The 56,558-nt window shown below is 64.0% G+C and carries 51 protein-coding genes and 1 tRNA gene (1 of these 52 running past the window's edge); 35 read left to right on the top strand and 17 right to left on the bottom strand.

Features of this window, described 5'->3' with window-relative positions; genetic code table 11:
* Positions 1 to 154 precede the first annotated feature (154 nt).
* The gene (gene miaA / locus OC446_RS03720) at positions 155 to 1,105 is read left to right on the top strand and encodes a tRNA (adenosine(37)-N6)-dimethylallyltransferase MiaA (RefSeq protein ID WP_262027696.1); all 951 of its coding nucleotides are present in this window, start codon (positions 155 to 157) and stop codon (positions 1,103 to 1,105) included.
* On the opposite strand, the gene OC446_RS03725 is transcribed toward miaA, so the two are convergent.
* Entirely contained in the window at positions 1,065 to 1,892 is an 828-nt protein-coding gene (locus OC446_RS03725) for an RMD1 family protein (RefSeq protein WP_262027697.1), read from the bottom strand. The two genes, miaA and OC446_RS03725, sit on opposite strands and share 41 nt — an antisense overlap.
* A 276-nt stretch (positions 1,893 to 2,168) precedes the next feature.
* Between OC446_RS03725 and OC446_RS03730 the strand changes: the two genes are divergently transcribed.
* From OC446_RS03730 to ilvN, 3 genes are read left to right on the top strand one after another with little or no spacing between them, the layout of a single operon-like run.
* Positions 2,169 to 3,941: an acetolactate synthase 3 large subunit gene (locus OC446_RS03730; protein ID WP_262027698.1), complete on the top strand. Its 1,773-nt coding sequence runs from the start codon at positions 2,169 to 2,171 to the stop codon at positions 3,939 to 3,941.
* A 14-nt stretch (positions 3,942 to 3,955) separates the two neighbouring features.
* Positions 3,956 to 4,636, top strand: a complete 681-nt coding sequence (locus tag OC446_RS03735) for a glutathione S-transferase family protein (protein ID WP_262027699.1) — start codon at positions 3,956 to 3,958, stop codon at positions 4,634 to 4,636.
* 29 nt (positions 4,637 to 4,665) lie between these two features.
* On the top strand, positions 4,666 to 5,211 hold the full coding sequence (gene ilvN, locus OC446_RS03740) for an acetolactate synthase small subunit (protein WP_262027700.1): 546 nt from the start codon (positions 4,666 to 4,668) through the stop codon (positions 5,209 to 5,211).
* 4 nt (positions 5,212 to 5,215) lie between these two features.
* On the opposite strand, the gene OC446_RS03745 is transcribed toward ilvN, so the two are convergent.
* Positions 5,216 to 5,761: a DUF924 family protein gene (locus OC446_RS03745; RefSeq protein ID WP_262027701.1), complete on the bottom strand. Its 546-nt coding sequence runs from the start codon at positions 5,759 to 5,761 to the stop codon at positions 5,216 to 5,218.
* A gap of 80 nt (positions 5,762 to 5,841) precedes the next feature.
* On the opposite strand from OC446_RS03745, the gene OC446_RS03750 reads away from it, so the two are divergent.
* Together OC446_RS03750 and ilvC are read left to right on the top strand one after the other, a co-directional pair.
* Positions 5,842 to 7,095 carry an FAD-dependent oxidoreductase gene (locus OC446_RS03750; protein ID WP_262027702.1) on the top strand — a complete coding sequence of 418 codons (1,254 nt, stop codon included), beginning with the start codon at positions 5,842 to 5,844 and terminating at the stop codon, positions 7,093 to 7,095.
* Between the two features lie 199 nt (positions 7,096 to 7,294).
* Positions 7,295 to 8,314, top strand: coding sequence for a ketol-acid reductoisomerase (gene ilvC, locus OC446_RS03755; RefSeq protein ID WP_262027703.1), 1,020 nt, complete (start codon positions 7,295 to 7,297; stop codon positions 8,312 to 8,314).
* A gap of 181 nt (positions 8,315 to 8,495) precedes the next feature.
* Here the strand turns inward: ilvC and OC446_RS03760 are convergent, their stop codons facing one another.
* From OC446_RS03760 to OC446_RS03770, 3 genes are all read right to left on the bottom strand, one after another.
* Positions 8,496 to 8,696: a hypothetical protein gene (locus OC446_RS03760; RefSeq protein ID WP_262027704.1), complete on the bottom strand. Its 201-nt coding sequence runs from the start codon at positions 8,694 to 8,696 to the stop codon at positions 8,496 to 8,498.
* A gap of 256 nt (positions 8,697 to 8,952) precedes the next feature.
* On the bottom strand, positions 8,953 to 9,108 hold the full coding sequence (locus OC446_RS03765; protein WP_262027705.1) for a hypothetical protein: 156 nt from the start codon (positions 9,106 to 9,108) through the stop codon (positions 8,953 to 8,955).
* A gap of 64 nt (positions 9,109 to 9,172) precedes the next feature.
* Entirely contained in the window at positions 9,173 to 9,694 is a 522-nt protein-coding gene (locus OC446_RS03770) for a DedA family protein (protein ID WP_262027706.1), read from the bottom strand.
* Positions 9,695 to 9,846: 152 nt separating this feature from the next.
* Between OC446_RS03770 and pdxY the strand changes: the two genes are divergently transcribed.
* The 6 genes from pdxY to OC446_RS03800 all read left to right on the top strand — a co-directional run bounded on the left by pdxY (position 9,847) and on the right by OC446_RS03800 (position 15,472).
* Positions 9,847 to 10,695, top strand: coding sequence for a pyridoxal kinase PdxY (gene pdxY / locus OC446_RS03775; protein WP_262027707.1), 849 nt, complete (start codon positions 9,847 to 9,849; stop codon positions 10,693 to 10,695).
* A gap of 137 nt (positions 10,696 to 10,832) precedes the next feature.
* Positions 10,833 to 11,645 (top strand): ABC transporter ATP-binding protein, encoded by an 813-nt coding sequence (locus OC446_RS03780; RefSeq protein ID WP_262027708.1) that lies wholly within the window; start codon positions 10,833 to 10,835, stop codon positions 11,643 to 11,645.
* The gene (locus OC446_RS03785) at positions 11,645 to 12,436 is read left to right on the top strand and encodes an ABC transporter permease (RefSeq protein ID WP_262027709.1); all 792 of its coding nucleotides are present in this window, start codon (positions 11,645 to 11,647) and stop codon (positions 12,434 to 12,436) included. Before OC446_RS03780 ends, OC446_RS03785 begins: the two co-directional genes overlap by 1 nt.
* 36 nt (positions 12,437 to 12,472) lie before the next feature.
* Positions 12,473 to 13,495, top strand: coding sequence for an ABC transporter substrate-binding protein (locus tag OC446_RS03790; RefSeq protein WP_262027710.1), 1,023 nt, complete (start codon positions 12,473 to 12,475; stop codon positions 13,493 to 13,495).
* A 361-nt stretch (positions 13,496 to 13,856) separates the two neighbouring features.
* The gene (locus tag OC446_RS03795; protein ID WP_262027711.1) at positions 13,857 to 14,762 is read left to right on the top strand and encodes a PhzF family phenazine biosynthesis protein; all 906 of its coding nucleotides are present in this window, start codon (positions 13,857 to 13,859) and stop codon (positions 14,760 to 14,762) included.
* Positions 14,759 to 15,472: an NUDIX hydrolase gene (locus tag OC446_RS03800; RefSeq protein ID WP_262027712.1), complete on the top strand. Its 714-nt coding sequence runs from the start codon at positions 14,759 to 14,761 to the stop codon at positions 15,470 to 15,472. Before OC446_RS03795 ends, OC446_RS03800 begins: the two co-directional genes overlap by 4 nt.
* Here the strand turns inward: OC446_RS03800 and OC446_RS03805 are convergent.
* On the bottom strand, positions 15,463 to 15,786 hold the full coding sequence (locus OC446_RS03805; protein ID WP_262027713.1) for a hypothetical protein: 324 nt from the start codon (positions 15,784 to 15,786) through the stop codon (positions 15,463 to 15,465). The genes OC446_RS03800 and OC446_RS03805 overlap by 10 nt on opposite strands.
* A 421-nt stretch (positions 15,787 to 16,207) precedes the next feature.
* Here OC446_RS03805 and OC446_RS03810 point away from each other — a divergent pair, with 421 nt between their 5' ends.
* Entirely contained in the window at positions 16,208 to 17,770 is a 1,563-nt protein-coding gene (locus OC446_RS03810) for a 2-isopropylmalate synthase (RefSeq protein ID WP_262027714.1), read from the top strand.
* Positions 17,771 to 17,990: 220 nt separating this feature from the next.
* Here OC446_RS03810 and OC446_RS03815 read toward each other — a convergent pair.
* Positions 17,991 to 18,066 (bottom strand) — tRNA-Lys (locus OC446_RS03815).
* Positions 18,067 to 18,324: 258 nt separating this feature from the next.
* Here OC446_RS03815 and OC446_RS03820 point away from each other — a divergent pair.
* The 8 genes from OC446_RS03820 (at position 18,325) to OC446_RS03855 (ending at position 28,146) form a co-directional block, all read left to right on the top strand.
* Positions 18,325 to 20,637 (top strand): FdhF/YdeP family oxidoreductase, encoded by a 2,313-nt coding sequence (locus OC446_RS03820; protein ID WP_262027715.1) that lies wholly within the window; start codon positions 18,325 to 18,327, stop codon positions 20,635 to 20,637.
* A gap of 147 nt (positions 20,638 to 20,784) precedes the next feature.
* Positions 20,785 to 21,435, top strand: a complete 651-nt coding sequence (locus tag OC446_RS03825) for a cytochrome c3 family protein (RefSeq protein ID WP_262027716.1) — start codon at positions 20,785 to 20,787, stop codon at positions 21,433 to 21,435.
* A 5-nt stretch (positions 21,436 to 21,440) separates the two neighbouring features.
* Positions 21,441 to 24,353 (top strand): TAT-variant-translocated molybdopterin oxidoreductase, encoded by a 2,913-nt coding sequence (locus OC446_RS03830; protein ID WP_262027717.1) that lies wholly within the window; start codon positions 21,441 to 21,443, stop codon positions 24,351 to 24,353.
* Positions 24,354 to 24,357: 4 nt separating this feature from the next.
* On the top strand, positions 24,358 to 25,671 hold the full coding sequence (gene nrfD / locus OC446_RS03835) for an NrfD/PsrC family molybdoenzyme membrane anchor subunit (protein WP_262027718.1): 1,314 nt from the start codon (positions 24,358 to 24,360) through the stop codon (positions 25,669 to 25,671).
* Complete coding sequence (locus OC446_RS03840; RefSeq protein WP_262027719.1) at positions 25,668 to 26,207, top strand: DUF3341 domain-containing protein; 540 nt, start codon at positions 25,668 to 25,670, stop codon at positions 26,205 to 26,207. The genes nrfD and OC446_RS03840 overlap by 4 nt, the downstream gene beginning before the upstream one ends.
* Before the next feature lie 71 nt (positions 26,208 to 26,278).
* The gene (locus OC446_RS03845; protein ID WP_262027720.1) at positions 26,279 to 26,788 is read left to right on the top strand and encodes a c-type cytochrome; all 510 of its coding nucleotides are present in this window, start codon (positions 26,279 to 26,281) and stop codon (positions 26,786 to 26,788) included.
* Positions 26,785 to 27,735 (top strand): hypothetical protein, encoded by a 951-nt coding sequence (locus OC446_RS03850; RefSeq protein WP_262027721.1) that lies wholly within the window; start codon positions 26,785 to 26,787, stop codon positions 27,733 to 27,735. Before OC446_RS03845 ends, OC446_RS03850 begins: the two co-directional genes overlap by 4 nt.
* A gap of 168 nt (positions 27,736 to 27,903) precedes the next feature.
* On the top strand, positions 27,904 to 28,146 hold the full coding sequence (locus OC446_RS03855; RefSeq protein WP_262027722.1) for a hypothetical protein: 243 nt from the start codon (positions 27,904 to 27,906) through the stop codon (positions 28,144 to 28,146).
* A gap of 115 nt (positions 28,147 to 28,261) precedes the next feature.
* Here OC446_RS03855 and OC446_RS03860 read toward each other — a convergent pair whose 3' ends face one another.
* Positions 28,262 to 28,801 carry a c-type cytochrome gene (locus OC446_RS03860; RefSeq protein ID WP_262027723.1) on the bottom strand — a complete coding sequence of 180 codons (540 nt, stop codon included), beginning with the start codon at positions 28,799 to 28,801 and terminating at the stop codon, positions 28,262 to 28,264.
* 220 nt (positions 28,802 to 29,021) lie between these two features.
* On the opposite strand from OC446_RS03860, the gene coxB reads away from it, so the two are divergent.
* The 4 genes from coxB to OC446_RS03880 are packed head-to-tail and all read left to right on the top strand — an operon-like array spanning position 29,022 to position 33,477.
* Entirely contained in the window at positions 29,022 to 30,002 is a 981-nt protein-coding gene (gene coxB / locus OC446_RS03865) for a cytochrome c oxidase subunit II (RefSeq protein WP_262027724.1), read from the top strand.
* Positions 29,999 to 32,566, top strand: a complete 2,568-nt coding sequence (locus tag OC446_RS03870; RefSeq protein WP_262027725.1) for a cbb3-type cytochrome c oxidase subunit I — start codon at positions 29,999 to 30,001, stop codon at positions 32,564 to 32,566. The genes coxB and OC446_RS03870 overlap by 4 nt, the downstream gene beginning before the upstream one ends.
* A 1-nt stretch (position 32,567) precedes the next feature.
* Complete coding sequence (locus tag OC446_RS03875) at positions 32,568 to 32,924, top strand: hypothetical protein (protein WP_262027726.1); 357 nt, start codon at positions 32,568 to 32,570, stop codon at positions 32,922 to 32,924.
* A 25-nt stretch (positions 32,925 to 32,949) separates the two neighbouring features.
* The gene (locus OC446_RS03880) at positions 32,950 to 33,477 is read left to right on the top strand and encodes a DUF421 domain-containing protein (RefSeq protein WP_262027727.1); all 528 of its coding nucleotides are present in this window, start codon (positions 32,950 to 32,952) and stop codon (positions 33,475 to 33,477) included.
* 4 nt (positions 33,478 to 33,481) lie between these two features.
* Here the strand turns inward: OC446_RS03880 and rhaI are convergent, their stop codons facing one another.
* Both rhaI and OC446_RS03890 read right to left on the bottom strand, forming a co-directional pair.
* Complete coding sequence (gene rhaI / locus OC446_RS03885; protein ID WP_262027728.1) at positions 33,482 to 34,777, bottom strand: L-rhamnose catabolism isomerase; 1,296 nt, start codon at positions 34,775 to 34,777, stop codon at positions 33,482 to 33,484.
* Between the two features lie 22 nt (positions 34,778 to 34,799).
* Complete coding sequence (locus OC446_RS03890) at positions 34,800 to 36,905, bottom strand: bifunctional rhamnulose-1-phosphate aldolase/short-chain dehydrogenase (RefSeq protein WP_262027729.1); 2,106 nt, start codon at positions 36,903 to 36,905, stop codon at positions 34,800 to 34,802.
* 242 nt (positions 36,906 to 37,147) lie between these two features.
* Between OC446_RS03890 and OC446_RS03895 the strand changes: the two genes are divergently transcribed.
* The 7 genes from OC446_RS03895 (at position 37,148) to OC446_RS03925 (ending at position 44,370) form a co-directional block, all read left to right on the top strand.
* Complete coding sequence (locus tag OC446_RS03895; protein WP_262027730.1) at positions 37,148 to 37,960, top strand: DeoR/GlpR family DNA-binding transcription regulator; 813 nt, start codon at positions 37,148 to 37,150, stop codon at positions 37,958 to 37,960.
* 35 nt (positions 37,961 to 37,995) lie between these two features.
* Entirely contained in the window at positions 37,996 to 38,991 is a 996-nt protein-coding gene (gene rhaS / locus OC446_RS03900) for a rhamnose ABC transporter substrate-binding protein (protein WP_262027731.1), read from the top strand.
* Between the two features lie 76 nt (positions 38,992 to 39,067).
* Positions 39,068 to 40,585, top strand: a complete 1,518-nt coding sequence (locus OC446_RS03905) for a sugar ABC transporter ATP-binding protein (RefSeq protein WP_262027732.1) — start codon at positions 39,068 to 39,070, stop codon at positions 40,583 to 40,585.
* 30 nt (positions 40,586 to 40,615) lie between these two features.
* Positions 40,616 to 41,635 (top strand): ABC transporter permease, encoded by a 1,020-nt coding sequence (locus OC446_RS03910; RefSeq protein ID WP_262027733.1) that lies wholly within the window; start codon positions 40,616 to 40,618, stop codon positions 41,633 to 41,635.
* Complete coding sequence (locus tag OC446_RS03915) at positions 41,632 to 42,678, top strand: ABC transporter permease (protein ID WP_262027734.1); 1,047 nt, start codon at positions 41,632 to 41,634, stop codon at positions 42,676 to 42,678. Before OC446_RS03910 ends, OC446_RS03915 begins: the two co-directional genes overlap by 4 nt.
* On the top strand, positions 42,675 to 42,998 hold the full coding sequence (rhaM, locus tag OC446_RS03920; protein ID WP_262027735.1) for an L-rhamnose mutarotase: 324 nt from the start codon (positions 42,675 to 42,677) through the stop codon (positions 42,996 to 42,998). The genes OC446_RS03915 and rhaM overlap by 4 nt, the downstream gene beginning before the upstream one ends.
* Before the next feature lie 4 nt (positions 42,999 to 43,002).
* Positions 43,003 to 44,370 carry an FGGY-family carbohydrate kinase gene (locus OC446_RS03925; protein ID WP_262027736.1) on the top strand — a complete coding sequence of 456 codons (1,368 nt, stop codon included), beginning with the start codon at positions 43,003 to 43,005 and terminating at the stop codon, positions 44,368 to 44,370.
* A gap of 99 nt (positions 44,371 to 44,469) precedes the next feature.
* Here OC446_RS03925 and OC446_RS03930 read toward each other — a convergent pair whose 3' ends face one another.
* On the bottom strand, positions 44,470 to 44,766 hold the full coding sequence (locus tag OC446_RS03930; RefSeq protein ID WP_262027737.1) for a hypothetical protein: 297 nt from the start codon (positions 44,764 to 44,766) through the stop codon (positions 44,470 to 44,472).
* Positions 44,767 to 44,803: 37 nt separating this feature from the next.
* Complete coding sequence (tam, locus tag OC446_RS03935; protein WP_262027738.1) at positions 44,804 to 45,583, bottom strand: trans-aconitate 2-methyltransferase; 780 nt, start codon at positions 45,581 to 45,583, stop codon at positions 44,804 to 44,806.
* Between the two features lie 232 nt (positions 45,584 to 45,815).
* Here tam and OC446_RS03940 point away from each other — a divergent pair, with 232 nt between their 5' ends.
* Positions 45,816 to 46,640, top strand: coding sequence for a DUF2189 domain-containing protein (locus OC446_RS03940; protein WP_262027739.1), 825 nt, complete (start codon positions 45,816 to 45,818; stop codon positions 46,638 to 46,640).
* 58 nt (positions 46,641 to 46,698) lie between these two features.
* On the opposite strand, the gene OC446_RS03945 is transcribed toward OC446_RS03940, so the two are convergent.
* Genes OC446_RS03945 through OC446_RS03965 form a run of 5 tightly spaced genes read right to left on the bottom strand, consistent with a single transcriptional unit; the run spans position 46,699 to position 51,106 of the window.
* Positions 46,699 to 47,034, bottom strand: coding sequence for a cytochrome C oxidase subunit IV family protein (locus tag OC446_RS03945; RefSeq protein WP_262027740.1), 336 nt, complete (start codon positions 47,032 to 47,034; stop codon positions 46,699 to 46,701).
* Positions 47,035 to 47,044: 10 nt separating this feature from the next.
* Entirely contained in the window at positions 47,045 to 47,767 is a 723-nt protein-coding gene (locus OC446_RS03950) for a heme-copper oxidase subunit III family protein (RefSeq protein ID WP_262027741.1), read from the bottom strand.
* Positions 47,768 to 47,781: 14 nt separating this feature from the next.
* Positions 47,782 to 48,480, bottom strand: a complete 699-nt coding sequence (locus OC446_RS03955) for a cytochrome c oxidase subunit 3 (protein ID WP_262027742.1) — start codon at positions 48,478 to 48,480, stop codon at positions 47,782 to 47,784.
* Entirely contained in the window at positions 48,473 to 50,254 is a 1,782-nt protein-coding gene (gene ctaD, locus OC446_RS03960; protein WP_262027743.1) for a cytochrome c oxidase subunit I, read from the bottom strand. The genes OC446_RS03955 and ctaD overlap by 8 nt, the downstream gene beginning before the upstream one ends.
* Positions 50,255 to 50,290: 36 nt before the next feature.
* Positions 50,291 to 51,106 (bottom strand): cytochrome c oxidase subunit II, encoded by an 816-nt coding sequence (locus OC446_RS03965; protein ID WP_262027744.1) that lies wholly within the window; start codon positions 51,104 to 51,106, stop codon positions 50,291 to 50,293.
* Between the two features lie 611 nt (positions 51,107 to 51,717).
* Between OC446_RS03965 and OC446_RS03970 the strand changes: the two genes are divergently transcribed.
* Together OC446_RS03970 and OC446_RS03975 are read left to right on the top strand one after the other, a co-directional pair.
* Positions 51,718 to 53,697 carry an autotransporter assembly complex protein TamA gene (locus OC446_RS03970; protein ID WP_262027745.1) on the top strand — a complete coding sequence of 660 codons (1,980 nt, stop codon included), beginning with the start codon at positions 51,718 to 51,720 and terminating at the stop codon, positions 53,695 to 53,697.
* On the top strand, positions 53,697 to 56,558 hold the 5' portion of the coding sequence (locus OC446_RS03975) for a translocation/assembly module TamB domain-containing protein (RefSeq protein ID WP_262027746.1). The gene runs 1,437 nt beyond the window's last position; only the first 2,862 of its 4,299 coding nucleotides appear in the window; its start codon is at positions 53,697 to 53,699; its stop codon lies off the right edge, out of view. Before OC446_RS03970 ends, OC446_RS03975 begins: the two co-directional genes overlap by 1 nt.

Raw genomic sequence — 56,558 nt, forward strand, 5'->3', positions numbered from 1 at the left:
AGTTTTTTTTTTTCCAGAACGGAGCGTTCCGTTTCTTGTCCGAGCGACGTTGCGGCCAGGGCCACGATCTCGTCCGTGAGAACCGGCCGGGACGGGTTGGCGATGAGGGTCGCAACGAGGGAATTCTGGGAAGACGCCATTGGGAGACCTGGCTTTGAAGGAGTTTGGGATCGGCGCGGTTCTCATCGCAGGGCCGACCGCATCAGGCAAGTCCGCATTGGGCATCAAGCTGGCTCGCGAACTCGACGGCGTGGTGATCAATGCCGATTCCATGCAGGTCTATCGGGACCTCCGGGTCATCACGGCCCGCCCGACGCCCGAGGAGGAGACCGAGGCCCCCCATCGGCTCTACGGCCACGTGGATGCCGCCGTGAACTTCTCCGTGGGGCGCTATGTGGCCGACGCGGTCGAGGTTCTGCGGGAGGTCCAAGGCACGAAGCTGCCGATCTTCGTGGGCGGGACCGGGCTTTACTTCAAGGCCTTGACGGAGGGCCTGTCCGACATGCCGCCCGTTCCTGACGAGGTGCGCGAGCAGGTGCGCCGGGACAGCGAGGGGCTGGAAACGCCCGAGCTCCACCGCCTCCTTACGGAACGCGACCCCGAGACCGCCCGGACCTTGCGCCCCTCCGACCGCCTGCGGGTCCAGCGGGCGCTCGAGATATTTGCCACGACCGGCCGGCCGCTCGTCTCCTTCCACGGCGACCGTCAGCCGGGGCCCTTGGCCGATGTCCCGGTCATCAAGCTCTTCCTCGCGCCCGAGCGTGAGGAGCTGCGCCGGCGGATCGATGCGCGGTTCCTCGCCATGATGGATCGGGGAGCCCTCGACGAGGTGAGGGCCCTGGGGGAGCGGAACCTCGATCCCATGCTCCCGGCCATGCGGGCCCATGGGGTCCCCGGCCTCTTGGCCTACCTGCGCGGCGAGATCCCGCTCGATGAGGCCATCGCCAAGGGGCAGGGCGATACGCGGCGCTATGCCAAGCGCCAGTTCACCTGGTTTCGCCACCAATTGCCGGACTGGCAATGGGTGGCGCCGGAAAGGAGCTTCGAGGCCGTCATGGAGCGCCTCAATGCCCCGGCGTTCCTGTCCACATCTGGTAGAAGGTGATGAAGATCTCGAACACGATCAGCAGGACGATAATGAGTTCGAGGCGCAGGGACCGTTCGGTGTCGATGATGTCAGTCAGAGCCTGGGCCGTATCGCCGAGCACCTCAAGCTTGCGGTGGAGCGCCGTGGCGCGCTCCTTCAGCTCATATTCGTCCTCCAGGCGGGCGTAGAGGCGCTCGAGATCCGGCCTGTCCCAGAGCACGTCCGGCTTCTCCTCCACCGCCACGCCGCCCGACATGCGCTGGCGAACCAGAAGGGCCTGGCCGACCTGCTTGAGGATCCGGCGGCGGTCCCGCGGGCGCCGGCCCCGCGCGGCGAGATGCTGCACCGATGGCTCCACGAGCTCGAAGGCGGCTGTAGCCTCCCGCTCGTCGCGGGCCAGAGTCGCGCTCTTGGACAGGGCATCGGCGATGACGATCAGGCGCTCGGTGGAGAGCTTCTTGATGAAGATCGGGCCCCCGGGAGGGATCTGGTCGTCCCGGTCCGGGGAGATCTCGATGATCGCCGTCTCTTCCTCGTGTCGGGCGAACTCGCCCCGAATGCGCTGGCGCAGTCCACGGATGACCTCATCCTCTTCGAGAGGCGTGAGGCCCACTAGAACGGCCACGCCGTAGCGGAAGAGGGCAACGAAGCCATCCTGGCCGGCCCGGAAGGCCAGGGGGGTAGTGGACAGGACGTCGCTGCGCTCCAGCCCCGCCACGTCGAGGCGGTCGCCGAGGAGCAGGGCTCGGGCGGTGAGGCGCATGTTCTGCATGGGCGCGCCGGTCGAGGAGATGGTATCGGTCATGGTCATTCGACTAAAATAGCAGTTTAAAATAGAAGCTAGGCAGATTTCAGCCAAGTTGATCCTGCTTGACCAAATGAAATGGATCGTCTAGCGTCGGCGCAACTTTTGAACCGAGAGCTGCATTCATGCGCAAGCTTATTCTCGTAGTACGAGCGCCATCGACGGAGCGGGATTGAACCCCGCAGGTCCGGCGATGGCGCACAGGCCCCCTCAGGGGCCTTTTTTATTGCCCGAATTCCAAGACAATGATGCCAAAGACCCCGAGGAGCAGTTGAGATGAGCGAGACGATGACCGGAGCCGAAATGGTGATCCGAGCCCTGCAGGACCAGGGAGTTGAGCATATCTTCGGTTATCCGGGCGGCGCGGTGCTTCCCATCTACGACGCGCTTTTCCACCAGGACAAGGTTCGCCACGTCCTCGTCCGCCACGAGCAGGGCGCAGTCCATGCGGCTGAAGGCTATGCCCGCTCGTCCGGCAAGCCCGGCGTGGTGCTGGTGACCTCCGGTCCCGGCGCGACCAACGCGATCACCGGGCTCGCCGACGCGATGATGGACTCGATCCCGCTGGTCTGCATCACCGGCCAGGTCCCGACCCATCTCATCGGCTCCGATGCCTTCCAGGAATGCGACACGGTCGGCATCACCCGCCACTGCACGAAGCACAACTACCTGGTCAAATCCATCGAGGACCTGCCGCGCGTCCTGCACGAGGCCTTCTACGTGGCGCAGAACGGTCGTCCAGGTCCGGTGGTGGTCGACCTGCCGAAGGACATCCAGTTCAAGTCCGGCTCCTATGCTCGTCCCTTGAGCAACCAGCACAAGACCTATCGTCCGACCGTCAAGGGCGACATGGACCACATCCGCGCCGCCGTCGAGCTGATGGCCAATGCCAAGCGTCCGGTGTTCTACACGGGCGGTGGTGTCATCAATTCGGGGCCCCAGGCGGCGATGCTGCTGCGCGAGCTCGTACATCTCACGGGCTTTCCCATCACGTCGACCCTGATGGGTCTGGGCGCCTATCCGGCCTCTGACAGGCAGTGGCTCGGCATGCTCGGCATGCACGGCACCTACGAGGCCAATCTCGCGATGCATGAATGCGACGTGATGATCAATCTCGGGGCGCGCTTCGACGACCGCATCACCGGCCGGCTCGATGCGTTCTCGCCCTTCTCCAAGCGCATCCACGTGGACATCGATCCGTCCTCCATCAACAAGACCGTGAAGGTGGATATCCCGATCGTCGGCGATTGTGCGCACGTGCTGGAAGACATGCTGCGCCTGTGGCGCCAGAGCGCCCATCAGCCCGACAAGGCGGCGCTGAAGGATTGGTGGAACAAGATCGAAGGCTGGCGCGCCCGCAACTGCCTCGGCTTCCGCAACTCCACCGAGACTATCAAGCCGCAATACGCGATCCAGCGCCTCTACGAGCTGACCAAGGACCGCGAGACCTATATCACCACCGAGGTGGGGCAGCACCAGATGTGGGCGGCCCAGTACTTCAAGTTCGAGGAGCCGAACCGCTGGATGACCTCGGGCGGCCACGGCACCATGGGCTACGGATTGCCCGCCGCCGTCGGCGCGCAGCTGGCGCATCCCGATGCGCTCGTGATCGACATCGCCGGCGAAGCCTCGATCCAGATGATGCTGCAGGAAATGTCCACGGCCCTGCAGTACAACCTGCCGATCAAGGTCTTCATCCTCAACAACGAATACATGGGCATGGTGCGCCAGTGGCAGGAACTGCTGCATGGTGGCCGCTACTCGCAGAGCTATTCGGAATCGCTGCCCGATTTCGTGAAGCTCGCCGAAGCCTATGGCGGCGTCGGCATCCGCTGCGACAAGCCGGGCGATCTCGATGCGAAGATCCTCGAGATGATCAACGTGAACCGCCCTGTCGTCTTCGACTGCATCGTCGACAAGACCGAGAACTGCTTCCCGATGATTCCTTCCGGCAAAGCGCATAACGAGATGCTTCTCAACGATTATCTTGGCGAGACCGGAGCCGATATCGGGTCCGTGATCGACGAGAAGGGCAAGATGCTTGTTTGATTAAGGCCTGAACCATGCCCACTCTTGTCATCGCCAATAAGTGCTACTCGTCCTGGTCGCTGCGTCCCTGGCTGCTGATGAAGCAGCTTGGGGTCGCGTTCGATGAGGTCGTCATTCCTCTCGACCTACCGGACACGAAGGAGAGGGTGCTCAGGCACTCCCCAGCCGGCAAGGTACCGATCCTCATCGATGGCGCCGTCACCGTGTGGGAGAGTATCGCCATCATGGAATACGTGGGCGAAGCCTATGCTGCGCCCGTCTGGCCCGAGGACCGCGAAGCGCGCCCCATGGCGCGCTCCGTCGCTGCGGAAATGCATGCCGGATTTTCCGGTCTGCGCTCCGCATGCCCGATGAATCTCGGCAAGAGATATGCCCGGAAGGATAGGGGTGAGGCGGTTGCCCGTGATGTCGCCCGCTTCAGCGAGATCGTTCGTCCGGCGCGCGAGCGTTTCGGCGCGGGCGGCCCGTTCCTCTTCGGCGCCTTCACGGCGGCCGATGCCATGTATGCGCCGCTCGCGACGCGCCTCGACACCTATTCCATCGACCTCGACACGACGACGCGCGCCTACGTAGATGCGATCCTCGCGCTGCCCGCCTTCCAGGAATGGCGCTCGGCCGCCATGACGGAAGAGTGGGTCGTCGCGGCCGACGAGGTCGACGAAGAGGCGATCGAGAATTATCGCAAGGTGGCTTGAGACCACATCAGAGTTCGGGAAACCAGACCATGCTTCAGATGAAAACCCATTATCCCGATGCGACCCGCGTCGAGCCGTCCAACCGGCACACGCTCGCCGTTGTGGTCGACAACGAGCCGGGTGTCCTTGCGCGCATCGCGGGCCTGTTCTCGGGTCGCGGCTACAACATCGAGAGCCTGACCGTCACGGAGACGGAGCACGAGGCGCATATCTCGCGCATCACCATCGTGACCACGGGCACCGACAGCATCATCCAGCAGATCAAGAGCCAGCTGGAGCGCCTCGTGCCCGTGCACCGCGTCGTCGACCTCACGATGAGCGGTGAAACGGTCGAGCGCGAGCTCTGCCTGGTGAAGGTCGTGGGCAAGGGCGAACACCGGGTGGAGGCCATGCGCCTTGCGTCTGCTTTCGGCGCCCGCACGCTCGACGCGACGCTGACCTCGTTCGTCTACGAACTGACCGGCACGACGGACGAGGTCGAGCGCTTCATCAAGCTGATGACGGCGGTTGGCCTTGTGGAGGTGTCACGGACCGGCGTCGCCGCCATGGCGCGGGGCGCCCAGGGGATCATGTAGGGGGCTAGCCCCGGAAGTCGTTCTCCTGCAGGAACGCTTCCTCCTCCGGCGTCGACTCGCGGCCGAGGAGGGCGTTCCGATGCGGAAAGCGGCCGAAGCGGGCGATGATGTCGTGATGGTGGCGCGCCCACTTGCTGGAATCTTCGCCGAGGGCTTCGTTCAAGGCCACCGAGCGCTCCTGGTGCCGCAAGGATTCGGAGTGCATGAAGGGCAGATAGAAGAACCGGCGGAACGCGGGTTCCACCCTAGTGTCGAAGCCGCGCTCGATGGCGCGGTCCGCCACCATCAGGGCGACCGGGTCGGTTTTGTAGGTTTCACGTCGGCCCCGGAACATGTTCCGGGGGAATTGGTCGAGGAGGAGAATGACGGCGAGCGCACCCTCCGGGGTGAGTTCCCACTCGTTGAGATCGCCCCGCGCGGCGGCCTCATAATTTGGCAGGAAACGGTCCCGGCAGGTTTGATCGAAGGCTTCGTCCTTCGAGAACCACTTTTCGGGGCCGGCTTCCCGCCAGAAGGCAAGGACTTCATCTGCGGTGACGATCGACAACATGAAAACAACCCTTCATCGTTCATGCAAAACGGTCTCGATCGAGGCCGCCCTGAAATCGTTCAAGCAGCGTGCCTGATATCATGACCAAGATAGGAAGGCCTCTGGATATTGCCATCGCCGGATGCGGGCCGGCAGGCCTTGCCGCGGCGTTGTTCCTGACGCGTGCCGGTCATCGCATCACGCTTTTCGATCAGTTCGATGAGCCGCGTCCACTCGGTTCCGGGCTGATCCTGCAGCCGACCGGCCTCGCGGTGCTCGCGGAGCTTGGCCTCGATGCGCAGATTCTTTCTCTCGGCCAGCGGATCGATCGCCTCTATGGACGTGTTGCGAAAACACAGCGGATCGTTCTCGACGTTCGCTACGCGACGCTCGGGGCCGACATATTTGGTCTCGCGGTCCACCGGTCGGCTCTGTTCTCCGTTCTGTATGAGGCTGTGCGGCGTGAAGGCATCACCATTGAGACGGGTCAGAAGATTTCCGGAGTGGATCAGGTTGCCGATTCCCGTGTGCGTCTGATCGGGGAGGACGGTTGTTCCTGCGGACCATTCGATCTTGCCATCGATGCCCTTGGGGTTCGCAGCACATTGACCCATATCTTCGATCCTACCCGGCGACCGCGCTCCGATCTGGCCTATGGCGCGCTCTGGGCGAGCATTCCATGGTCGGGACAGGGGTTCGATGGCCATTCGCTGGAGCAGCGCTACGAGCGGGCGAGCACCATGATCGGTGTGCTGCCCATCGGCCGTATTCAGCATGGCGGGCAACAGCTGGCTGCTCTCTTCTGGAGCATCAAGCCTTCCGACTACCAGCGATGGCAGAGCGAAGGCTTGGACGCGTGGAAGGATAAGGTTCTGAAGCTCTGGCCGCAGACGGCGCCTCTCCTGGATTTTATCCAACAAACCGAGGACCTGACGCTCGCCCGATATTGCCACAGCACCTTAGCGAACACCGTCGCTCCGCGCATGGTCGCCATCGGCGATGCGGCCCATGCCGCAAGCCCGCAATTGGGCCAGGGGGCGAACATGGCCTTGCTCGACGCGCGGGCGCTCGCTCTGGCCCTGGAAGAGGCTCAGGACGTCCAGAGTGGTCTTGCGGCCTATGCCCGGGCACGGCGTCCCCACGTCCGGTTTTACCAAGCCCTAAGCTTTGGGTTTACCCCAGCCTATCAATCGGATAGCCGCATTCTTCCCATCTTGAGAGACTGGGTGATCGCCCCGGCCACCCGTCTTCCGGGAATCCGTAAGTTCGTCGCCGCTTCCGTGGCGGGTGTAGTGCTCGATCCAAGAATTCATCTTCGTTTGCTATATCAGCCCAGGGAGGCGGTCAGCGCGTGAGATGGAAAAAGGTTCATCGCCCGGCGGTGGCCCTCGCAGCAAGTGCGCAGCATTTGGTGCAAAAACAGCTTGTCAGTGCAGTTTTGTTCGCTAAAAGCGGCGCCAGACAAATAATTGTTGCGCAAACCCTGAAAATGGGTCGGCGTAATACAATGAGGACGGGGGAAAAGCCCCCTTCGAGATAAGGGACTTGAGGACCATGCGTGTCTATTACGATCGCGACGCAGACATCAATCTGATCAAGGGCAAGAAGGTTGCCATCGTCGGTTATGGCAGCCAGGGCCACGCCCACACTCTGAACCTGCGCGATTCCGGCGTGAAGGACATCGTCGTGGCCCTCCGCAAGGGCTCGCCCTCCGTGGCCAAGGCCGAGAAGGCCGGCCTCAAGGTCATGGACGTAGCGGAAGCGGCCAAGTGGGCCGACGTGGTCATGATGCTGACCCCCGACGAGCTGCAGGCCGACATCTACCGCGCCGATCTGCACGACAACATGAAGCAGGGCGCGGCGCTGCTCTTCGCCCACGGCCTCAACGTGCACTTCAACCTCATCGAGCCCCGCAAGGACCTCGACGTGCTGATGGTCGCCCCGAAGGGCCCCGGCCATACGGTTCGCTCCGAGTACCAGCGCGGCGGCGGCGTGCCGACCCTTATCGCGATCCACCAGGACGCCACGGGCAACGCCCATGACATCGCGCTCTCCTATGCCTCCGCCAATGGCGGCGGCCGCGCCGGCATCATCGAGACCACCTTCAAGGAAGAGTGCGAAACCGACCTCTTCGGCGAGCAGGTGGTGCTCTGCGGCGGTCTCGTCGAGCTCATCAAGGCAGGCTTCGAGACCCTGGTCGAGGCGGGCTATGCCCCCGAGATGGCCTATTTCGAGTGCCTCCACGAAGTGAAGCTGATCGTCGACCTCATCTACGAGGGCGGCATCGCCAACATGAACTACTCGATCTCCAACACGGCCGAGTACGGCGAGTACGTCACGGGCCCGCGCATCATCACGGCCGAGACGAAGGCCGAGATGAAGCGCGTTCTGGAAGACATTCAGAGCGGCAAGTTCACCCGCGACTGGATGTTGGAGAACAAGGTCAATCAGACCTCCTTCAAGGCGACCCGCGCCCGCAATGCCGCTCACCCCATCGAGGACGTGGGCGCCCGCCTGCGCGACATGATGCCGTGGATCAAGGAGAAGGCCCTGGTCGACAAGAGCCGCAATTAAGGCCGTTTCAGGCGGCGCGGCTGTTCCGCGCCGCCGAATGGAGCCAGGCACAGGGCAGGAATGTCGGATTGGTTCAATCTGATCAGGGCCTCGGAGGGATCCCTCCGAGGCTCTTTTTGCTTCTGCGATCGCCCTGAACTTGCACGCGGACGTGCCTCAAGCCCAACCGCCTCTGATCCGTTTATAAGCGGTGCAGCGTCATGGCCGCTGCGGCCGCCAGGACACCGACCGCGATACCGGTCATTTGGGATCGCTCTTTCCAGAACCGGTAAATGCCGTAGGAGAAGAGAAGCGACATCAGGAGGGCGGCAACATCGTGGGTCAGGGAGTTGACTTTCGTCGGTCCCAGCAGGGGCTTCGCTTCCTCCCAGCTCTCGAGCATCCAGAAAATCGCGAAAACGAGAGATGCCGTGCCGCCGATCGAGGGCCACCAAGCGGCTGGAAGGCCGATTCCCAAACTGCTGGGCGCATGATTGTCGGAAGCGACGGGATGGAGCTCTTCGAAAGAGCCAGATGAGGGAAAGGGCACGACTTGAGATCCGCAACGTTGTTGCTGTTGCACTAACATTGCGGCAGGCGGCTGCCACCTCTGGGAACGAAGGGGGATGGCGGCTCACCAGGGGGGAGCCGCCGAATTTTTACTGCTGGTTGGTCTTGGTGTTCTGGGCCTTGTTGTTGTCCTGCTTGCCGGGGTCCACGCGGTTCTTCACCGTGCCGCCCGAGCCGCGGATATGGTCACCGGGATGCTTCTTGCTCTCACCGGAATTGTTGCCGTTCATCTTGCCTTTGCCCATGGGGAGCCTCCTTGGTGATCGGGGTCAATGACCCCTGACGTCTCGGGTTCCCAACTGCGCCGACCTACCACAGTACGAAATGCGCGAGCCCCGCGCCGGGCGCGAGGATTACGAAGGCCCAGACGGAGGCCGATGCCAGGTTCGCGGCCTGGAACAGGATCTGCGGCATCAGGAAGATGCCGGCGATCAAGGCGATGACCGCGCGTATCGGACCGAAGAACCGGCCCAGGAAGACCGCCCAGGGACCGAAGCGCTGGAAGAAGGTCTCTCCGCGTTCGACCAGCTTCGGGTGGCGAGACAGCGGCCAGACGTCATAAGCGGTCGTCTTGAAGCGCTGGCCGATGGCGTAGGACAGCCAGTTGCCCAGAAAGGCGCCGCAGACGGCGCCGGACCAAGCCAACCAGAACGGGATCTCGGCGGCGGCCAGGACGAAGCCCACCGCGACCAGGATTGTCATGGTAGGCAGCAGGAGGGAGATGAAGGCAAGGGATTCGGCGAAGGTCATGAGCCCGAGGACGAAGGGTGCATAGTTCTTATGGTTCTGCACGAATTCCAGGATGCTGCTCTTCAGAAACTCGATGTCCATGGGCGTTTGAATGTCCTGCCGTGGTTCCGCTGCCAGGGTCAATATGGGTTCCTCGCACGAGAACCAATGGCTTTTGTGATGAATGTGATCACATTCGGCGATTTGTGGCGAAGCCGCTCTTGCGGTAACGGGAGGGTGAAAGGGGCTGAACCATGAATGTTCTCTCGATCCAATCCCATGTCGCCTACGGCCATGTGGGTAACGCCTCCGCGGTCTTCCCGATGCAGCGCCTAGGCGTCGAGGTCTGGCCCATTCATACGGTGCAGTTCTCCAACCATACCGGCTACGGTTCCTGGAAAGGCCGCGTCTTCGACGGGCCCGCCATCGAAGACCTCGTGGAAGGCATTGCGGAGCGCGGCGTGCTGGGCCGCTGCGATGGCGTTCTCTCGGGCTATATGGGCTCGGCCGATATCGGCAACGCGATCCTCTCGGCGGTGGCGCGGGTGCGCGCGCTCAATCCTGAAGCGATCTATTGCTGCGATCCCGTCATCGGCGATGTGGGCCGGGGCGTGTTCGTGCGGCCGGGCATTCCGGAATTCATGCGCGAGCAGGCCGTGCCCGCGGCCGACATCATCACGCCGAATCAGTTCGAGCTGGATTATCTGTCCGGCATCGCGACGCAGACCGTGGCCGATGTGAAACAAGCCGTCTCGACCGTGCAGGCCTTGGGTCCCAAGGTCATGCTCGTGACCTCAGTTGAAACGAAGGAGACGCCCGCCGACAGCGTTGATCTCGTGGCCGGTGAGGGAGGGCAATTCTGGCGCGTGCGCACGCCGAAGCTTTCCCTGTCGGTGAACGGGGCAGGGGATGCCATCGCGGCGCTCTTCTTCGTTCATTATGCCCGCACGCGCTCGGCTCCGACAGCCCTCGCGGCAGCCTCAGCCTCCGTCTATGGGCTTCTCAAGCGCACGGAGGAGGCGGGATCCCGCGAGATCCTGACCATCGCGGCGCAGGATGAATTCGTCTCGCCCTCGCACCGCTTCAACGTGGAAGAGATTTGAGCTCGCTGCGATCCAGACGGTTTGATTCGACACATCCGTGAGAAGCCAATAGGCCGAAGGGCGAACACGGCCCGCCTTGCGATCCTTCTTCAGGCGGTCCTAGAATGCCGTCCTAACGTAGGGTCATGAGGAGCGGAATGGATCAGGCAACCTCCCTAGCGGCGGTGGCACTCAACGATGTTGCCATCACGTTCGGGCCGAAAGTGGGTGGTTACACGGCCGTCAGCGGCATCGACCTCTCTGTGCGGCCGGGCGAGTTTGTGGCGATCGTCGGACCCACGGGCTCGGGAAAGTCCACGATCCTCAATGCGGCTGCCGGCCTGCTGAAACCTTCGGCCGGTCAGGTCAAGATCTTCGGCAATGATCTGACCAGCCTCAACCTGCGCTCCGGCTATCTCTTCCAGCAGGATGCGCTGATGCCGTGGAAGACGGCTCTCGACAACGTGGCGGTGGCGCTCGAATCGAAAGGCGTGGCACGCAGCGAAGCGTTGCAGCGTGCGAAGGAATGGCTTGGGCGCGTTGGTCTTTCGGCGTTCGTCGACCGGTATCCGCATATGCTATCCGGCGGGCAGCGCAAGCGCGTGGCCCTGGCGCAGGTGCTGATCCGCGATCCCGAGATTCTTTTGATGGACGAGCCCTTCGGCCCGCTCGATGCGCAGACGCGGCAGATCATGGGCAACCTGCTCCTGAACCTGTGGGCGACGGATCGCAAGGCGGTGATGTTCGTCACGCACGATCTGGAGGAGGCCATCGCCCTAGCCGATCGCGTGGTTCTGATGTCGGCGGGGCCTGCCGCAGGGATCATCGGCGACTTCGCCGTGTCGCTGCCTCGCCCGCGCGACATCGCGGAAGTGCGCATGGAGCCGACCTTCCATCACATTCACAAGGAGATCTGGGCGAGCCTGCGCGTCGAGGTCCAGAAAGCCTACAGCCAAGGGGAGGGGGCGTGATGCCGCGCCTGAAACTGACCGTCCTTCAGATCGGAGTGGGGCTGATCTTCCTTCTGCTGTGGCATGTGCTGACCGTCTATCCGATTTCGGGAACGCCGAAGCAGGTCCAGTTCTTCTTCTCGACGCCGCTCGATGTCCTGAAGCGGTGCTGGACACTCTTCGCCAGCGGCGAAATCTGGGGTCATCTCTGGATTACGCTGGTCGAGACGGTCCTGGCTTTCCTGATCGGCGCAGGCGGCGGCATCATCTTCGGATTCCTGTTCGCCCGGAAGGAGCTGCTGGCCGCGGTCTTCGATCCCTACATCAAGGCTGCGAATGCGCTGCCGCGCGTAGTGCTAGCCCCGATCTTCGCCCTGTGGTTCGGCCTCGGCATCTGGTCAAAGGTGGCGCTCGGCTTCACGCTGGTGTTCTTCATCGTGTTCTTCAACGTGTATCAAGGTGTTCGCGAAGTGTCGCCCGTCGTACTCGCCAATGCACGGATGCTCGGCATGAACGAACGTCAGTTGCTCCGGCACGTCTATTGGCCATCGGCGCTCACCTGGGTGTTCTCGTCGCTTCACACATCCGTGGGATTTGCGCTCGTCGGCGCCGTCGTCGGCGAATACCTCGGGTCGTCCGCCGGCCTCGGCTACAAGATCCACGAGGCCGAAAGCGTCTTCGACGTCACGGGCGTCTTCGCCGGCATGCTGATCCTGTCCGTCTTCGTCATACTGATCGACATGCTCGTCACGAGGATCGAGAACAGCTTCCTCGTTTGGAGGCCGCAGACATCCTTGGCCGCGCGTACATAGAGATCGACAAAACCCATCAAAGCAGGGAGAAACGCCATGGAACGCCGTACATTCTTGAAGACCGCCGGAGCCTTGGGACTCTCGGCGGCTCTGGGTCCTAAGGCATTTGCCCAAGGTGCGCCGGAAAAAGCGAAGGTAACGCTCGGCGTCGGCGGCAAGCCGCTGCTCTATTACCTGCCGCTCACCATCGCCGAACGCAAAGGCTTCTTCAAGGAGCAGGGCCTCGACGTCGAGATCAACGATTTCGGTGGTGGCGCGAAATCCCTGCAGGCCCTCATCGGCGGGTCCGTCGATGTGGTGACCGGAGCCTATGAGCACACGATCAGGATGCAGGCCAAGGGCCAGGACGTGGTCGCCGTCACGGAGCTCGGCCGCTTCCCGGCCATCGTCATCGCCGTCAAGAAGGACAAGGCCGGTCAGGTCAAGTCGGCTGCCGACTTCAAGGGTCTCAAGATCGGCGTGACCGCACCCGGCTCCTCGACGGCTCTCACGGCGCAATACGCCATGGTGAAGGCGGGCCTGAAGCCGTCCGACGCAGCCATCATCGGCGTCGGTTCTGGCGCCAGTGGCGTGGCGGCCATGAAGAAGGGCGAGATCGACGTGATCTCGCATCTCGACCCGGTCATCGCCAAGCTCGAGGCCGACGGGGATATCCAGATCCTCATCGATACCCGGACCGAGGCGGGCACCCGTGAACTCTTCGGCGGCTCTAATCCGGCAGCGACGCTCTACACGAAGAAGGATTTCATCGAGACGAATCCCCAGACCGTGCAGCGTCTCGTGAATGCTTTTGTGAAGACATTGAAGTGGCTTCAGACCGCAAAGCCCGAGGACATCGCCGCCACGGTTCCGGAGGAGTATTACCTGGGCGACAAGCCGCTTTACCTCAAGGCCGTGCAGAACTCGCTGGAGAGCTACTCCCGCGACGGCATCATCCAGATGACCGGCATGCAGAGCGTGCTCGACATGCTGCGCCAGCTCGATCCGGAGTTGAAGGACGCCAAGGTGGACCTCGCCGCGACCTTCAACGACCGTTTCGTGCGGCAGGCGGCGCTCTGATCGGGCATCCGGGCAGATATCGTCAAAGCCCGGCTTGAACTCACCTTCTTCGTCATCACCGGCACGAGGTCGGTGATGACGACTGCCGAAAGAACGCGTCGTTTCCTGCAATCGGGATTGCCGGAATAAGGCCGGTCATGACGAGGGAGGGGCCGTGGTGCCGATGGCTGTTCACGATAGGTGAGTGAATTCTTTTTCCTGTTCCGGGCTAGCCACTCGGTTTCAAGGCGTCGCGGAACAGGGCCTGTCCGAAGGCCGGTGTGCGGGTTTAGTTGACAGGAGGGGCTCCGACGATACCTCATCCGATGCTGAAGAATCGGCGTTCCCGTTTCCCGATGGCTCCCGAACAGGTTTGACCCGCATGTCCCGTCGCTTTGTCACCCTCGACGTCTTCACGTCCCAGCGCTTCGCCGGGAATCCCCTCGCGGTCGTTCTGGAAGCCGAAGGGTTGGATACGGCGGGCATGCAGCAGATCGCGAAGGAGTTCAATCTCTCCGAGACGGTCTTCGTACTCCCCCCGTCCGAACCCCGCCAGCGCGCCGATATCCGCATCTTCACCCCGGCCCGCGAGCTTCCCTTCGCCGGGCATCCGACGGTGGGAACGGCCGTGCTGCTGGCGCTCCTCGACCAGAACGGGCAGGCGGGGGCCGCAGCCTTCGGCCTGAAGGAGCAGGTCGGCATCGTTCCCTGCGCGGTCGAGGTGGAGAATGCCGCAGGCGGCACGGCGCGGTTTCGACTGCCGCGCCTGCCTTTCGTCTGGGGGGAGGGCAAGGAGAGCGCCGATTGCGCCTGGGCGCTCGGCCTTGACCCCAAGGAGATCGGCTTCGACCAGCATGTTCCCAGCCGCCATTCTGCCGGCGTGGCGTACGATCTGGTTCCCGTCTCGTCCCTTGACGCCTTGGCGCGCTCGAAGCCCCATGGTGAGGCCTTCGACAAGGCCTTCGGCGACAGCGATCATCCCTCCGCCTACGTTTATGCCCGCGTGCCCGGCGCGCAGGGTCTGAGGTTCCGCGCCCGCATGTACGGGCCAGGCATGGGCATCGCGGAGGATCCGGCGACCGGTTCCGCTGCGGCAGCCTTCGCCGGCGCGCTCATGCGATGCGAGCCCTTGGGCGACGGCGAGCATGACATCGTTATCGAGCAAGGCGTCGAAATGGGACGCCCGAGCGAGATCATGCTCCAGATGGTGATCAAGAGCGGAGCTCTCGTGTCGGCGGAGATCGGTGGACAGGCCGTGATGGTGAGCCGCGGCGAGATCCTGTCGTGAACCGGGAGCCCACGATCCGGCGCGTCACTCGCGTCGAGGCGTTCTGCCGTCCGCTCGACTGGGCTTGGCCTAGGCAGAACCGGGATTTCATCGCCGAGAACTGGAAGCGGCGCACAGCGGGCAAGCCGCAGATGTTCAACGGGCGCGTTCTATTGCTCCAGGATGTGGAGTTCGAGCGGGATCTGTGCCGCAACATCTATTTCGAGGTCGACTACGCCGATTTTCTCGGTTGGATCGACAAGGACTATCCTGATCCCGCTATCGCCAACGGCTTCGCCATGGGGGCGCTGCGCGGCTCCGACGGGGCCTTCATCTGCGGGGTCATGGGGAACGGTACGACCAATGCGGGCCGGGTCTATTTCGCCGCCGGCACGCCGGATCCATCGGACCTGAGGCCCGACGGCACGGTTGATCTCGCCACCAGCCTGACCCGAGAGCTGGCCGAGGAAACGGGCCTTGCGGAAGGTGACTACCACGTGGACGACGAGTGGATCATCGTCCAGCGATGGCCGACCATCGCGCTCCTGCGGATGGTGACGCTTCCAGTGACAGCCGACGAGGGCGCTGCAAGGATTCGCGCCAACATCGCCGCCCAGGTCGAGCCGGAATTGCAGGATGTGCGGGTTGTCCGAGGCAAGGATGATGTCGACCCGGAACAGATGCCGCTCTTCCTGCAATCCTTCTTCGGCTGGATATTCGATCAGCGATAGCCGTGTCGGGTCTTGGTCGCATGGACGATGCGGACCGCTTCCGCATCGCGCCCGCCGGCGCAGGCGGCGTCCGCCGGGCCGAGCTCCCGCTCGACCTGGTTGTAGACGGACTGGTTCACGTGCCCCATGGCAAGATCATTGCTCATCACGGCGCGATACCGGTCGATCTCGCCCTTGCAGCCTGTCCCTTCCGGCATGCGGAACCCTGCCGGGGCGACGCCGGTATTGGCAGGGGCCGAGGCGGTCTGATTGCAGGCGGCGAGGGGCAGCGCCAGCAGCCCGGTCAGGCACAGGAAACGGAACGCGGTTTTCATGAAGACACTCCTGGATCGGTCAAAGCGAGGGCCAAAGGCCAAGCTTCTTCCGATCTAGAGCAATTTCCGCAGAGACCAGCCCTTTCTCGCCTCATGTCATAAGCCATACGTTAGTCGAGCCTTGTCTTTTCATTTGTTTCAAACGCTTGCCATCGTGGCGAAGCCCCGTTACAAACGGGCCGTTGTTCGCGGCTTCATGCCCGCGGCTGAGGAGGATTGGGCAGCGATGATCATCGGCTCCCACAGCGCATCGACGAACGGACCCGCTCCTGCGGCCGATCGCGCGCGTCTTCTTGGCCTCCTTCTCCTTAGCTGCCCCTGAGGGTCGGCTGGGCGTCGTCGCCTGGGCTCTCAGGGGTTCTGAAACAGCAGGAACAACCTTGAGCGCAAAAGGCCGCTCCCTCCGAGAAGGACTAAAATCATGACTGCTTCCGTATCCGGCTCCTCCAAGGACCGCGTTCTGATCTTCGACACGACCCTGCGCGACGGCGAGCAATGCCCCGGCGCCACCATGACCTTGGAGGAGAAGCTCGAGGTTGCGGAGCTGCTCGACACCATGGGCGTCGACATCATCGAAGCAGGCTTCCCTATCGCGTCCAACGGCGACTTCGAGGCCGTCTCCCTCATTGCCAAGCAGGTCAAGCGGGCCACCGTGGCCGGCCTCGCCCGCGCCATCTCTGCCGACATCGCCCGTGCCGGCGAAGCCGTACGCCACGCAGCCAAGCCCCGCATCCACACCTTCGTGTCCACCTCGCCGATTCACCTGGCGCACCAAATGCGCAAGTCGGAAGAGGAGGTTCTGGAGATCATTGTCCAGACGGTGACCCAGGCACGCAACCTGATCGAGGACATCGAGTGGTCCGCCATGGACGCCACCCGTACGCCCATCGACTACCTGTGCCGTTGCGTGGAGGCGGCCATTAAGGCCGGAGCCACCACCATCAACCTGCCCGATACGGTGGGCTATGCTACGCCGGACGAGTACCGTGACATGTTCCGTGCCGTTCGAGAGCGCGTGCCGAATGCCGACAAGGCCGTCTTCTCGGCCCATTGCCACAACGATCTGGGCCTCGCGGTCGCCAATTCGCTGGCGGCGCTGGAGGGGGGCGCCCGGCAGATCGAGTGCACTCTCAACGGCATTGGTGAGCGCGCGGGCAACGCGGCCCTGGAAGAGATCGTCATGGCGATCAAGACCCGCGGCGACGTGCTGCCTTATGAGACCGGGATCGAGGCCACCATGCTGACCCGCGCCTCGAAGCTCGCCTCTGCGGCCACGTCCTTCCCGGTCCAGTACAATAAGGCCATCGTGGGCCGAAACGCTTTCGCCCATGAGAGCGGTATTCACCAGGACGGCATGCTGAAGAACGCCCAGACTTATGAAATCATGACCCCCGAGAGCGTCGGCGTCAGCAAGACCTCCCTGGTCATGGGCAAGCATTCCGGCCGCGCGGCCTTCCGCAACAAGCTGGAGGAGCTGGGCTACAGCCTTTCCGACAACCAGTTCCAGGATGCTTTCGAGCGTTTCAAGGAACTCGCCGATCGGAAGAAGCACGTCTACGACGAGGACATCGAGGCCCTGGTCGACCAGAACATCGCTACAGCCCATGACCGCATCAAGCTGGTTTCGCTCCATATCGTCGCCGGAACCCGCGGGCCTCAGCGCGCCACCATGCGGCTCCAGGTCGATGACAAGATCGTCATCGAGGAGCAGGAGGGGAACGGCCCGGTCGATGCCACCTTCAACGCCATCAAGGCGCTCGTGCCCCACGAGGCGGTGTTGGAGCTCTACCAGGTCCACGCGGTGACTGAGGGTACGGACGCCCAGGCCGAGGTTTCTGTGCGCCTCTCCGCCGACAACCGCAGCGTCACTTCTCGGGCGGCGGATCCTGATACCCTGGTCGCTTCGGCCCAGGCATATCTGGGTGCTCTCAACAAGCTCATGAGCCGTGGCGCGCGCCTGCACGCCCAGCACGCGGCGGAGTAACATTCCTTCATCCTGAAGCATCCCCGGTTTGGGCCGGGGGTGCATGGCCGCGCCAATCTTTGAGGACGAGCAGGGGCGCCGACAATGAGGTTGGGATCAAAGACTATCTCAGGATAGCAGAGCTGTTTGCCGCTGAGGGTTCGAACCTGTCGAAGGCGGCTCAGCTATGGCGCGGGCGGATTGCCCTGCGCCCTTCGAACTTGAATTGTCTTGAAGAGATTGGTGGGTGTGCAAGGATTCGAACCTTGGACCCGCTGATTAAGAGTCAGCTGCTCTACCAACTGAGCTACACACCCGTCGCCGAAGCGCTCTTTCGCGGCGCGATGTCCGCTGAAGAGGCCGTGCGTGTAACAAACCGGTTGGCCCCTGTCTAGCCTGTTCGACAAGGTTTTTTGCATCCCGTCGCAGTTTTTGGTGGGGCGCGGTCGCTGTCGCCCCGCCTGTGACTTTTCGTGCCATTCTCCGCTCCCGAGGAACGGTCAGGCTTTCCGATCATTGACATAGGTCGTGTCGAAAGCCGCGCGTGAACCGCGGCAAGAGGGAGGCTGGCCCCTATGAACGATGTGCCGAAGATCGAACCCTATTCCGGTCCTGCAGGCGGATGGGGGTCTGTCAGATCCGTCGAGAGCATCCTGACGAAGGAGGGGCGGCTCGTCAGCGGCAACGCGATCCTGCTCAAGCAGAACAAGCCTGACGGTTATGCCTGCGTAAGTTGTGCCTGGGCCAAGCCGGCGGACCCACATCCCTTCGAATATTGCGAGAATGGCGCCAAGGCGACCGCATGGGAACTCACCACCAAGCGGGTGACGCCCGAGTTCTTTGCCGAGCATAAAGTCTCCGACCTCAGGACTTGGACCGACCACGACCTCGAGGAGGCCGGGCGCCTGACGCATCCCATGCGCTACGACGCTGCCTCGGACACCTATGCGCCGGTGAGCTGGGAGCAGGCCTTTCAGGAGATTGGCCGGGAGCTGAAGGATTTCGACCCGCGCGAGGTGGTGTTCTACACCTCCGGCCGCGCCTCGCTCGAAACCTCCTACATGTGGGCGTTGTTCGCCCGTCTCTACGGCACCAACAACCTGCCGGACTCGTCCAACATGTGTCATGAGAGCACCTCGGTCGCCCTGCCGAAAAGCATCGGCGTTCCCGTTGGAACCGTGATCCTCGACGATTTCGAAAAGACGGACTGCATCCTGTTCTTCGGTCAGAACGTGGGGACCAGCAGCCCGCGCATGCTCCATCCGCTCCAGGAGGCGTCGAAGCGGGGCGTTCCGATCATCACCTTCAATCCCTTGAAGGAGCGAGGCCTCGAACGCTTCACCAATCCGCAGGCCCCGACCGAGATGTTGACGGGTTCAGAGACTCGCATTTCATCGCAATATCATCAGGTGAAGATCGGCGGCGACATCGCGGCGCTCCTGGGAATGGCCAAGGCTCTGATCGAGGCCGACGACCGCGCCCGGGAACTCGGCGGCAGGCCGGTGCTCGACCATGGCTTCATCGCCGAGCACACCCACGGATTCGAGGAGTTCGCCCGAACGGCCCGGCACGCGTCGTGGCCGGAACTGGAACGCCGCTCCGGCCTGCCGCAGGAGGCCCTGGAAGCCGCCGCGACCGTGTATTCACAGGCCAACGCCGCCATGGGCATCTACGGCATGGGGCTGACCCAGCACAAGGCCGGCGTCGAGAACGTACAGATGCTCGTCAACCTGCTCCTCCTGCGCGGCAATATCGGCAAGCCGGGCGCTGGCATCTGCCCGGTGCGCGGCCATTCCAACGTGCAGGGACAGCGCACGGTCGGAATCTCGGAGAAGCCGGAGCTCGTGCCCCTCGACAAGCTCAAGGAGCAATACGGCTTCGAACCGCCGCGCTGGAAAGGGTTGGCGACAGTCGATGCCTGCGAGGCCATCATCAAGGGCGAGATCAAGGCCTTCGTGGCGCTCGGAGGTAACTTCCTGCGGGCAGCGCCTGAAACCGACGCTCTGGAGCAGGCTTGGCCGCGTCTGCGCCTCTCCGTGCAGATCTCAACGAAGCTCAACCGCAATCACCTTATTCCCGGTGAGATCACCTATATCCTGCCATGTCTCGGACGCATCGAAATCGACGAGCAGGAAACCGGTCCTCAGGCCGTGTCTATCGAGGACTCGACCGCTTGCATTCACGGCTCCAAGGGAATTGCCAAGCCGGCAAGTTCCGATCTCCTCTCCGAGCCTCGCATCGTTGCGGAGATCGCGAAGGCGACGCTGCCCACCAATGAGAAGGTGCCGTGGGACGAGTGGGTGACCGACTACGCCCTCGTGCGCGACGCGATCGAGGAAACCTATCCGGAAGACTTCCGTGGTTTCAACGAGCGCATGTGGCAGCCGGGAGGATTTCATCGACCCATCGCGGCACGCGAGCGGCGTTGGAAAACCGAAACCGGCAAGGCGAACTTCACGACACCCAAGAGCCTTGAGGCGGATCTCGGGATTGCCGAGCAGAATGCCGATATCCTCAAGCTCATGACGTTGCGCTCCAACGACCAGTTCAACACGACGGTCTACGGCTATCACGACAGGTTCAGGGGCGTGCGCGGCACGCGCATGGTCCTTTTTATGAACAGCAACGACATCGCTCGCCTGAATCTGGCGGAGGGGGATCTCGTGACGCTGACGACCGCCGTCGACGACGGGGTGACGCGTCAAGTCGATGGCCTGCGCGTTACGCCTTACGACATTCCCGAAGGCTGCTGCGGAGCCTATTATCCCGAATGCAATCCGCTGATCCCAGTCTGGCATCACGCGGATGAAAGCAAGGTGCCGGCGGCGAAGTCGATTCCGATCCGCATCGCCTTGATGCAGCAACAGCAGCCGGAGGCAGCGGAATAACTGTCACGCTCGACCCTGATATGAGCCCCGAACGCATCGAACTTCGGATGCCCTGAGGGAACGAAGCTGCGCCGAACCGATTGTGTCAACAGCGAAGCTTCATCTCAGGCGCATTGCCTGACCAGCAAAAGGTGTGCGGCACAGGCAATGGCGCAGCTCTTCACACCGGCGGCGACCACCCTGTTTCGGGTGGCGATCGTGCTTCTGGGCCTAGGCGTTGTCGCTGCCGGCGCGGTCGCCTATGTCTGGGCGCGATCCGGCAGCACGTGGAATGTCGGCAAGCCAGCGCCGCAGCCGGTTCCATTCCGGCACGATCTCCACAGCGGATCTCTCCGCATCGATTGCCGATATTGCCATTCCACCGTGGAGCGCGCGGCGGATGCGGGCATGCCGTCCGCCCAGACCTGCATGTCGTGCCATTCGCAGGTGTGGGTCGGCGCGAGTGTCCTGGAGCCCATCCGATCAAGCTTTCTTCTCGGGCAGCCGATTACGTGGACATCGGTCCATCGCCTGCCCGATTACGCGTATTTCAACCACGCCGCTCATGTAGCCAAAGGAGTGGCCTGCGAGACCTGCCACGGCCGCGTGGACCAGATGCCGAAGACGGTGAAGACCCAGACCATGTCCATGGGGTGGTGTCTGGATTGCCATCGTGATCCGACCCCTAACCTCCGACCACGCGAGGCGGTGTTCTCGATGGGGTTCGAACCGCACGGCAAGGACCTGCCGGAGGATGTGCGGGTGTTCTATCAGGAGGCGTCACGGCGTCTCACCAGCTGCAGCACATGTCACCGGTAGGCGCGATGCGTGAGGAAGCGTTACTCGATCTCGACGCCGTGAAGGCCCGCCTCGCCAAGGAGGAAGGGCCACGCCTGTGGCGCAGTCTGGAAGAGCTGGCGGATCTGCCGGAAATCCGCCGCTACGTGGAGGCCGAGTTCCCAGACATCGTGCAGGCTTCCTCCGTCGATCGGCGGACCTTGCTCCGGCTCATGGGCGCCTCCTTCGCCCTGGGAGGTCTCGCGGCCTGCAACGGCAGCGGGGCTGAAAGGAACGCTCCGCTTCTGTCACAGAGCCGCAACATGCCCGGCTATACGCCGGGTGTGCCCGTCACCATCGCCACATCGCTGCCGTTGAATGGTTACGGACGGGGCGTCTTGGTGAAGGCGCAGGAGGGGCGGCCGATCAAGATCGAAGGGAATCCGCTGCATCCGGCAAGCCTCGGTGCAACGGATGTGTTCGCCCAGGCCGAGATCCTGTCCCTCTACGATCCCGATCGCTCCGAGACCCCGCTGCAGAACGGTTCGTCGCGAACGTGGGAGGAGCTGACGAATTTCATCCGCCCCGTCCGCAACGAACTCGTGGTCGGGGAGGGGCGTGGACTGCATATCCTCGTGCCACCGACCTCGTCGCCGACCTTGCTCCGGCTGATGGCGCAGGCGCGGCAACTCTTTCCCTTGGCGCAATGGCACGTGTTCTCGCCGGTCGACGACGACAACCGGAGGGCCGCCGCGAGGGCCGCATTCGGCCGGGATCTGGACCTCGTCTACGACCTGACCCAGGCGGATGTCGTCGTCACCGTGGGAGGCGATCTTTTCGCCGAAGAGGCGGGGCATCTGCGCTATGCAGCGGATTATCAGGCGCGGCGGAGGATGCAGGACCGGGCGCTGCCCCGTCTCTTGGCTGTCGAAACCAGGTCCAGCCTAGTGGGAGCGCGCGCGGACGAGCGCATTCCCCTGCGGCCTCGGGACATCGAAGCCTTCGTACAAGGCGTTGCGGCAGCTCTGGGAGCAGGGCCTGCGCCTGCCGGCGCTCAGCATCCGTCCGTCGCGAAACTCGCGGACGACCTTCGGCGCGCGGGATCGCGGGGCCTCATGGTGGCCGGGCGTGAGCAGCCGGCCCGTGTTCATGGGCTCGTCCATGCGATCAATGCGCAGATCGGTGCATTCGGAACGACGATCCGCACCATTGAGCCGGTCAGGTCGATGGTGGGCGACACGCGTACGCTGGCCGATCTGGCCCAGGCCATCGAAGCCGGCGAGGTCTCCCGTGTCCTGGTTCTCGGCGGAAATCCGGTCTATGCCGCGCCGGCCGATATAGATCTGGCGTCGCTCATCCAGCGGGTGCCCCTGTCGCTGCATCTGGGCCAGCATCGGGACGAGACGGCCACGGCATGCCATTGGCATGTCCCGGAAGCGCATCCCCTCGAGAGCTGGGGCGATCTACGTGCCTTCGACGGCACCGTGGGTCTGCGTCAGCCGGCGACGGTGCCGCTCAGGCCGGGATTGAGCGCCGAGGAGTTCCTGGGCCTCATGGCGGGGCAAAACCTGGACGGGCGGGCGCTTGTCCAGGCCACGTGGCGGGAGGCCTGGGGAGACGGGTTTGACGAGCGCTGGACACGCTCTCTCGAGGATGGCGTGATCGAGGGCTCGGCCCTTCCTGCTGTTGCGGCAGAGGTGCGTTCGGCGTTGGTAGATGAACCGGCAGATCCTACCAGATCGGCTGGCATCGACGTGGTATTCGCTCCCGATCCATCTGTCTGGGACGGCTCCTATGCGAATAACGGCTGGCTGCAGGAGCTGCCGAAGCCTCTGACCAAACAGGTCTGGGGCAATGCGGCCCTCATCGGACCGGAGACCGCCTCCGTATTCGGGCTGACGTCGGGTGATGCGATTGACCTCGCGGTGGAGGGACGCGTGATCCGCGCGCCCGTCTGGGTCATGCCGGGGCATGCGCCGGGCTCCGTGACCCTGACCCTCGGCTACGGGCGGCGGCAGGCCGGCAGGATCGGCAACGGCATCGGGTTCGATGCCTATGCGGTGCGCTCCTCCCGCTGGCCCTGGATCGCCTCCGGCGAGATCAGGAAGGCCGGTGAGCGGATCCCGGTGATCTCGACGCAGCAGCATCATTCACTGCAGGGCCGCGACATCGTACGCGTGGTCGCGTCCGACAAGGACGCCGTCGAGACCGCGATGGAGCAGCCCTCGCTCTACCCGGACTGGTCCTACGAGGGGCATGCCTGGGGCATGGCGATCGATCTCGATGCCTGCATAGGCTGCAACGCCTGCGTGATTGCGTGCCAGGCCGAGAATAACATCGCGGTCGTCGGACCGGAGGAGGTGGCGCGCGGACGGGAGATGCACTGGCTGCGGGTCGACCGCTACCATGGCGGGGATCCGGCCAATCCCGATACGTATTTCCAGCCCGTGCCCTGCATGCATTGCGAGAAAGCGCCCTGTGAGGTGGTCTGTCCGGTGAACGCGACGGTGCATTCGGCCGAAGGGCTCAACGACATGGTCTATAACCGCTGCATCGGCACCCGGACCTGCTCGAACAACTGTCCCTACAAGGTCCGCCGCTTCAACTTCCTCGATTACCAGGGCACGGACTACACCGCCTCGCCCGATGCGATGAACCCGCAGGTGACGGTCCGGGATCGCGGCGTGATGGAGAAATGCACCTATTGCGTCCAGCGCATCGGCGCGGCCCGGGCGGATGCGCGGATCGAGGACAGGAGCCTGCGCGACGGCGAGGTCGCGACGGCCTGCCAGCAGGCCTGCCCGACGCAGGCCATCGTGTTCGGCGACGTGAACGATCCCGACAGCGCCGTGAGCCGGCTCAAGGGGAGCCCGCGCAACTATGCCCTGCTCGGCACGCTGAACACGCGGCCGCGCACGACCTATCTCGCCCGCATCGAACCGTCTTCCGAGAACGGATAGCCGCATGACCAGCGAGGCCCAGGCCGTCACGAGAACAGTCGCGGAAGTCCCGCTCGCCCGCCGCTTCGGCGTGATCTGGTGGGGCGCCCTCCTGGCCTCGGGGGCGCTCGTGCTGCTCCTCGGCTACACGCTGGTCTCGGTCACCCTCATCGGCGTCGGCGTCTGGGGCATCAACATCCCGTTCGTCTGGGGCTTCGACCTGATCAACTACGCCTGGTGGATCGGGATCGCCAACGGCGCGAGCCTCTTCGCGGCCATCCTGGTGCTGCGCCGCCACGATCTGCGCACGGCCGTGAACCGCTTCGCGGAAGGCGTGGCGTTCTTCGCGGTCATCTGCGCGGGGATCTTCCCGATCATTCATCTCGGGCGTCCCTGGCTGTTCTACTGGGTGTTTCCGTATCCGGCGACCTTCCAGGTCTGGCCGCAATTCCGCAGCACTCTGACCTGGGATTTCTGGGCCATCAGCACCCACGCCATCGTGACCAGCCTGCTCTGGTATGTGGGCCTCATTCCCGATCTCGCGACCCTGCGCGACCGCGCCCGGAACAGAACGGTCAAGCGTCTCTACGGTGTCTTCGCCCTCGGCTGGCGCGGGTCGGTGCGGGACTGGGCCTATCACCAGCGCGCTTATCGCCTCGTCGCGATCCTGGTGCTGCCCCTGATCCTCATCATGCAGAGCACGGTGGCGTTCGAATTCGCCGTGACCCTGGTGCCCGACTGGCACGAGACACGCCAGCCGCTCCATTTCGTCGCCACGGGCCTCGCGCAGGGCTTGTCCATCGTGCTCCTCGTCGCCGTGCTGCTGCGCTGGGGCCTGCGCCTGGGATCGTATATCGACGAGGGCGATATCGATCTGCTCGGCAGGCTCGTTCTCGCGAGCGCCCTCGTGTCGGCCTATCTCTATGTCGACGAGATCGTTGCGGCGCTCCTCGCGGACGGGATCGCCCAGGAGGCCACCTTCAACCGCCTGACGGGCGACTATGCGGGGCTCTACTGGACGGCCATCGTCTACAGCATCCTGATCCCGCAGCTCCTCTGGCTCAAGGCCGCGCGCCGGAGCACGGTCGCGTGCATCTTCGTCGGCTTCTCCATCGGCGTTGGCATCTGGTTCGACCGCTTCTCGATCATCGTCGGCGGCCTTCAGACCGATTACCTGCCGTCGATCTGGCGCACCTACAGCCCGACGCTTGCCGAGACGGGGCTCTTCCTGGGAACCATAGGACTGTTCGCGGCGCTCCTGCTGCTCTTCGTGCGCTTCCTGCCCGTGGTCTCCATGTTCGAGACCCGCCATGACGAACACGAGGAGAAATCGTCATGACGCAGCGCCCCTACGGCATCATGGCCGAGTTCAGGACTCCGGATTCCCTGATGGACGCCGTCAGGGCGACGAGGCGCGCGGGGTTCACCCGGATCGAGGCGTTCAGTCCCTTTCCGCTGCCGGACCTCGCCGACGAGCTCGGCATTCGCACCGGTATCATCCCGTGGGTCGCGTTCGTGGCGGCGCTCATCGGCGCAGTCATCCAATACGGTTCGCAATATTGGATGAACGCCATCGACTATCCCCTGAACGTCGGCGGGCGACCCCTCAACAGCTGGCCGACCTTCATCCCCTCGACGCTGATCGTCGCCATCCTCTGGGCCGGAGCCGCGACCCTGCTCGGCCTGCTCGTGATCCTCCGGCTGCCCCGGCTTCATCATCCGGTCTTCTCCGTGCACAGCTTCGAGCGGGTCACCAACGACCGCTTCTTCCTCTGCATCCACGGCGAGGACCCGCTGTTCGACGGCGAAGCCACACGGGATTTCCTGCAAGGGCTGTTGCCGCAGGCGGTGCGGGAGGTTCCCGCATGCGACTAGAGCATTTTTCGGTGAAGTGGACCCGGTTCACTGTCAAAAGATGCGATCGAGCAAAAAAGAGAGCCGATTCCATGTCAATGGAAACAGCTCTAGCCCTCGTCCTCCTCGCGACCGGGCTTCTGGCAGCCTGCGACAGCGGCACGGAGGAGCGCGACGCAGTCGCGTCGACCCGCACCGTCCAGCGGCCTTATCTCCCCGTTCCCCCGGGCGTCGTCCCGCGGGGCACGGCGGCCAGGGAGGCGGCGCTGGCCGCTCCCGGGCCCGAGGTGACGCCGGACCTCCTGGCGCGCGGCGAGGAACAGTTCCGGGCCTTCTGCACTCCCTGCCATGGGGCGAGCGGGCGCGGGGACGGGGCGATCGTATCCCGCGGCTTCCCGCCGCCGCCGTCCTATCATGAGGAGCGGCTGCTCGCCCTGGCGCCGGAGCAGATCGTCCAGGTGATCACTCACGGCAAGGGACGGATGTTCCCTTACGCGGATCGCGTCCTGCCCGAGGACAGATGGGCCATCGCCCGTTACGTGAAGGACCTGCAGGCACGTGGAGCGGGCGCGCCCCCCGACCGGGGGACGGTGCGGCCATGAGCACGATGGAAGTCTTCTATATCGTGTTCGTCGGCCTCGCGGGCCTCGCGATGGGTTCTCTCGTCGTGCTCATGCTCGGCCATCTCATGAGCGAGCATTGGCTGGCGCCCGTGCGCAGCGAGATCGAGGCGGCTGCCCTTACGCTGCCGCTGCTGCTCCTCCTCGGAATTCCGCTCGCTTTCGGGCTCGAACGGATTTTTCCTTGGGCCAACGGGCCGGGGGACTTGCCGCCTCTGCGGGCGGCCTTCCTGAGCCCTGCCTTCTACCTCCTGAGAAGCGTGATCTATCTGGCGGTCTGCGTCGCCCTGGCGTTCTGGTTGATCCGCACCCGCGACGTGCGCCGCGCGAGCGCCATCGGGCTGGCTTGCTTGGTCCCCGTCATGAGCCTGTCGGCCTATGACTGGGTCCTGTCGCGCGAGCCGCATTGGTGGTCGAGCTTGTTCGGGTTCGCCTTCGGCCTCAGCGAGGCTCTCGCGGCGCTCTCCATCGCCATCCTCGTGGCCCTGCTCAAGGTCGAGCCCGCGTCTCCCATGCGCATGAAGAGCCTGGAGCGGGCGCTTCTGACCCTGGCGCTGCTCTCGGCCTGGACATGGTTCGCGCAGTTCCTGATCGTCTGGCTCGCCAATCTCCCGCAGGGTGCGGACTGGTACGCGAGGCGCTCTGATCCCCAGAGTCTCGTCCTCGTGGCCGTTTCATACGGGCTGATGCTGGCCGCCATCCTGGTGCTGGTGCCCTCCGGCGTGAGCCGCGTCGCCATGATCGTCGGAAGCGCGCTTGCCCTGCTGCATCACGCCACCCATTTCGTCTGGATCCTCCAGCCGCAGGGCGATCCGTCCTGGCTCGACCTGGGTCTGATCGTCAGTCTCATGGCCCTCTGGGGCGCCGCACTCATGATCGTGATGAGGTTCCGGCCCACCTATGCAGAAGAGGCCGCCGCGGAGCCTTAGGCTGTCTCGCCGGCAAACCTGTGCCGACGGGCCGACGCCGACTTGGACCACTAAGGTTGGCCAAGCCCGTTCAGGCACCCGCCATCCTGACGCCCAGGTCCTCCCTGATGCTTGCGGAAACGCATCATGCCATTGCGCTGAACCCGCATGGAAGAGGAGAAGCCTGTCATGTCGAGATTGGCAGTCGCTTTTACCCTGGCACTGGCGGCGACCGGAGCCAACGCTCAAGAGGCTCCGTCCAGCCAATTGCGCGCTCCGGCTGCGACGAGCACGAAGGGAACAATGCCGTTCCTGTTCGATGGGCGGATGAAGGGCGATGGTGCCCGGCGGAGAGAGCGCGTGAACGATCGTCACCTCAACAATGGCGCCATCCTCGTGCAACCGAAGGCGAGCCAGCCTGAGCGCGAATGATCAGTCGCGCATCTTTTCACGCAGTGCCGGTGCCAAATTTTGCGCTCGAGGCTCCTTCTCTTGGCTGGCGCATCGGATGGACCGGAAAACCGGGTCCACTTTTCCGTCCGATGCGCTAGGTTTTTGCATCGGAACCTGATGCCTGATGCGGAACGATGCGGCGCGTGCGAGGCTCCGTCTCCGAGGGGCGGGGCGCGGGTTGCGGGAGATCCACCGTCGTGTCCTCCTGCCCGCGCAGCGGGAGCGGGGGACCGGGCGGATAGACCGGGTTCCCGCCGGCCCCGAGGGTGTAGAGATAGCTTGCGACATGACGCGCTTCCAGCTCCGTCAGGCCTTGGGCGGGCATGCCCGTTCGCGGCTTGAGTGCCACGGGATCGACCAGCCACGCGATCAGATTCTGCGGCGTGTTGGGCAGAAAGCCCGCGAGCAGATGCTGCTGCGCATAGTCTCTCAATTCCGGGCCGACCTTGCCTCGCGCGCCTCTCACGCCGCTGATCGTGTGGCAGGTGCCGCACCCATAAGCCTGGATCAGCGCGCGGCCCCGCCCGGGCTCGCCGCCGGCGATCATCGACGCGGCAGCCTGCCCCTGCGGGTCGCTGCAGGAGGTCAATCCGGCCAGGGCCGGGACGATGCATAAGAGGGCTTGCCGGATCATGGGCTCGTCTTGAGGAGGTCCGACGAGGCAACAGGCGGGCAGGTGCTGCGTTCCCGCGCGAGCGTTCGATTGCAGGGCGATCCGCTTGGCGACAGCCTTCTGCGCGATGTTTTGCGGGAACCAAGTCTCACGGCCAAGCTTATCCGTTCAATGCATGCAAGACCATGTAGGGCGGATGGATCTGAAAACGACTCGGCAGGGCCTCCCTTGGCGGCGCACGGTGACGACCCGTGCGGCGGCCTTCGCGTGCGCCCTGTCGCTTGCGGGATGCAGCGGCGTGCAATCGGCTCTCGACCCGGCCGGCGGCGATGCTCTCCGGATCTACTGGCTCACCCTGATCATGACTTTGGGTGGGACGCTGATCTTCCTTCTCGTGACCGGGGTTCTGCTCTACGCGATTTTCGCCCCGCCCGAGCGCCGGGCCTGGCTCGGCGGGCGCAGGACCATCGTGGTCGGCGGGCTCGCCTTTCCCATCGTCGTTCTGTCTGGTCTTCTGCCCTATGGACTGATCGTCATGCGCGACACGGACGTGCCGATGCCGGGGGCGCTCCAGGTCGAAGTGATCGGCGAGCAATATTGGTGGCGGGTGAAATACCCCGAGGAGGGCGGGAAGTCTGAATTTTCCACGGCCAACGAGCTCATCGTCCCGGTCGGATCGCCCGTGACCGTGACAGTGACCTCCGCAGACGTGATCCACAGTTTCTGGATCCCGAACCTGGGCGGCAAGATCGACATGATCCCGGGACGCATCAACCGCCTCAGCTTCACGGCGGAGCGGCCGGGAATCTATCGCGGCGTCTGCGCGGAGTTCTGCGGCGACCAGCATGCCCGCATGGCCTTCGACGTGGTGGCGCTGGAGCGCACGGCTTTCGAGGCCTGGAGAGCCGCGCAGGAGAAGCCCGCGCGGGAGCCGGACCTTCCGTTTCTCTCGCGCGGCCGCGCGCTGTTCCGCGCCGCCGGGTGCGGGTCCTGCCACGTTGTGCGCGGCACGGAGGCTGATGGGGCGTTCGGGCCCGACCTAACCCATGTGGGAAGCCGACGGACCATCGGAGCCGGCCAGTTTCCCAACAATATCGGCACGCTCGCCGGCTGGATCGCCAACACGCAGCATATCAAGCCAGGCGTGAGGATGCCGTCCTACGGCTCGTTCACGGGTGAGGAGCTTCGGTCCCTGGCGGCTTATCTGGAGAGCTTGAAATGAATGCGCCCGAGCGCTCCGAAGCCTTCGACGAGCGGGACCCCGCGCTTCCCAATCCGCTGCCGCGTCCCGCGGGCGAGTTCGAGGCGCTCAAGAAGGCATGGGAAGCTCCGCGCGGCCTCAGCTTCATCACGGCCGTGAACAACACCTATGTGGGCCTGTGGTATGTCGGCACGGCGTTCCTGTTCTTCATCCTGGCGGGGATTCTCTCGCTGATCATGCGCGTGCAGCTCGCCACGCCGGAGAGCGATTTCGTCGGGCACGATCTCTACAACCAGCTCTTCACCATGCACGGCACGGTGATGATGTTCCTCTTCGCCGTGCCGGCCGTGGAGGCGGCGAGCGTCTATCTCCTGCCCAACATGCAGGCGGCCCGCGACCTGCCGTTCCCGCGCCTCTCGGCCTATGCCTTCTGGGCCTATTTCGTCGGCGGCCTCGTGTTCTTCTGCACGATCTTCTTCGGTCTCGCGCCCAATGGCGGCTGGTTCATGTACCCGCCGCTCACGGGAGCGAAATACTCGCCCGCCGACAATGCGGATTGGTGGCTTCTCGGCATCGGCTTCATCGAGATCTCGGCCATTGCGGGCGCCATCGAGATCATCGTCGGCGTGATGAAGACCCGGGCAGTCGGCATGAGCCTCGACAAGATGCCGGTCTATTCCTGGGCCATGCTCGTCTTCGCCGCCATGATCGTCATCGGCTTCCCGGCGATCATTCTCGGCACGCTGCTGCTCGAGATGGAACGCGCCTTCGACTGGCCGTTCTTCATCGCCGAGAGGGGCGGGGATCCGCTTCTGTGGCAGCACCTGTTCTGGTTCTTCGGCCACCCGGAGGTCTACATCATCTTCCTGCCCGCGACCGGCATGGTGTCGATGATCGTGCCCGCCATGGCGCAGACGCCGCTTGTCGGCTACCGGCTGGTCGTGCTCGCCCTCGTAGCCACGGGCTTCCTCTCCTTCGGCCTGTGGGTGCACCACATGTTCGCCACGGGCCTGCCGAAGATGTCCTTGAGCTTCTTCTCCGCCGCCAGCACGGCGGTGGCGGTGCCGAGCGGCATTCAGGTCTTCGCCTGGATCGCCACCATCGCGTCGGGCCGCATGAAGCTGACGACGCCGTCGCTCTTCATCATCGGCTTCCTGTTCATCTTCACGCTCGGCGGCCTCACCGGCGTGATGGTCGCCATGGCGCCCTTCGACTGGCAGGCGCACGACAGCTATTTCGTGGTGGCGCACCTGCATTACGTGCTCATCGGCGGCATGGTGTTTCCGCTCTTCGCAGCCTTCTATTACTGGGTGCCGGTGGCGAGCAAATACGCCCTGTCGGAGCGGGTCGGGCGCTGGGTGTTCGGCCTCATGTTCGTGGGCGTCAACGTGACTTTCCTGCCGATGCACATCACCGGCCTCATCGGCATGCCCCGGCGCGTCTATACCTATCCGGTCGGCATGGGATGGGACGCGCTCAACCTCGTCTCGACGATCGGGTCCTTCATGATCGCCGCCGGCGTCGCGCTCTTCATCGTCGACTTCGCCCGCCGGTTCAGGATCGCGCGGGACGAGAATGCCGGCAACGTGTGGAACGCCAGCACGCTCGAATGGCTGCCGAACGCCAACTACAACACGCGCAGCATCCCCATCGTGGCGAGCCGCGACCCGCTCTGGGATCAGCCCAAGCTGTCGCAGGACGTGCAGGACGGCCGCTATTACCTGCCCGGAACTGCCACCGGCGGACGCGAGACGCTGGTGACGAGCCCGTTCGATGCGAGACCGCAATACATCCTGCAGGTTCCCGGCCCCGGCTGGCAGCCGCTGCTCGCCGCTCTGTTCACGGCCGCGTTCTTCCTGCTCCTCACGGTCAAGATGGTGCTCCTGTCGGCCACCTGCGGCGTGCTCGCGGTCTTCTGCGTGATCTGGTGGCTCTGGGAGACGGATCCGGGTCCCGTCCGCCCACCGGCCGATATCGGCGGCGGTATCGCCGTTCCCGTCTACGCGACCGGATCCATGAACCATTCCTGGTGGGCGATGATCGTCCTGATGGTCGTCACCGGTATGGTCTTCACCTGCCTGATCTTCTCCTATCTCTTCCTGTGGCTCGTAAACCCCGCCGCATGGCCGCCGCAAGGCACGCTTTTGCCCGAAGGCTTCAGCCCCTTCGTCTCGTGCACGCTCTACGTCGTCGGTGCCGCGCTTATCGCCTATGCCAGCCGGACCTTGCGGGGCGAGGACCGCCGGAGCCCGCGCGCCGTGCCGGTGCTGATCGCCGCGGCGCTGCTGTGTGTGGGTGGTGCCGCCGCAATGGATCTCTGGGCCCATTGGCGGACGGGCCTGAGCCCCTCCGCCCATGCCTACGGGGCGGCCGTGTACGCCATCGTGTCCCTGCAGATCTTCTTCGTGCTCACGACGCTGATCATGGGCCTCTACACCATCGCCCGCTGGCTCGCGGGCAGGCTCGACAGCGTCCGCCGCACCACCTTCGACAATATGATGCTGTTCTGGTTCTACACGACAGGCCAAGGCCTGGTGGCGCTCGCGGTCGTCTACGGCTTTCCACGCCTGACGGGAGGCGTCTAGCATGAGCGGGCGGCGGACGGGACAGGTTCTCCTGATGCTGGCCGGCCTCATCGCCTGGGCGGTTCAGTTCACGGTGATCTACGGCGTGACGTCGACCCTGTGCGGCCGCGAATGGGCGGACGTGACCCTGCTCGGCGTGGGGATCGTCCACGCGGTCGTGGCGCTCGCGACGCTTGCGGCCCTTATCGTGGCGGCCCTGTCGTTTCTCGGGTCGTGGCGGATCCATGGCGGGCTGGGGGAGACGGCCGCGGCGCCCGATCGCTTCATCAGCCAGGCCGGGATTCTGATCAGCGGACTCTCGCTCGTCGTCATCCTCTGGCAGGGCATCCCCGCCTTCATTCTTCCGGCCTGCGCATGATGCGCCCGATACGCGAGGTCCGACCATGATCGACTGGCAGGAGATCTTCATACCCTCTCACTCGGTGCTGGAGACCATCGTGCGCGGAACGATGATCTACATCATGCTGTTCCTGATCCTGCGCTTCCTCCTCAAGCGCCAGACCGGCGTGATCGGCGTCGCCGACCTTCTCGTGATCGTCCTCATCGCGGACGCGTCGCAGAACGCGATGGCGAACGAGTACAAGTCGGTCACCGAGGGGCTCGTCCTCGTCCTCACCATCGTGTTCTGGAACTATGCCATCGACTGGCTCGGCTTCCACTTCCCCGCCTTCCAGCGCCTCACCCGACCGCCGCCGCTGCTGCTGATCGAAGACGGCAAGATGCTGCCCCGGAACATGCGCCAGGAGATGATCACGACCGAGGAACTCAACAGCCAGCTACGAGAGCAGGGTATCGAGCACTGCTCCGAGGTGAAGCGGGCCTATATCGAGGGCGACGGGACGATCAGCATCATCCGCAAGGACAAGGAAGAGGTCGAAGGCAAGACCGAATCCATGAAGGGGGTGACCTGATCCCTCAGACGATGCCCCCGCCGCCGCCTACGACGGCGGGACGTTCCTCGGCGACATTGCGGCGGTAGCCGCTGGCCCGGTAGGCCGCGATCGGGTCGATGGCGCCGCCGTCCTGCAGTCGAGCCATGGCCAGGATGGGCTCCACATCGGTGCGATAGGCCGCCTTCAGCGTCTCGGACGCCATGAGGGCGTCGTTGTCGTCCTGATAGCCTTCAAGGGCTGTCCGGTTTACGAGAAGCGCCTGCGCATAGGCGCGACGGATCTCGTTGGCGCTGCGGATGAGGCTCTCGATGGGATCGGTCACGTTGTGCGACTGGTCGATCATATGGGCCGGGCGGTAGTTCTCGGCCCGGCGGTGCTCCGCGTCCACCAGTTCGTTGAAGACGAGGAAGAGACGGTGGGGATCGACGGCGCCCGCATCGAGATCGTCGTCGCCATATTTCGAATCGTTGAAATGGAAACCGCCGAGCTTCCCGAACTGGATCAGGCGTGCGACGATCATTTCGATGTTCACGTTCGGTGCATGGTGGCCGAGATCGACGAGGCAAAAAGCCTTGTCGCCGAGCTCCGTGGCGATCAGGTAGTTGGTGCCCCAATCCTGCACGACGGTGGAGTAGAAGGCCGGCTCGTACATCTTGTGCTCGGAGAAGATGCGCCAATCCTCCGGCAGGTGCTTGTAGATGGCCTTCATGGATTCGAGATAGCGCTCGAAGCTCCGGGTGAAGTTCGTCTGCCCCGGGAAGTTCGATCCGTCGCCGATCCAGACCGTGAGAGCCTTGGAGCCGATAGCCTGGCCGATCTCGATGCATTCGAGATTGTGCTCGATAGCCTGCCGGCGCGTCGCCGCATCGGTGTGGCTCAGGGAGCCGAACTTGTAGCTCTTCTCCTGGCCCGGCGCGTCGGAGAAGGTGTTGGAGTTCATGGCGTCGAAGCCGAGCCCCAGCGCATCGCCATGCGTCTTGAGCCGTCTCGGATCGTCGACCTTGTCCCACGGGATGTGCAGCGAGACGGTCGGCGTCGCGCGGGTGAGCTGGTGGATCACCGCGCAATCGTCGAGCTTGTCGAAGATGTTGCGCGGCTCGCCGGGACCGGGAAAACGCGCGAACCGGGTGCCGCCCGTGCCGACGCCCCAGGACGGAACCGCCACGAAAAACTCACGCACCTTGCCGGTGACAACCTCGATGTCGATGCTATCCCGCGCGAGACGGGCGCCCAAGGCTTCGTAATCCGCCTTCAAGGCGCCCATGCGCTTCTCGTTGTCGGTGGAGACGGTTTCTACCGCAATCCTCTGCTCGGTCATGGCGTCCTCCCTGGTGACGGGCCTATCTCGTGAATGACGTCGCGTTGCCCGCATCCACGTTGATGATGTTGCCGGTCGATTTCGCGGACAGGTCGGAGGCGAGGAAGTAGATGGCCTCGGCGATGTCCTCCGGGAAGACGTTCAGCTTCAAGAGCGAGCGCTTGCGGTAATGCTCTTCCAGCTCATCGACGGCAAGCTTGGACGACGCGGCGCGCTGCTCGCGCCATTCACCGGTCCAGATTTTGGAGCCGCGCAGCACCGCATCCGGATTGACAGTGTTGACGCGGATGCCTGCTTCCGCGCCCTCCAGCGCCAGGCAGCGGGCGAGGTGGATTTCCGCCGCTTTGGCGGTGCAATAGGCCGAGGCGTTGGGCGAGGAGGCGAGGCCGTTCTTCGACGAGACGAACACCACGTTGCCGCCGAGCTTCTGGCGCCGGAACAGGCGGAAGGCTTCGCGCGAGACGAGGAAGTAGCCCGTGGCGAGAATCTCGATGTTGCGGTTCCACATGGCCAGGTCCGTGTCCTCGACGGGAGCCGACGAGGCGATGCCTGCATTGGACACGAGGATGTCGACGCCGCCGAATTCGACGCTGGCCTCGACGAAGGAGGACAGGACGTCCGGCTCGCTCGTCACGTTGAGTGTCACGCCGCGCACCGAATCCTGGCCGAAGCGCTTGGAGAAGTCCTGCACCGTGGCGGTGAGCGATTCCGCGTCGATATCCGCCAGCACCACGCAGGCGCCTTCGCCCACCAGGCGCTCGGCCGTGGCCCGCCCGATGCCGCCGGCGCCTCCGGTGATGAAGGCCACGCGGCCGGCGAGGCTCTTCGGCTTCGGCATGCGCTGGAGCTTGGCTTCCTCGAGCAGCCAGTATTCGATGTCAAAGGCTTCCTGCTCGGGAAGTCCCTGATATTCGGACACTGACGAGGCGCCGCGCATCACGTTGATGGCGTTGACGTAGAACTCGCTTGCGATGCGCGCCGTCGCCTTGTCGCGGGCGAAGGACAGCATGCCGACGCCCGGGATCAGGAAGATCACCGGATTGGGATCGCGCATCTTCGGGCTGTTCGGATGCTTCGACTGCTCGTAATAGCGCATGTAATCGGCGCGATAGGCGTCCAGGGCCGCGTCGAGCCCCGCGAGCAACGCGTCCACGTCCGGCGCCTTCGGGTCGAAATCGAGCACGAGCGGACGGATCTTCGTGCGCAGGAAATGGTCCGGGCAGCTGGTGCCGAGCTGGGCAAGGGGCCTGAGGTTCGCCGAGTTGACGAATTCGAGCACCGCATCCTGGTCGTCGAAGTGACCGAGCTTGCGCTCGGTTCGGCCGATCCGGCCGCGGATCTCCGGCATCAGGCGCGCGGCGATGCTGCGGCGCTCGTCCCGCGACAGGCTCGAGGTCACGGCACCGCCGAAAGCGGGACGGCCTGACGTCCGCTCGGCGAACCACTGGATGGCCCGATTGATGATCCGAAGCGTGAGTGCATAGCATTCCTTGGCGTCGTCCGCCCAGGTGAAGAGGCCATGGCTCTCAAGCACCACGCCCTTCGCGCCGGGATTGGCGTTGGCGAAAGCTTCGAGATCGAGACCCAGCTGGAATCCCGGACGGCGCCAGGGCAGCCAGCCGATCTCGTCGCCGAAGATCTCCCGGGTCAGCTCGCGGGAGTTCCTCGATGCCGCGATGGCGATGATCGCGTCCGGGTGCATGTGATCCACATGCTTGTAGGGCAGGAAGCCGTGGAGCGGCGTGTCGATCGAGGCCGCGCGCGTGTTGAGATTGAAGGTGGCATGGGGCAGGAAGCCGACCATACGGTCTTCGTCCTCGACGCCCCTGTAGAGATTCTTCAGTGAGCGCAGCTTGTCCATGTAGAGCGTGGCGAAGCCATCGAGCTTGATCGTGCCGACGTCACCGCCCGAGCCCTTGACCCAGAGCACCTCGACCTTCTCGCCGGTGAGCGGATCGGTCTCCATCACCTTGGCCGAGGTGTTGCCGCCACCGTAATTGGTGATCCGCTTGTCGGCGCCGAGGAGATTGGAGCGGTAGAGCAGGAGGCCCGGCTCGTCCAAGGCGGCGGCCTTGGTGTCGTCCCAGTGGTTGTCGAGGAGCCTGACGGCTGGGGTCGCGGTGTCCACTTCGTCCTCCTATCCGCTCCGGGGACGCACAGCGCCCCGATTTGAGCGAAAGTTCGCCGGAGCCCTGGATGTTGTCAAGCAGGTTCGATCATGTTCGATCAAAAATGATCATGATACGAAGGTTGTATGACGATCTTGATTGACTGTGATCGGTTTGGTGCGCAGTCTAGGGCAGTAACTTGCGTGTGTCTGAAAGGTATTCGATCCTTCCGATCATTGTCGATCAGCCCTGTTGAGGAACCATGCACGAACGTGAAAGGCACCGGATCATCCTGAGCGCCGTCCAGGAGAAGCCGGTCGCGACCGTCCAGGATCTCGTGGAACTGACCTCCGCGTCTGAGGCCACGATCCGGCGCGATATCGCGGCCCTGCATGTTCAGGGGCGCCTGCGCCGGGTTCGCGGCGGGGCGGAGGCTCTTCATCCGGCCCAGATCGGCAGCCTCGCGGCCAAGCCGTTCCGGGTGTCCGAGGGCGAGAACCTCGCCAAGAAGCGGGCCATCGCCCGCGAGGCTGTGGCGTTGTGCACGGAGGGGGACGCCATCATCATCAATGGCGGCACCACGACGTTCCAGATGGTGCATTACCTGACGGCCCGCCGGCTGCAGGTGTTCACGAACTCGTTCGCCATCGCCGAGCATCTCGTGAAGCATTCGAAGAACCAGGTAATGCTGCCGGGCGGCTCGATCTACCGCGACCAGAGCATCATTCTCTCGCCCTTCGAGAACGACGTGACCCGCAATTTCTATGCGCGCCGGATGTTCATGGGCGCCCAGGGAGTCGGCGCCCTCGGCGTCATGGAGCAGGACGCCCTGATCATCCAGGCGGAGCAGAAGCTGATCAATCAGGCCGACGAGCTGGTGCTGATGGTGGATTCCACCAAGTTCCAGCGCCGCTCCAGCCTCATTCTCTGCCCGCTCGACCGAGTCTCGACGCTGATCACCGACGACGCCATCTCGGATTCAGCCAGGACCATGATCGAGAATGCCGGAATTAAGCTGATCGTCGCCGGAACGACGGCGGCGGATCGGGCTGAGGAATCCTCATCGGCGGCCTGAGAGCCGGCGAGGGGTGTTTGAGAGGGAGGAAGAACATGAAAGCGATTGCAAAGCTTGCTCTCGGTACGGCCTTGGGTCTGGCGCTCCTCGCCGGATCGGCGAGCGCTCAGACCGTGAAGATCGGTCTCGTGGCGAAGTCGCTCGGCAACGGCTTCTTCGAAGCGGCCAACAAGGGCGCCCAAGAAGCCGCAAAGGAAATCGGCGGCGTCGAGGTGATCTATACCGGTCCGACCACCACCACGGCCGAAGGGCAGATCGAGGTCATCAATGCGCTCATCGCCCAGCGCGTGGATGCGATCGCGATCTCGGCGAACGATCCCGACGCCGTCGTGCCCGCGCTGAAGCGGGCCGCGCAACGCGGCATCAAGGTGATCTCCTGGGATTCCGCCGTCGGCAAGGACGGGCGCATCGTGCATCTCAATCCCTCGTCGAACGAGCTGATCGGCAACATGTGCCTGAAGCTCGCGGCGGACCACCTGCCGGACGGCAAGGGCGATTTCGCTATCCTGTCCGCGACCTCCACCTCGACCAACCAGAACACCTGGATCGCCGAGATGAAGAAGCAGCTCCCGAAATATCCCGGGCTGAACCTCGTCACGACCGTCTATGGCGACGACCTCGCCGACAAGAGCTATCGCGAGGCCCAGGGCCTGCTCAAATCCCACCCGAACGTGAAGGTGATCGTGGCTCCGACGACGGTCGGCGTGCTCGCCGCCTCGCAGGTGGTGAAGGATGCCGGCAAGATCGGGCAGGTCTATGTGACGGGCCTCGGGCTTCCCTCCGAGATGGCGGGCGCTGTCCATTCCGGCGCGACGAAGGAATTCGCTATCTGGAACCCGATCGATCTCGGCTATTCCGCCACGCAGATCGCCTATCGTCTCGTGAAGGGCGAGACCGACGGCAAGCCCGGGGCCGAGATCAATGCCGGCCGCATGGGCAAGATCAAGATCGGCGACAATGGCGAGGCCGCCATGGCCGATCCCTTCGTCTACGACAAGAACAACGTGGACGCGTTCGCCAAGATCTTCTGATCTCGCAAAGCCACCCGGAGAGAGGGCGCGGACCGCCGCGCCCTCCTTGCACTCATCGGCACCTGGCAGGATTCCCATGTCCGTGGTTCACGCGATCCCCGAGGCTCCCGCTCCGCTGCTGGAGATGCGCGGCATCTCCAAGTCGTTCCCCGGAGTCAAAGCGCTCGATCAGGTGGACGTCGCGCTCTATCCCGGCACCGTGACGGCGCTGATCGGGGAGAACGGCGCGGGCAAGTCGACGCTTGTCAAGATCCTGACCGGCATCTATCGGCCGGACGGCGGCGAGATCGTCGTCGATGGCGCTCCCGTGCATTTCGCCGATGCCGAGGCGGCGATCCGCAGCGGCATCACGGCGATCCACCAGGAAACCGTGCTGTTCGACGAACTCTCCGTGGCCGAGAACATCTTTCTCGGTCACGCGCCGCGAAACCGGCTTGGCCTCGTCAACTGGGCCGCCATGAATGCGCGCGCCGCGGCCCTGCTCACCTCCATTGATGCGCCGATCAGTCCGTACACCCGGCTGAAGGACCTCTCGATCGCGCACCGGCATCTCGTCGCCATCGCGCGCGCGCTGTCCGTCGAGGCCCGCGTGGTCATCATGGACGAGCCGACCGCCGCGCTCTCCTACAAGGAGGTCGAGGATCTGTTCCGGATCATCGAGCGGCTGAAGCGGCAGGGCAAGGCGATCCTCTTCATCAGCCATAAGTTCGAGGAGGTCTACCAGATCGCCGAACGCTTCGTGGTGTTCCGAGACGGCCGCTCGATCGGATCCGGCCTTCTGTCGCAGACCGGACAGGACGAGATCGTCCGCATGATGGTCGGGCGCTCGGTCGATCACGTCTTCCCGAAGGTCGATGTGGCCATCGGGAGCACCGTCCTGAAGGTCTCCGGCTACGCACATCCGACGGAGTTTGACGGCATCTCCTTCGAGCTGCGGCGCGGCGAAATTCTGGGTCTCTACGGGCTCGTCGGCGCCGGGCGATCGGAATTCTGCCAGGCCCTGTTCGGCATCACCCGCCCCAGCGCTGGAACCGTCGAGCTCGAAGGCCGCCGGATCGACATCCGCTCCCCGGCGGACGCGATTGCTGCGGGCATCGTCTACGTACCGGAAGAGCGCGGCCGTCACGGCGCCGTGCTGCAGATGCCGATCTTCCAGAACATCTCCATGGCGACGTTGGGCCGGACCACACGGGCCGGCTTCCTGCGGCAGGCGGAGGAATTCGCCCTGGCGCGGCGATACGCGGAGCGGCTCGACCTTCGCGCGGCGGCGCTCTCGGTTCCCGTCGGCACGCTATCGGGCGGCAATCAGCAGAAGGTGGTGATCGGTAAGTGGCTCGCCACGCGGCCGAAGGTCATTATCCTGGATGAGCCGACGAAGGGCGTCGACATCGGCTCGAAGGCGGCCGTGCATGCCTTCATGAGCGAGCTCGCGGGCGAAGGGTTGAGCGTGATCATGGTGTCGTCCGAACTGCCTGAGATCCTCGGCATGTCCGACCGCGTCATGGTGATGCGCGAGGGCCGGATGGCCGGTTTGTGGGAGCGCGACCGTCTCGATGCCGAAACGCTTGTGCGGGCCGCGACGGGCAATGCCTGATCGGGCAGGACAGGGAAGCTGGGATCCACGATGAGCCGAATCCTGAAATACCGTGAACTCCTGCTGGTGGGGATCATCGTCGTGCTGGTTGCGATCTTCTCGTCGCGCGCCCCGGGCTTCGCCTCGCCGGAGAGCCTCGCCAACATCTTCAACGATACGTCCATCCTGATGATCCTGGCGCTCGGCCAGATGGCCGTGATCCTCACTAAATCCATCGACCTGTCGGTTGCGGCTAACCTATCCTTCACCGGCATGGCCATCGCCATGATGAACGCCGCCTATCCGCAGCTGCCGCTGCCTCTTCTCATCGTCATGGCCATGGGCATCGGGGCGCTGCTCGGCGCCATCAACGGCCTCATGGTCTGGAAGATCGGCATTCCGTCCATCGTGGCGACGCTCGGCACGCTCACGATCTATCGCGGCATGGCCTTCGTGCTCTCGGGAGGAGCCTGGGTCAACCAGACCCAGATGACCGCGACCTTTCTCAACACCCCGCGCATCGTCGTCCTCGGCCTGCCGCTGCTCGGCTGGGCGGCCATCCTGGTGATCGCGCTCATCGCGATAGCCTTCACGCGCACGGTCTTCGGCCGCGCCCTCTACGCGGCGGGCGGCAATCCGACGGCGGCGCTTTACGCGGGGATCGATGTCGGGCGCACGCGCTTCTTCGCCTTCGTGCTGTCGGGCACGCTCGCGGGACTCTGCGGCTATCTCTGGGTATCCCGCTACGCGGTCGCCTATGTGGACATCGCGGCCGGATTCGAGCTCGACACGGTCGCAGCCTGCGTGATCGGTGGCATCTCGACGCTCGGCGGCATCGGGTCCGTGGGAGGTGCAGTCCTCGGTGCCCTGTTCCTCGGGGTGATCAAGAACGCCCTACCGGTGATCAACGTCTCACCCTTCTGGCAGATGGCGATCTCCGGCTTCGTGATCATCGTGGCGGTCCTCTTCAATGCGCGGCAGGAGAAGCGGAAGGGCCGCCTCATCCTTCGCGACGCCGCGAAGAGCAGGCCGCCTCTGGCCGAAGTGCCGGTCGAAGGAGCCGCCGCATGAGCACGCTCACTCTGGAGAAGCAGCCGCCGCGGCGCATCCCCGACAAGCTCTCGACGCCGGCCGGTCGCATTCTCGGCAGCTGGGAAGCCCTGCTCGCGGCGGTGGCCATCGCGATCTTCATCGCGAATTCGTTCGCATCGCCGCACTTCCTCGATCCGTGGAACCTCTCAGACGCCACCTATAACTTCACCGAGAAGGCGATGATCGCTTTCGCGATGACGCTCCTGATCATCTCCGGCGAGATCGATCTGTCCGTCGCGGCCATCATCGCCTTGGCGTCGACCGCCATGGGGGCGGCCGTACAGGCCGGTTTCCAGACGCCGGCTCTCGTGGGCATTGGACTCGGCGTGGGACTGCTCTGCGGAGCCTTCAACGGTTTCCTGGTGGCGCGTATCGGGCTTCCGTCCATCGTTGTAACCATCGGCACCATGAGCCTGTTTCGCGGCATCGCCCAGATCGCGCTCGGCGACCAGGCCTATGGCGGCTACCCTGCGAATTTCGCCTGGTTCGGCCAGGGCTACATGGCCGACTTTTCCTGGTGGCCGACGCTGCCCGGTTTCGACGTCGTCACTTTCGAGATGGTCGCCTTCGTGATGCTCGCCCTCGTCTTCGGAGTGCTGCTTCACTGGACCGCTTTCGGGCGACGGATCTATGCCATCGGCAATAACGCCTTCGCCGCGCAGTTCTCCGGCATCCCGGTGCAGCGTACGAAGTTCATGCTCTTCCTGCTGACGGGCCTCATGAGCGGGTTCGCGGCCGTCTGCCTCACATCGCGCCTGGGCTCGACCCGTCACACCATCGCGGCGGGATGGGAGCTCGAGGTGGTCACCATGGCGGTGCTCGGCGGGGTAAGCATCCTCGGCGGCTCGGGGACCATCCCGGGCGTGGTGCTGGCCGCCATCGTCATGGGCCTCGTCACCTTCGGCCTCGGCCTCCTCAACGTCCCCGGTATCGTCATGTCGATCTTCATCGGCCTGCTGCTGATCCTCGTGATCGCGCTGCCGATCGTCATCCGCCGCTTCCGCTCAAAGGCCATCATATGATCGGAAAAGAGAAATACGCCTTCAAGATGCAGCTCAATCCTGGCATGGAGGACGAGTATCGCCGCCGCCATGACGAGATCTGGCCGGAGCTGGTGGAGCTTCTGAAGGAGGCCGGAATCGAGGATTACTCGATCCATCTCGACCGTGAGACCGGCATTCTCTTCGGCGTTCTGTGGCGGCGCGTGGATCACCGCATGGCGGATCTGCCGAGCCATCCGGTCATGAAGCGGTGGTGGGCCCACATGGCCGATATCATGGCGACGAAGCCCGACAATTCCCCAGTCGACACGCCCCTCGTCACCATCTTCCACATGGCATGAACCGATGAACGTCGCAGTGCTCGATGTCGGCAAGACCAACGTCAAGGCCGTCATCGTCGATGCCGAGGCGAGGCGCGAGATCGCCGCCCTCACGCGACCCAACCGGGTGCTGACCAATGGGCCTTATCCGCATTTCGACGTGGATGGGATCTTCGCGTTCTTCCTGCAAGCCCTGAAGGAGCTGCACGCGGAACATGGGTTCGACGCGATTTCGATCACTGCTCATGGCGCCAGCGGGGCGCTTCTGGGCGCCGATGGTCTCGCCCTTCCGGTCCTCGATTACGAGTTCCGCTATCCGGCGGAGATCGACGCGGCCTATGACGTGATCCGGCCGGATTTCTCGGAGACCTTCTCGCCGCGGTTGCCCGGCGGGCTCAATCTCGGGGCGCAACTGCATTATCAGAAAACAGCGTTTCCTGAAGCCTTCCACAGGATGCAGGCTTTCGTTACCTACCCGCAATATTGGGGCTGGCGACTGACGGGAGTGGCTGCAACCGAAGTCACATCTCTCGGCTGCCACACCGATCTCTGGAGACCGAAGGAAGGGCGCTTCTCGTCGCTCGTCGACAGGCTCGACATCGCCGACAGGCTCGCTCCGGTGCGAAAGCCCTCGGACCGTCTGGGGCCTGTGACGGAAGAAGTCTGTGCGAGGATCGGACTTGCGCGGCCCGTGCCCGTCTATTGCGGCATTCACGACTCGAACGCGTCGCTTCTGCCGCATCTGGGCCTGCATGAGGCGCCGTTCGCGGTCGTCTCGACGGGAACATGGGTCGTGATCTTCGCCGTCGGCGGCGACCTCGATCATCTCGATCCGGCGCGGGACACGCTCGCCAATGTGGATGCCCTCGGCCGCGCGGTGCCCTCCGCGCGCTTCATGGGCGGGCGTGAATTCGAAATCCTGACAAAAGGGCAGGGCATGGCGACGCCGGAGGCGATCCGCCACGTATTGGAACGGCGCATTCTCCTGACACCGAGCGTCGTGCCCGGATGCGGGCCGTTCCCTGACGCCGCCCATCGTCTCGTCAACAGGTCCGGTGCCCTCACTGAAGATGACGCCTATGTTGCGGCTTCTCTCTACACGGCCTTGATGACGCAAGTCTGTCTGGATCTCACCCGCGCGGCAGGGCCGATCATCGTGGAGGGACCCTTCGCGCGCAACGCCCTTTATGCGGAGGCCCTGTCGAGCGCCACGGGCCGGCAGGTCATCGCCGTTGCCAGCTCCACCGGCACGAGCGTCGGCGCGGCGCTGCTCGCGCTGACATCATCAAGCGCCGTATCTCATCAGCAGTGGCAGGGAATTCCGTCCCGTCAATTGCCGAAAGACTTTCGGCTTTATCGTGCCGAGTGGAACGATCATTTGCAGATAGGCTGAGCGTAACCGCCTGGCATTGTCAGAGTTCGCATTGGTATATCGTTTATAAAGGCAGGTAGTAATACGTTATCGCATGGACGGGTGATCCGCTATTGCTCTTCACTTGCCACATTGCAGCCGCACTGCGACGCTTAGCTGAGTTACATTCACTTGTAGAGTTGCAGAGCAAAACAGGTTGCCAATGAAGTTGGAACGAAAGAACCTATCACTTCCCGTCGAAACGAACACGATCCTGTCGGAGCTCGAGCGGACGATGGTTGCATCGATCGCTCTGATGAAGCGGCTGCGGCGCGAAAGAAGACGCTCGGTGCGCGTGGAACGCACGGCCGAAGAGCAGAGTGCCTGAACGCGGCCATTTCCGTTTCCCGGCACATGACGGCCGGTGAACTTGAGCATCGGCCCAAGCGCAACCCGGAGGCTTGGGCCAGCTGCTTCAATTTGATCCGCGCTGGGCGACGAAGAATAGCCGCGGGAAGCGCAGCAGGACCTTTCCATCGGGCTGGACCGGATAAGCATCTGCGATGGCCGCTTCGTACCGGTGCAGAAAGCCGGAGCGCTCCTCCGGCGTAAGCGGGTCGATATAGGGTTTCAGGCCCGTGCTCTTGAACCATTCGACGATGGAAGCGGCTCCATCGAGGGGATGCACGTACGTCGTCTGCCAGAGATCGACCGAGCAGCCTGCCTGCCGCAGCCAAGCGTAATAATCTTCGAAGGATCCCAGCCTTTCCCTTGCCGCCGCCGCTGCGGCGAGCTTTTCCGCCCATGGGCCGTCCTGCGCGACCTTGGCCATGAGACGATGGGATGGCTCGTTCAGATTGTTCGGCATCTGAACGGCGAGACATCCGCCGTCCTTCAGCAAAGAAACGAGACGCCTGAGAAGGGCGGAATGGCCGGGAAGCCATTGCAGGACGGCATTGGCGAAGATCAGGTCGAAGCGCTCGCTCGTCTCCCATCGCGCAACGTCCACCTCCTCGAAGCGCAGCCCCGGCAGGTGCGCCTTCGCCTTGGCGAGCATGTCCGGCGAACTGTCGAGCCCGACGACCTGCGCCGCAGGATAGCGTCGGGCGATCAGCTCCGTGCTGTTCCCGGGCCCGCATCCGAGATCGACACAACTCGCCGGCGCGTCCAGGGGCACCCGCTTGAGCAGGTCGAGCGAGGGGCGCGTGCGCTCATCCTCGAATTTCAGGTATTGTCCCGCATCCCAATCGACCAACGGACTGGCTCCAAGTTCTTGTTATGCCCTGCGGACATCCGCCCCCCTCCGCAACGGCGGCAAAACTTAAGGGATCGTATGGTCCTGCAAGACCTTATTGGCGAAAACCGACGCGACAGCCATAATGTTTCGGCGTATACTTGCAAAGATAGGTTGCGGTTCTGCGTGACCCTGGACGATCCGCGCAAGGCCGTGATCTCGACTGCCAAGGTTCATCCCTGGAGGAGCGATTATGGCCAATTTTCATATTGTCGCCGGCGCAAGTGAAGCTCCGGCGCATCCGGTTGTCAGAAAGATTACACCTGCCGATTTGAAGGAAGCCCTGGCAAAGGGGTTCGATGATTTCTGGGCCATGCCGTCGCATCTGGTGTTCCTGGGACTGATCTATCCCGTCGTAGGCGTCTGCCTCGCGGCGCTCACCTTCAGCAACGATGCGCTGCCGCTTCTCTATCCCTTGGCCTCCGGCTTCGCGCTGATCGGCCCGATTGCCGGCATCGGTCTTTACGAGATCAGTCGGAGGCGCGAACTCGGTCTGACGACTTCCTGGCAGGATGCCTTCAACGTTCTCAAATCACCGTCGATTCCGTCCATCATCGCGCTCGGTGTCCTCCTGCTGGTCATCTTCCTGACCTGGCTGACGACGGCGCGGCTTCTTTACCAATCGATCTTCGGCTATGCGGTGCCCGATACCTATGCGGGGCTGATCAATCAGGTTCTCACCACATCGGAGGGCATGCGGTTGATCCTCTGGGGCAACATCCTCGGCTTCGTCTTCGCCGTGGCAGTGCTGAGCATCAGCGTCATTTCGTTTCCGCTTCTCCTCGACCGGGACGTAGGCGCGGCGGTCGCCGTCTATACCTCCGTCAAGGCCGTGGCGATGAACCCGCTCACCATGGCTCTTTGGGGCCTCATCGTCGCCGCGGCTCTCCTCGTCGGCTCGATCCCGCTCTTCGTGGGCCTCGCCATCGTGATGCCGGTTCTGGGCCACGCGACATGGCATCTTTATCGCCGGGTCGTGGAGCCTCCGCATCCCGACGACGCTCATCCGATCCGATAAATTGCATGTGACAGGATGATGCTAAGGCGGCTCGTTCAGCGGGCCGCCTTCCTGCCGTTCAGGGACCGGGTCCGAAGAAGATCGTCCGGGACAGCAGCGTGTAATCCGCCTCCAGGGTCATGATCGCGACGAACACGAGCACGGCGCTGATCGGCACCAGGATGGCATAGACCAGAGACAGGCGCTCCCAAGCCATGTGCATGAAGATCGCCACGATGAGGCCCGCCTTCAGCAGCATGAAGAGTACGATCAGGGCATAGCGGAGTAGTCCCTGAACCTGGAAGAAATCGACGAAGTAGGAGCAGGCGCTCAGGATGAAGAGCCACGCCCAGACGACCAGATAGAGCTTGATCGGGTGCTGTTGTCCCTGTGCGTGCGCGGTTGCCTGTGCCATGGCGCGTCCCTCACCAGAGATAGAAGAAGGCGAAGATGAAGACCCAGACGAGGTCGACGAAGTGCCAGTAGAGACCCATGATCTCGACGGATTCATAACGTCCCTTCCGACTCGTGAAGAAGCCGCGCCGCTCATGGTCGAAATCGCCGCGCCAGACCTTCCTGGCGATGACGAGAAGGAAGATCACGCCGAAGGTCACATGGGTGCCGTGAAAGCCGGTGATCATGAAGAACGACGAGCCGAACTGGGCCGCGCCCCACGGATTGGTCCAGGGGCGGACGCCTTCGTGGATCAGCTTGGTCCACTCGAAGGCCTGCATGCCGACGAAGGTGGCGCCGAGGAGCGCCGTCGCCAGCATCAGAATGGCGGTTCTCTTCCTGTCGCGGCGATAGCCGAAATTCACCGCCATCGCCATCGTCCCGCTGCTGCTGATCAGGACGAAGGTCATGATGGCGATCAGGATCAGGGGAAGAGACGTGCCTCCGATGGTCAGGGCGAAGACCTCGCTCGTGTTGGGCCACGGCACGGTCGTGGACATGCGTGCCGTCATGTAGGAGATCAGGAAGCAGCTGAAGACGAAGGTATCGCTGAGGAGGAAGATCCACATCATGGCCTTGCCCCAGGACACGTTCCTGAAGGCCTGCCGATCGGAGGAGAAGTCGCTCGCGATGCTGCGCAGGCCGGAAGTCTCAGCGTCGATCACTCGCAAATCCGTCGCGGCCTGTTCCGCCATGTGCCGCACTCCTCTCACGTCAGCCATTGCCGACAGATGTCCACGAAGCCGCCCGCCCAACCGGTCAGCACGCTCAGGAAGACCAGCCAGACGAGGAACAGGAAGTGCCAGTACGTGGCGCAGAGCTCCACGGACAGGCGCAGCCGCTCCGTTGTCGTTTCGCGCCATGCCTTGTCGGTGGTTCTGCCCAAGGCGACCAGGCCGCCAAGTAGGTGGAGGCCGTGCAGGCCTGTGAGGATGTAGAAGAACGCATTGGCCGGGTTGGCGGCCAGCGCATAGCCGTCGCCGCTCAACTGTCTCCAGGCCAGAAGCTGGCCGGACAGGAAAGCGAGGGCCGATATGCCGGCCGCGAGAAGGTATGCTCTCAGTTCCGGCATCTCTCCGCGCTCGGCCGCGCGCTTCGCGCCATGCAGGGCGAGGCTGCTCAGGGCGAGCATGGTCGTGTTCAGCCAGAGAATGCGCGGCACCGGCAGGTTGCGCCAGTCGGGCAGCTGCATGCGCATGGCATAGGCGCTGATGAACAGCGCGAACAGGGAGCCGATCACCGCGAGAAGGATGAGGAGCCCGACCCGGTAGGGAGGCGCAGGCGCTTCTTCCGGCAGGGCCCCCTCCGCTCCCTGTTCCAGCCAGGGCTTCGAGGCCAGCCCTTGCCGCGAAAGCCACCAAGTCCCGATGACGGCAAGCCCGCCCAGGAACAGGAGGATGCTACCCATGGGACGCCCCCGGCACGACGCTGGTGATCCCGGGCTGGTTCTGCGGCAGGAAATCCTGGTCGGCTCCCGGGACGCTGTAATCGTAGGCCCAGCGATAGACCGTCGGGACGGTCTTGCCCCAATTGCCGTGCGGCGGCGGCGTTTCGGGCGTCTGCCATTCCAGCGTCGTCGCGTGCCATGGATTGCCGCCGGCCAGCCTGCCGTGGCGCAGGCTCCAGAAGAGATTGAACACGAAGAGCAGCTGCGTCGCGCCGACGACTAGGGCCACGATGGTGATGAAGGCGTTGAGCGTGTGGGCCGAGGGCGGGACGAAGGCCATGTCGCCGATGTCGTGATACCGGCGCGGGATGCCCATCAATCCGAGATAATGCATCGGGAAGAAGATCGCGTAGGCGCCGAGGAACGTGACCCAGAAATGGATTCTGCCGAGCGTCTCGTTCAGCATGCGCCCGGTCACCTTCGGATACCAGTGATAGATCGCCCCGAAGATCACGAGGATCGGCGCCACGCCCATGACCATGTGGAAATGCGCCACGACGAACATCGTGTCGGAGAGCGGAACGTCCACCACCACGTTGCCGAGGAACAGTCCCGTGAGGCCGCCGTTCACGAAAGTGACGATGAACGCGAGGGCGAACAGCATGGGCAGGGTCAGGTGGATGTTGCCGCGCCAGAGGGTCAGGATCCAATTATAGACCTTGATCGCCGTCGGAACGGCGATGATCAGCGTCGTGGTGGCGAAGAAGAAACCAAAGTATGGATTCATTCCGCTCACATACATGTGGTGGGCCCAGACCACGAAGCTGAGTGCCCCGATGGCGAGCAGGGCCCAGACCATCATGCGGTAGCCGAAGATGTTGCGCCGCGCGTGGGTGCTGATCAGGTCCGACACGATGCCGAAAGCGGGCAGGGCGACGATGTAGACCTCCGGGTGGCCGAAAAACCAGAACAGGTGCTGGAAGAGCAGGGGGGAACCACCGTTGCGGTCCAGCGGCTGGCCCATCTCGACGATGGCGGGCACGAAGAAGCTCGTTCCGAAGATCCGGTCGAAGAGCATCATCACGGCGCCGACGAACAGGGCCGGGAAGGCGAGCAGCGCCATGAAGCTCGCCGTGAAGATCCCCCAGACGGTGAGCGGCATGCGCATCAGCGTCATGCCGCGCGCGCGCGCCTGCAGCACCGTCACCACGTAGTTCAGGCCGCCCATGGTGAAGCCGATGATGAAGATGATCAGGGAGGAGAGCATCAGGATGATGCCCCAATCCTGCCCGCCAGGCGTGCCCGACAGTATGGCCTGCGGTGGATAGAGGGTCCAGCCGGCGCCGGTGGGGCCGCCCGGTGCGAAGAAGCTCGCGACGAGCACCAGCACGGCCAGGAAATAGACCCAGAAGCTCAGCATGTTGACATAGGGAAAGACCATGTCGCGCGCGCCGATCATCAAGGGAATGAGGTAGTTGCCGAACCCGCCGAGAAAGAGGGCGGTCAGGACATAGACCACCATCATCATGCCGTGCATGGTGATGAACTGGTAATAGGCACTGGCGTCGATGAAGGCGAAGACGCCCGGAAAGCCGAGCTGGAGCCGCATCAGCCACGACAGCACGAGGGCGATGAGCCCGACCGAGAGTGCGACGAACGCGTACTGGATCGCGATGACCTTCGCATCCTGGCTGAAGACGTATTTCGTCACCCAGCTGTGAGGATGGTAGAGCTCGACATCGTCGAGATCGGAGGGTGCGACCGCGCCGGCCGGACCAAGTGGGACATCAACCATCAGGAGTCTCTCCCCGGCTGTTTCCGCTTTATCCCTTCAGTCAGACTGGCTCCCCGCAGGCGAGAGGCGCGCGAAGCTTCGCGCGGCCTGATGCTGCAACCATGCCTGATAATCGCTCTGCTCCTGGATCACGAGCGTTCCGCGCATCTGCGGATGACCGACGCCGCAGAGCTCCGCGCAGAGAATGTCGAAGCTTCCCGTCCGCGTGGGCGTGAACCAGATGTAGGAGACCTGGCCCGGCACCAGATCCATCTTGGCCCGCAGCTCCGGCACGTAGAAATCGTGGATGACGTCGACGGAACGCAGCAGCGCCTTGACGGGCTTGCCGACCGGCAGGTGCAGTTCGCCGCCTTCAATGACGACGTCATCCTGCGATTTCGGATCGTCCTTGTTGATCCCGAGCGGATTGTCGGGGCTGATCAGGCGGGCGTCGGACGTGGCGAGCTTTCCGTCAGGCCCCGGCAGCCGGAAGCTCCATTGCCATTGCTGACCCACGACCTCGATGTCGGTCGCATCCTCCGGAACCGTGATGAACTGCCGCCACACGAACAGACCGGGAGCCAGCATGGCGGCGACTCCGACCGCCGTGACGAGGGTCAGCCACCATTCGAGCCTTTTGTTCTCCGGTTCGTAATGGGCCTGTCGACCGGCCTGATGGCGGAAGCGATAAACGCAATAGGCCATGAACAGGACGACGGCGACGAAGACCGCGCCGGTGATCCAGAAGGTGATGATGATCGTGTTGTCGATATAGCGCCAGTTCGAAGCAATCGGGGTCCACCACCAAGGGCTGACGAGGTGGAAGAGCACCGAGCCGACCGCGATCAGAACCAAGACGAGCGCTACAGCCATTCCTGACCCATCCTTGCCGTGAGAGGCCTCGGATTTGAAGCAGAAGGCGATGACTCTTGTACGCCATTACATCAATTTCGGCTGAGTAATTCGCGAAGGAACTTCAACCGAGACGAGGATGCAGGCCATGCCGGCTTGCCGTCGTGTACTCTACATGAGAGCAACTTGGTCTGAGCCAGTATAGGAAGTGAAAACTACACCCGGTGGCCCGACAGGTCAATGAGCCTTGGCTATCCGCCCGCTGTTATGCATAGATTAACCCTGCCTCGGCAGGGCGGCAGAAAGGTTCTCATTTTCGCCACATTTGGCACAGGTGAGAAATCGACAGTCGAGCCGGGTCTGGGCGCACTACAATCTCACGGCCTTGCTGTCGCGATACGCAAGGAAGGCTTCTCATCCTCGAAGCCGGATTCCTTCTATTGACAGTATATTTTCCTCGTCCTTCCCTGTGATCTTCGGTCAACTGTCCGTCAAAATCGCACGGCCAGGGTTTTTCCGCTAGGGAAACTGTGGTTAGGTGCCTCTCGACAAAACGAGCCGATCAGGATCCCGTCCGCTGACGGGCGAGATCGGTGCGACCAAGAACGATGATCTGTTTGGCCAGGGAGACCATGCTTCACGTGCGAGGGCTGCGTAACAACCGACGGATCGTGTTTCCCGTCGTGGTCGGTGTTCTGTTGAGTGGAATGCCGCTCGCGCCCGCCGTTGCTCTCGATCTCTTCGGATGGCTTCGTGGGGATGGCAACGCGCCACCGCCCCCGAGCCCGCAGGCCCTGCCGTATTCCCTCGATATCGTCGTGAGCGGGGACAACAGCGATCTCAAGCAGGTGCTGAAGGACGCCTCGACCCTTCAAAGCCTGCAATCGGATCCGCCGCCCGACGCCGCGGCGCTGGCCAGCCGTGCCGAGGCCGACCTCCCTCGCCTGATCGATGCGCTTTGGGGTGCCGGCTATTACAACGCCCGCGTCACGATCAACGTGGCGGGCGTCCCCATGGTCCTGCAGGCCTCCCGCAGGGATGCCGCAACCCGCGCGGCCGCAGGCTATCTCGCACGCGCGCTCGTGCCCGTTCAGATCGTCGCTGATCCGGGTACGCAATTCGCCCTGAGGGACGTCGAGGTCCTGGACGCCAGGACAGGGCGTCCGTTCCCGCCCGCGGAACTTCCGCCTCGCATCGTGCAGATCAAGCCCGGAGACCCGGCGCGGTCCGCCGACATCGTCGCCGCCGAGGTGCGTATCGTCGATCACTTCCGGTCCCGGTCTCACCCCTTCGCCAAGATCCGGCGGCAGGATCCCGTCGTCATCCATCCAGCGCAGGCCATGGACGTGAGCCTGAGCGTCGATCCCGGGCCTCAGGCGGGCATCGGGGCGATTTCGCTTCATGGTGCGGAGAACGTCGACCCGGCCGTGGTGCGTTCCTTCATCTACACGGAGCCGGGTGATCCTTATTCGCCTGCGGAACTCGCTTCCATGCGCAAGTCGATCTCGCAGATCGAGGCGCTGTCTTCGGTGCGCATCCGCGAGGGCGAGGCCCTGGATGCTTACGGCAACCTCCCTCTCTTCGTGGAATTGACCGAGCGCCCGCCACGCGTCATCGGAGCCTCGGTGCAATATTCAACGACCGACGGGCCGGCGGTGCGGGCCTATTGGGCTCACCGGAACCTGTTCGGCGGCGCCGAGCGGCTGCGGCTCGAAGGCAGCGTCTTCTATCTCACCGAGGATGGCGGCCAACCCGACCGGAGCCAGGATTTTTCCTGGGACAATCTCGGCGGGCGCTTCCGTGCCAGCTTCCTGAAGCCCGCCCTATGGGGAACCCGCAACGACTGGCTGGTCGACGGGCTCGTCGAGCGCGACAGGACGGAGGGCTATACGGCCCGTCTCGCGAATGCGAGCACCGGCATCCGCCACCGCTTCAGCGAAACCTTCTCGATCCAGGGCGGCATCGAATACGAGAAGGGACAGGCCACCGACATTCTCGGCCAGATCGACTACACCCTTGTCGGCCTGCCAGTCTCCCTCAGTTACGACTCGACCGACAACCCCCTCAACCCCACCAAGGGCATGAGGGTGATCGCCTCCGTGGCACCTTACCCGGAGTTCCTCGGCTCGTCGGTGCCCATGACAGTCGCGAGAGGAACCGCCTCGGCCTATTTCTCCCTCGACGAGGAGGCCCGCTACATTCTCGCCGGCCGCATCGGCCTCGGCTCCATCGTTGGCGCGGATCTCGATGAAATTCCCGCCAATCGCCGCTTCTACGCGGGCGGCGGCGGTTCGGTGCGCGGCTACCGCTACCGCTCGCTGAGCCCGACCGTCCTGGGCGACCCGATCGGCGGCCGAAGCCTGCTCGAGGCCTCGCTCGAGGCGCGCATCAAGATCACCAACACCATCGGCATCGTGCCGTTCGTGGATGCGGGAACGGCCTTCGACTCGAGCTTCCCGAACTTCGACGAGACCATCCGCGTCGGTGCGGGCCTCGGCCTGCGCTACTACACGGCCGTTGGGCCCATCCGCCTGGACGTCGCGATCCCGGTCAATCCGGGTCCGGGCGATCCGTCCTACGCCATCTACGTCGGAATTGGGCAGGCCTTCTGATGTTCAAGCCAATCCGCTCCCTCACCCTCATGTCCGTCGTGCTCCTGGCCGTCGCGGCCTTCTGGCTGGCGAGCGACCGTCCGAGCCAAGCTCAGAGTGATCAGGGCATCCTGGCGAGCCTGATCTCGCGTCTTCTCTCGACGCCGACCACCCGCGTCACCATCGGCAGCATCGAGGGGGCTCTGACATCGGACGCGGTGATCCGGGATATCCGCATCGCGGACCGGGACGGCGTGTGGCTCAACCTTGATCGCGCCCGGCTGGTCTGGAGCCGCACGGCGCTGCTGCGCGGGCGCCTGCAGGTCGATGAGCTCACCATCGACAAATTGCAGATCGCGCGCAGGCCGCTGCCTGCCGAGGAGGATGCGCCGGTCTCCGACGAGCCGGTCCTGCCCGAACTGCCGGTCAAGGTCGTCGTGGACCGCTTCGCCCTGCAGGAACTCGCTCTCGGCCAGCCGGTGCTCGGCACGGAGGCGCGGCTTTCGGCGGCGGGTTCGGCGCAACTGGGTGATCCGTCCGAAGGACTCGACCTGAACTTCCAGGCGCAGCGCCTCGATGCTCCCGGCAAGCTTTCGATCGATCTCACCTATGTGCCGCAGACGAAAAGGCTCGCCCTCGACCTTACGCACCAGGAGCCCGCGGGCGGCATCGCGGCCCGGCTGATGGATCTGCCCGGCCTCCCGCCCGTCGACCTGAAGCTCACCGGCCAGGGACCCATGAGCGATTTCTCGGCCCGGCTCGATTTCACCGCCGGCCCGACCATCGGCGCCGCCGGGACGGCAACCGTGCGGCGCGCCGCGGCCGCCTATGACGTGAACCTGGATCTAGCGGCCCGTATCGAAGGGCTGCTGCCCGCGCCGGCCGCTCCTGTCTTCAGCGGCACCACCCAGCTCGTCGGCAATGTAACTGTAGGCGACGACAGTAGCCTGCGGTTACAGCCGGTGCGCATCACGTCGAATGTGGCACGCTTCGACATGACGGGAACCGTCAGCTCCGGCCAGGTGCTCGATCTCACCCTGAATGCCCGCGCCCTTCCGACCGATGGTACGAAAACGCGCGCCCGGGAAGCGGAGATCGCCCGGTTCAATTTCGACGGCACGGTGCAGGGGCCGTTGACGGCGCCGCGCATCAACGGCTCGCTCGATGCCGCCGAGATCCGGCTGCCGGAGGGCTCCCTGGACACGCTGACGGCGCGCGTGGCCATGAACCCAGCGGACGGCGCCACCCCGCCCAGCCAGTTCTCCTTCGCCATCGACGCCAACGCAGCGGGAATCCGGCCCGTCGATCGAGCGCTCGCCCGGGCGGTCGGGACTACGCTCTCGATCACGTCTCGGGGATCCTTCGGTCTCGACGGCATCGCCAATGTGGAGACGGCTCGCATTGAGACATCCACCGCGCAGGCGAGTTTCACCGGACGCGTGGGCGCCACCGTTCTCGACGGCACGCTCGATGCCCGCATTCCGGCGCTGGCGTCCTTCTCCGGCCTTGCGGGCAGGCCCCTGCAAGGTTCCGCGACCCTGACGGCGCAATTGTCCGGCAATCCGCGCCGCTACGACATGGCGGCGGTGATCGATGCCCGTTTGCGGGAACTCTCGACCGGAACACCGGCGGTAGACGGCCTCCTCGGGCGCAGCGTCACGGCGGCGGGCACCCTGCGGCGCATCCCCAATGGTTATGCGTTCGAGAATTTCCGTGTGGACGGCGCCCATCTCGACGCCCGCATCGACGGGCGGGCCACCCAATTCGCGGCCGATCTCGGCCTCGACATCACCATCGACGAGTTGAGGCGCGTCGATCCGCGCATCGCCGGAGGTCGGGCGAACGTCACGGCCCGTCTGGGCGGCTCCCTCGAAAAGCCGGACGTGAAGGGCGTGGCGACGCTCACCGACGTGCGGGCGCTCAACCGCTCCATCCCTCGACTCGCGATCAATCTCGATGCTAAGGACGTCACGGGAGCGCTCGACGCGGCGCTGGCCCTCGACGGACAGGTGGACGGAAAGCCCGCGACCGGCTCTCTCCATCTCGCCAGACCCGCGGATGGCGGGTGGCTCCTGGATCGGCTCGCCCTCGATATCGGGTCGGTGGCGTTGAAGGGCGATCTCCGTCTCGACGCCAACCAGCTGGCGCAGGGTGAGATTTCCCTGTCGGGCAGCCATTTCGACGATCTCTCGCCGCTCGTGCTCACCAAGCTCGATGGCGCGCTCGACGCGGTCGTCTCGCTGAGCGTCCGTGACGGTGGCCAGGATGTGCGCATCACCGCCAGGGGCGCGCGCTTCAGCGTGTCGGATATTTCGGTGCGGGACTTCGATGCGAGGCTGACCCTCCAAGACCTCTACCGCCGCCCGATGATTGACGGCAACGTCTCCGCCGAATCGCTGACCGCCGCGGGGCAGACCTACAGAACCGTGCGCTTCGTGGCCAACGGCACGCCTGCCGCGTCGCAATTCACTGCCTCCGCGGTGGGGCAGGGCTTCAATCTCGATGCGCAGGGACGGGTCGTTCCGGGCGATACGACGCGGATCGAGCTTGCCAGCTTCACGGCCCGCCGCGGCAACCGCCGCCTGGCCCTGGCGCAGCCCACAGCCATCACGCTGCGGAATGGCGCCGTCACTCTGTCCAATCTCGCGATCGCGGCGGACCAGGGGCGGATCACCGTCAACGGCACCGTCGCCGACAGGCTCGATCTCACCGTTGATGTGCGCAGCCTGCCGCTCCAAGCGGCCGACATCGTGGCGCCCAATCTCGGTCTCGCCGGCACGGTCAATGGAAATGCGACCATTGGCGGAACGGTGGCAAACCCGACCGGCAACTACCGCGTCGCGGTCTCAGGGCTTGCCACAGCAGAGACCCGACGGGCGGGC

The organism is Microvirga sp. Mcv34 (genome assembly GCF_024519725.1).
In the GTDB taxonomy this organism is placed as follows: domain Bacteria; phylum Pseudomonadota; class Alphaproteobacteria; order Rhizobiales; family Beijerinckiaceae; genus Microvirga.

What these genes read in the sequence shown, in the direction of transcription:
- OC446_RS03795 (WP_262027711.1), top strand. Translation starts at nt 13,857, where the DNA reads ATGTCCCGTCGCTTTGTCACCCTCGACGTCTTCACGTCCCAGCGCTTC.
- OC446_RS03805 (WP_262027713.1), bottom strand. Translation starts at nt 15,786, where the DNA reads ATGAAAACCGCGTTCCGTTTCCTGTGCCTGACCGGGCTGCTGGCGCTG.
- OC446_RS03765 (WP_262027705.1), bottom strand. Translation starts at nt 9,108, where the DNA reads ATGGGCAAAGGCAAGATGAACGGCAACAATTCCGGTGAGAGCAAGAAG.
- OC446_RS03915 (WP_262027734.1), top strand. Translation starts at nt 41,632, where the DNA reads ATGAGCACGCTCACTCTGGAGAAGCAGCCGCCGCGGCGCATCCCCGAC.
- pdxY (WP_262027707.1), top strand. Translation starts at nt 9,847, where the DNA reads ATGAATGTTCTCTCGATCCAATCCCATGTCGCCTACGGCCATGTGGGT.
- OC446_RS03950 (WP_262027741.1), bottom strand. Translation starts at nt 47,767, where the DNA reads ATGGCGGAACAGGCCGCGACGGATTTGCGAGTGATCGACGCTGAGACT.
- OC446_RS03870 (WP_262027725.1), top strand. Translation starts at nt 29,999, where the DNA reads ATGAATGCGCCCGAGCGCTCCGAAGCCTTCGACGAGCGGGACCCCGCG.
- OC446_RS03905 (WP_262027732.1), top strand. Translation starts at nt 39,068, where the DNA reads ATGTCCGTGGTTCACGCGATCCCCGAGGCTCCCGCTCCGCTGCTGGAG.
- OC446_RS03745 (WP_262027701.1), bottom strand. Translation starts at nt 5,761, where the DNA reads ATGTTGTCGATCGTCACCGCAGATGAAGTCCTTGCCTTCTGGCGGGAA.
- OC446_RS03940 (WP_262027739.1), top strand. Translation starts at nt 45,816, where the DNA reads ATGGCCAATTTTCATATTGTCGCCGGCGCAAGTGAAGCTCCGGCGCAT.
- rhaS (WP_262027731.1), top strand. Translation starts at nt 37,996, where the DNA reads ATGAAAGCGATTGCAAAGCTTGCTCTCGGTACGGCCTTGGGTCTGGCG.
- nrfD (WP_262027718.1), top strand. Translation starts at nt 24,358, where the DNA reads ATGACCAGCGAGGCCCAGGCCGTCACGAGAACAGTCGCGGAAGTCCCG.
- OC446_RS03955 (WP_262027742.1), bottom strand. Translation starts at nt 48,480, where the DNA reads ATGGGTAGCATCCTCCTGTTCCTGGGCGGGCTTGCCGTCATCGGGACT.
- OC446_RS03770 (WP_262027706.1), bottom strand. Translation starts at nt 9,694, where the DNA reads ATGGACATCGAGTTTCTGAAGAGCAGCATCCTGGAATTCGTGCAGAAC.
- OC446_RS03820 (WP_262027715.1), top strand. Translation starts at nt 18,325, where the DNA reads ATGAACGATGTGCCGAAGATCGAACCCTATTCCGGTCCTGCAGGCGGA.
- rhaM (WP_262027735.1), top strand. Translation starts at nt 42,675, where the DNA reads ATGATCGGAAAAGAGAAATACGCCTTCAAGATGCAGCTCAATCCTGGC.
- OC446_RS03840 (WP_262027719.1), top strand. Translation starts at nt 25,668, where the DNA reads ATGACGCAGCGCCCCTACGGCATCATGGCCGAGTTCAGGACTCCGGAT.
- ilvN (WP_262027700.1), top strand. Translation starts at nt 4,666, where the DNA reads ATGCTTCAGATGAAAACCCATTATCCCGATGCGACCCGCGTCGAGCCG.
- OC446_RS03845 (WP_262027720.1), top strand. Translation starts at nt 26,279, where the DNA reads ATGTCAATGGAAACAGCTCTAGCCCTCGTCCTCCTCGCGACCGGGCTT.
- OC446_RS03930 (WP_262027737.1), bottom strand. Translation starts at nt 44,766, where the DNA reads ATGCTCAAGTTCACCGGCCGTCATGTGCCGGGAAACGGAAATGGCCGC.
- OC446_RS03850 (WP_262027721.1), top strand. Translation starts at nt 26,785, where the DNA reads ATGAGCACGATGGAAGTCTTCTATATCGTGTTCGTCGGCCTCGCGGGC.
- OC446_RS03760 (WP_262027704.1), bottom strand. Translation starts at nt 8,696, where the DNA reads ATGCTCGAGAGCTGGGAGGAAGCGAAGCCCCTGCTGGGACCGACGAAA.
- OC446_RS03725 (WP_262027697.1), bottom strand. Translation starts at nt 1,892, where the DNA reads ATGACCGATACCATCTCCTCGACCGGCGCGCCCATGCAGAACATGCGC.
- OC446_RS03735 (WP_262027699.1), top strand. Translation starts at nt 3,956, where the DNA reads ATGCCCACTCTTGTCATCGCCAATAAGTGCTACTCGTCCTGGTCGCTG.
- OC446_RS03875 (WP_262027726.1), top strand. Translation starts at nt 32,568, where the DNA reads ATGAGCGGGCGGCGGACGGGACAGGTTCTCCTGATGCTGGCCGGCCTC.
- OC446_RS03780 (WP_262027708.1), top strand. Translation starts at nt 10,833, where the DNA reads ATGGATCAGGCAACCTCCCTAGCGGCGGTGGCACTCAACGATGTTGCC.
- OC446_RS03785 (WP_262027709.1), top strand. Translation starts at nt 11,645, where the DNA reads ATGCCGCGCCTGAAACTGACCGTCCTTCAGATCGGAGTGGGGCTGATC.
- OC446_RS03895 (WP_262027730.1), top strand. Translation starts at nt 37,148, where the DNA reads ATGCACGAACGTGAAAGGCACCGGATCATCCTGAGCGCCGTCCAGGAG.
- OC446_RS03970 (WP_262027745.1), top strand. Translation starts at nt 51,718, where the DNA reads ATGCTTCACGTGCGAGGGCTGCGTAACAACCGACGGATCGTGTTTCCC.
- OC446_RS03860 (WP_262027723.1), bottom strand. Translation starts at nt 28,801, where the DNA reads ATGATCCGGCAAGCCCTCTTATGCATCGTCCCGGCCCTGGCCGGATTG.
- OC446_RS03925 (WP_262027736.1), top strand. Translation starts at nt 43,003, where the DNA reads ATGAACGTCGCAGTGCTCGATGTCGGCAAGACCAACGTCAAGGCCGTC.
- OC446_RS03910 (WP_262027733.1), top strand. Translation starts at nt 40,616, where the DNA reads ATGAGCCGAATCCTGAAATACCGTGAACTCCTGCTGGTGGGGATCATC.
- OC446_RS03965 (WP_262027744.1), bottom strand. Translation starts at nt 51,106, where the DNA reads ATGGCTGTAGCGCTCGTCTTGGTTCTGATCGCGGTCGGCTCGGTGCTC.
- OC446_RS03790 (WP_262027710.1), top strand. Translation starts at nt 12,473, where the DNA reads ATGGAACGCCGTACATTCTTGAAGACCGCCGGAGCCTTGGGACTCTCG.
- OC446_RS03825 (WP_262027716.1), top strand. Translation starts at nt 20,785, where the DNA reads ATGGCGCAGCTCTTCACACCGGCGGCGACCACCCTGTTTCGGGTGGCG.
- OC446_RS03730 (WP_262027698.1), top strand. Translation starts at nt 2,169, where the DNA reads ATGAGCGAGACGATGACCGGAGCCGAAATGGTGATCCGAGCCCTGCAG.
- ilvC (WP_262027703.1), top strand. Translation starts at nt 7,295, where the DNA reads ATGCGTGTCTATTACGATCGCGACGCAGACATCAATCTGATCAAGGGC.
- rhaI (WP_262027728.1), bottom strand. Translation starts at nt 34,777, where the DNA reads ATGACCGAGCAGAGGATTGCGGTAGAAACCGTCTCCACCGACAACGAG.
- OC446_RS03945 (WP_262027740.1), bottom strand. Translation starts at nt 47,034, where the DNA reads ATGGCACAGGCAACCGCGCACGCACAGGGACAACAGCACCCGATCAAG.
- OC446_RS03855 (WP_262027722.1), top strand. Translation starts at nt 27,904, where the DNA reads ATGTCGAGATTGGCAGTCGCTTTTACCCTGGCACTGGCGGCGACCGGA.
- OC446_RS03810 (WP_262027714.1), top strand. Translation starts at nt 16,208, where the DNA reads ATGACTGCTTCCGTATCCGGCTCCTCCAAGGACCGCGTTCTGATCTTC.
- OC446_RS03830 (WP_262027717.1), top strand. Translation starts at nt 21,441, where the DNA reads ATGCGTGAGGAAGCGTTACTCGATCTCGACGCCGTGAAGGCCCGCCTC.
- OC446_RS03750 (WP_262027702.1), top strand. Translation starts at nt 5,842, where the DNA reads ATGACCAAGATAGGAAGGCCTCTGGATATTGCCATCGCCGGATGCGGG.
- ctaD (WP_262027743.1), bottom strand. Translation starts at nt 50,254, where the DNA reads ATGGTTGATGTCCCACTTGGTCCGGCCGGCGCGGTCGCACCCTCCGAT.
- OC446_RS03880 (WP_262027727.1), top strand. Translation starts at nt 32,950, where the DNA reads ATGATCGACTGGCAGGAGATCTTCATACCCTCTCACTCGGTGCTGGAG.